The sequence below is a fragment of the Paraburkholderia elongata genome (assembly GCF_013177735.1).
GTDB classification, from domain to species: domain Bacteria; phylum Pseudomonadota; class Gammaproteobacteria; order Burkholderiales; family Burkholderiaceae; genus Paraburkholderia; species Paraburkholderia elongata.
On the sequence record NZ_WOEZ01000069.1, the window covers coordinates 1 to 44,229 of the forward strand.

The following is a 44,229-nucleotide window of genomic DNA, read 5'->3' on the forward strand; positions in this document are numbered from 1 at the left end:
GACATCGCCCGCTGCCAGACGACGGCACGGGCCGGCGCGCTGGTCTACAACTGGTGGAGCTGGTACTGTCGGGCCGCCCATCCAGGCGCACGTCTCGAAGCGGTGACAAGCCGGCCCCTGCTGCTGGGGGCGGTCGGTACGACGGCCAGTCATGCAGGACAGACGCAGCTGTATCTCACGCCGTTGCACGCGAAGGTCGACACGATCAAATCGCTGGTCGCCAACGCACGTGCGGCTCTGGGCCACGTCGCGCGCTTTGCGGAGCAGTTCCCGACTCTCAACCGATGGCGCGAGTTGCTGCGTTATATCTGCGCGCGCATCACCGCGTCTACCCCGCTGCAACGCACGCCGATCGCTGCGATCGCAACAGGGTAACTGCGGTTTTTACGATAATCCAATATCAAATCAAGGAAAGGCCCGCGCCGCAGGCAAACAGACAACAAGCGCGAGCAGGCAAACAAATCAAGGAAAAGCCAACGCCGTAGGCATACAGCAATATGCCGCCGCCAAAAGCAAAAAGCAAAACCATCATCCAAGAGCCACTTCAACAGCGCGAACGCGCTCCTGATGCACCGCATCTTTAATCCCTGCAGGCGAGTCAGCGAGCCGCCCAGCCACAGCACCAGCATCCACGCCTCGCGCAGCAACAAGCGCAATCCGAAGACGCTCAGCCTGCGGATACTCCCGCATCTCAAACCCAAGCCGCCCACGAGCATCCGCCTCACAAGCCTGCAAGGCTTCAGCAAACCGCGCCGGTTTCCGAATCGCATCGCTGCGCTCGAGCAGCCTCACCAACGCGCCAGCCCCCATCTCCATCACGCGATGAATATTCCCATGCTCCCGCGCGACCAGCAGCGCCAGATCGCGGCATTCATTCGGCACCCGCAGCCGCTCGCATAAAGGCTTCAGCAAATCCACGCTGCGCCCCTCATGCCCGGTATGCCGCGGCAATACGTCGTCCGGCGTCGTCGCTTTGCCCAGGTCGTGCGTGAGCGCCGCGAACCGAACCGGCAACGCGTAGCCCTGCTGCGCGGCATGGTCGACCACCATCATCACATGCACGCCCGTATCCACTTCGGGGTGATAGTCAGCCCGCTGCGGCACGCCGAACAGTGCATCGATCTCCGGCAGGATTCGCGCCAACGCGCCGCATCCCCGCAGCACCTCGAACATCCGGGACGGCTTCTTCTCCATCAATCCGCGCGATACCTCCTGCCACACGCGCTCGGCCACCAGCGCATCCACCTCACCGTCGCCCACCATCTTGCGCATCAGCGCCATCGTCTCCGGCGCCACCGTGAAATCGACGAAGCGCGCCGCAAACCGCGCAATCCGCAAAATCCGCACGGGGTCTTCGAGAAACGCATCGCTGACGTGACGAAACAGTCGCGCCTGCAAATCGTCCCGGCCGTTGAACGGGTCGATCACCGGGCCGGTGAGTTCGCCGTCCGGGCGCATTTCGCGCGCCATCGCGTTGATCGTCAGGTCGCGGCGAGCGAGATCCTCTTCGAGCGTGACGTCCGGCGCGTAAAAGAACTGGAAGCCGTGATAGCCCGCCGCCGTCTTGCGCTCTGTGCGCGCGAGCGCGTATTCCTCGTGCGTTTGCGGGTGCAGGAACACCGGGAAATCCTTGCCCACCGGACGATAGCCCTGCGCCACCATCTGTTCGGGCGTCGCGCCAACCACCACGTAATCGCGGTCCTGCACCGGCACGCCCAATAACTCGTCGCGAATCGCTCCGCCGACCGCGTAGATATTCATGGGCATTCGTCTTGATAGGGAACCGTGTGCGTTTCGCGAAGCGCGTCGTCGATCCAGGCCTTCACCGCCGGCAGCGCCGTCACGCGACGAACATAAGCCGCAGCGGTTTCGGACAAGCCGGGCTGCCACGTGTTGAAGCGCATCACCACTGGCGCGTACATCGCGTCGGCAATGCTGAACTCGCCGAACAGGAACGGGCCGCCGTAGGTCGCGAGGCACTGGCTCCAGAGCGCCTCAATACGCGCGATGTCGGCGAGCGCGCCCGGCGTGGCGTTCTTCCCGGGAAACGACGCGCGAATGTTCATCCACATGTTCGAGCGCAAGTCGCCGAAGCCCGAATGCATCTCGGCGCTCACGCTGCGCGCGTGGCTGCGCGCCGCCGCGTCGCGCGGCCACAGCGTGTGCTGCGGGAAGCGCTCAGCCAGCGTCTCGGCGATCGCCAGCGAATCCCAAATGGCCGATCCGTCTTCGCCGATCAAACACGGCACTTTGCCAGGACCCGTCGGCGCATGCGCCAGAATCGCGGACGTCGTGCCGGATTCATTCAGATGAATCAGCACCTCTTCAAACGGGATGCCGAAATGCTTGAGCAGCAGCCACGGACGCATCGACCATGACGAATAGTTCTTGTCACCGATAAGCAGTTTCATGCTTTGTATAAGGGAGTGGATAAAAAGATTCAGCGCCCCGCGTTGGCGCGAAACGCGTCGAAGCGCGAACGCGTCGACGCGCCGGTCAGATACACGGGTGCGATCGTTTCGATGCTGGCGGGTTCGATGCCGAGTTCGGGCGCAAGCGGTCCGCTCAACACATTATCGACTTTCATCGAATCGAGATTGTCGCGCGAGATCACCGGTTCGCCGGGTGCCATTTCGAACGTCAGCGCCTGCAAACGCGCCAACGCTTCTGGCAGGCGAATGATCCGCGCATGCCGGCCAATCACATCGCCGCAATACTTGACGAGGTCTTCGAGTGCATAGACGGTCGGGCCACCCAGTTCGTAAGTATGGCCGCTGGCTGCATCGAGATCGAGCACGTTGCAGATCGCTTTCGCCACGTCGCCGACGTACACCGGCTGGAATTTCGCATCCGGCATGGCAAGTGGAATCACCGGGAACATCCGCTGCAGGAACGAGAACTTGTTGAGGAACTGGTCTTCGGGGCCGAACACCACGGACGGCCGGAAAATCGTCCACGCCAGATTCGCCGCGTGCACGGCCTTTTCGCCGTCGCCCTTGGAACGCGAGTACATGCTCGGCCCATTCGAGTCGGCGCCGAGCGCGCTAATATGAATCAACCGATGCACGCCCTTGCCTTCGCAAGCCGCAACGATTTTGGTCGGCAATTCGACGTGCGTGCGCGCGAACTCCGGGCCATAAGGCGTGCCGCGTTTGCCATGCAGTGTGGCAACGAGGTTGATGACGCAATCGGCGCCTTCAACGAAACGCGCGAGCTGGACCGGATCGAACACGTCGGCTTCGATCACGTCGATGGGGAGCAGCGTGAGATGGCGAGCGTTGTAGCGGCGCCGGGTGGCGATGCGCACGTCTTTGCCCATTTCAACGAGGGCGTTGACGAGATGGCTGCCGATAAAACCGGAACCGCCGATGATCGCAATGGCTTGATGTCGCATTTTCGACTCCCTGGTGGAAGCCGCGGCAACGGCTGGCGTGGCGCACCGCCGCATCAGAGTCATGCGGCGGCGGCACGGCGCTTACGGCGCGATATAACCCAGACGCGCCTTCAGCGATTGCGGACGGCCTTCGAACAATGCCGCGTAGTAGACGGTGTTGGACAACACATTCTTTACGTAATCGCGCGTTTCCTGGAACGGAATCGCCTCGGCAAAGATCGCGCCTTCAACCGGATGCTGCAACGATTGCCGCCAGTTGCTCGAACGGCCCGGGCCCGCGTTGTAACCCGCAGTAGCCAGCACGGCGGACCCGTCGAACTGATTGTAGATCATCGACAGGTAGTTCGTGCCGAGCAGGATGTTGGTGTTGATGTCGTTCATCTGCTCGCGCGAAATCGGGCCGAGGCCGATCTTCTTCGCCACCAGTTGCGCGGTGCCCGGCATCAACTGCATCAGACCGCTCGCGCCGACTTCCGAGCGCGCGTTCATGATGAAGCGCGATTCCTGACGAATCAGCCCGTACGCCCATTCGACGTCGAGCCCATTCGACTGCGCGTCGCGCTCGACGATATCCTTGAACGGCGACAGATAGCGCAGCGAGAAATCGTGCTCGCTCTTCGTGCGGTCCGCCGTGTTAACGGTGCGGTCATACAACTGGATACGGCGCGCGTATTCTGCAACGGCGAGCAGTTGCCGATCGCTCATGTCGCGCAGCGGCCAGTTCCATTCGCGATTGCCTTCGAGCCGCAGATTCAGCGCATAGAACCGCCGCGCCAGATCGAAGCCCGGCGTGTTGCCGGCCTGCTGGACTTCGGCGTCGGTCACGGTGGTTTTCGGCGGCACGGTGATCTTCTGGCCGAGCTCTTCCGCAGCCAGTTGGCCGTAGAAGTTGAAGCCCTGCGAGATCGATTCGAATTCCTGGTTGGCCGTGGTCGTGTCGCCCGCTTGCTTGAGCGCACGGGCATGCCAGTACACCCACGACGGCTGATTGCGCAGCGCCGCCGGCATCTGTTCGATCGACCAGCGCACCATCGTCCAGTCGCCCGCGAGCAGCGCGGTACGGGTGCGCCATTCGTACGCCGGGTTCGACAGCGGCGCATTCACAGAGAGCCGATACCAGTCGACCGCGCTCGGCATCTGCTTGGTCGCGGCCTGATAGGCAATCGTGCCCCAACCGATTGCACGTTCGGGCGAGCTCAGCGACGGCGCCACCGAGGCGAAGGTGGCCGCGGCCATGGCCGGGTCGTTGCGCGCCATGCGCGTGATCGCGAGCAACGCGAGTTGGTGCGACTGCGTATCCGGACCGACGCCACGCGCCAGCAATAACGGCGGCGTACTCGTGGCCTGGCCGAATAGCACTGGATCGGGCGGCTGGTTGCTGAGCGCATCGACGAGCTTGCTGCCGGTGTCGGTGTAGTTCTGCTCGTACGCAAGACGGATCTGTTGCCACACGTCGTCGGAACTGAATTGCTGGTTGACCGCCAGCGAGGTAATCAGATCGACGCAGCCGTCGCCGTACCACTTCGGATCGACCAGCAGCCCACGCGCCGCGTCGGCAACGTTCTCGCCACGCGCGGCGCGCGATTCGAGCGCGTAGCACTTCACCTGCGTATCGTCGTTCAGCACGAAGCGTGCGTATTGCTGATCGAAGTTACGCCAGTCGTGACGCGCGCCGAGCACCGTGAGGTAGTCGTTGCGCAGACGGTCGGCGATGGCCTGGCCGTCGTACTTCTGCAGGAACGCCAGCACCGGCGCATCCGGCGCGTCAATGCGCGCATGACCGCTGGAATCGAACAACTGCGGCTTGAGCTGGAAGTACTCCAGATACGAAGGCGCCGGATAGTTCGGGATCATGCTCGCCAGTTGCGCTGCGCGCGCCGCATCATTAGTGCGGGCGGCTTCGCGAAGCTGAACAAAAGTCTGGTCGTCGTTCGTGAGTTGCGAAAGGGGAACCGGCTTGACGGCGGAGGCCGTGCTGCACGCGACGAGTGCCGCAGCGGCGAGCGCCAGACCGGCCGCGCGATATACTCGATAGAGGCGTTTTGACATCGTTGTTTCTGGAGCGCGAATTGAACCCAAGCATAGCATGCAACCCCGTCGCGGAATCGAAAAAGGCGCTGCGTCGAACGCTATTGGAAGCAAGGCTACAAGCGGCTTCCGAGCCGGCGCACAACGCCGCGCTCAGCCGTCGCATTCTCGATGCGTTGAAGCACTACGGCGTGAGGAGCGTGGGTTTCTATTGGCCGCTCGCGGGCGAATTCGACGCACGCGCCGCGATCGCGATCTGGCTCGCTGCCGATTCGCAACGCGAGGCGAGTTTGCCGGTCGTCAAGGAACGCGGCGTGCCGCTCGAATTTCACGCATGGGCGCCAGATACGCCGATGAAGATCGGCCATCACAAGATCGCCGAGCCCACTTCGGGGCGCGTCGTCATTCCTGATCTGTTGTTCGTGCCGTGCGTCGGCTTTGACGCCGACGGCTACCGGCTCGGTTACGGCGGCGGTTACTACGATCGCACGCTCGCCACCTGGCCGGGATCGAAGAAGCCGCTCACGGTCGGCATCGCCTATGAAGCGTGCCGCACGGACACGTTGCGGCGCGAGGCCCACGACATGCCGCTCGATCTGATCGTGACAGAAGCAGGCTGCTATCCGCACCTGGCGGATTAAGCGTTTGAAGAACGCCGCGCGAGGCGCATCCTTCATCAGCTGCTGAGGCCGAACCCGCTTATAAAGACGCCGCCGCCCGTGCGGCCGTGTCGTACAGTCCAGACGCATTGCGCATCAGTTGCGCCGCCTCGCCGATCTGCTCGTTGGTCAGGCCGCTTTCCTTCAGCGTCGAAATCAGACAACTCTCGCGCACCTCGCGGTACTTCAGGCAGAGCTCGCGGCCCGCATCGGTCGCCGAGAAGAACACTTCCTTGCCGGTCTTTTCGCTTTTTACATACCCTCTAGCTACGAGCTTCTTCAACGCATAGGTTGCGACGTGGGTGTCTTCGATGTTCAGAACGAAGCAGATGTCCGCCAGTTTCTTGCGCCGCTCGCGATGGCTGACGTGGTGCAGCAATGAGACTTCGATCGCGGTCATGTCCTTTTCGCCGGCTGCCGACATGCAGCGCACCATCCACCGGTTGAATGCGTTGCCCGCCATGATGAGTGCGTACTCCAGCTCGGACAGCTCCGCACTTGTGTCAGACACGAGATGTTCCGAGGAGACAATCTTGGTGGGGTGGCGCGACATGGTGAAGTTTCTCGAGAAACAGGATGGGAAGGTGTCGGGAGTGTACGACGAGCAACCCCTTCCCGGGAGCCTGGCGAAAACGCTTATTGAGAATTTCTTGATATTTTATTGATAATGTACACTTCAACCATCGCGCACCCTTTGCCGATAAATATCCATAGGGTTCGATATGCTCGACACTTCCGACTCGACCTGGGCCATTAAGCGATGAGCCAACCAAGAATCTTTCCGCTCGGCGATGCCGCGCTAGTCTGCGAGGCGCCGCCGCCTGCCACGCTGGAATGCCAGCGGCGCGTGTGGGCCGCCGCCGAGGCCGCGCGCGACTGGCCGCATGTGCTGGAGGTCGTACCGGGCATGAACAATCTGACGCTCGTATTCGATCCGCTCGAAGCCGATCGCGAAGCGCTGGCAAGCCATCTGCAAGCGGCATGGAACGCGGTGAGCGACGTGCCCGCAAGCGGTCGTGAAGTCGAAATCCCGGTGCAGTACGGCGGCGAGTTCGGGCCCGACCTGCAAGCGGTCGCCAATCACACCGGCCTGAGTGTGCGCGAGGTCGTGCAACGTCATGCCCAGGGCGAGTACGTGGTGTTTTTTCTCGGCTTCCAGCCGGGCTTCGCCTATATGGGCGGCCTCGACGAAGCGCTGCACACGCCGCGCCGTTCGTCGCCGCGGCTGGAAGTGCCGGCCGGTTCGGTCGGCATCGGCGGTGAGCAGACCGGTATTTATCCGGCGACCTCTCCCGGTGGCTGGCAGTTGATCGGCCGCACCGAATTGCCGCTGTTCGATCCGGCTCGGCGCCCACCCACGCTGTTGCAACCGGGCGACCGGGTGCGCTTTACCATCGTGGGGATACACGCATGATCGATGTGATTCGCGCGGGTCTTCTGACTACGATTCAGGATCTCGGCCGTCACGGCTACCGGCACCTCGGCGTCGCGATGGGGGGCGCGCTCGACCGTCTGTCGCTCGAAGTCGGCAACCGGCTGGTCGGCAACCGGCCCGATGCGGCCGGCCTGGAAATTACCTTCGGCCCGACCGTGCTGCGCTTTCTGCGTGCCACACGCGTGGCCATCACCGGCACCGAATTCGGCGCGACGCTCGACGGCAAGCCGGTCTATTCATGGTGGAGCCTGCCGGTGCAGGCCGGTCAGGAGCTGGTTCTGCAAGCTGCCAAACGCGGCATGCGCGGCTATGTCTGCATCGCAGGCGGCATCGACGTTTTGCCGATGCTCGGCTCGCGCAGCACCGATCTCGCCGGCCATTTCGGCGGACTTGGCGGCCGGGCGCTGCGCGACGGCGATCGTCTGCCGGTCGGCGCGCCGCCGCAACGCGGCCATCTCGGCTTTACTCCTGAAGCGCCGGAGTTCGGCGTGAAGGCGCCCGCCTGGTGCAAGTTCGTGCTGGTTCACGAGCCGCTGCGGCGCGGCCGGCATCCGTCCGGGGTGCCGTGGGCCGTGCCGATCCGCGTGCTGCGAGGCCCCGAATACGATAGTTTCACTGAAGAAGCGCACGAATCGTTCTGGTCCGATGAATGGCTGGTCACTCCGAACAGCAACCGCATGGGCTACCGCCTCGCCGGCGCCGAACTGAAGCGCACCCAGAAAAGCGATCTGCTCTCGCACGCGGTGTTGCCCGGCACGATTCAGGTCCCGCCGAACGGCCAGCCGATCGTGTTGATGAGCGACGCGCAGACCACCGGCGGCTATCCGAAAATCGGCGCCGTGATCCAGGCCGATCTATGGAAGCTCGCGCAGGTTCGCCTGAACGCCGCCATCCGTTTCATCCCGACGACGCCCTATGAAGCGCGCCAGGCTTTACTGGAAGAACGCACGTATTTGCGGCAGATCGACGCCGCGATTGCCATGCACGAAGAACGCTGCGCGCGCCAGCTGGCGGTCGCAGCGCTGTAACACTAAGTAGAGGAACACCATGGAAATCGATTTGAACGCCGACCTCGGCGAAGGCTGCGGCTCTGACGAGGCGCTGCTCGACCTCGTCAGTTCGGCCAACATCGCGTGCGGCTGGCACGCGGGCGGCGCCAACGCCATGCGCGACTGCGTGCGATGGGCGGTGCAAAAAGGCGTCTCGATCGGCGCGCATCCGAGCTTTAACGATCCTGAGAATTTCGGCCGCAAGGAAATGGACCTGCCGGCCAACGACATCTACGCGGGCGTGCTGTATCAGCTCGGCGCACTGTCGGCGATCGCGCAGGCCGAGGGTGGGCGCATCGCGCACGTCAAGCCGCATGGCGCGCTGTACAACCAGGCCGCGCGCGACGCGAAGATCGCCGACGCGATCGTCTCGGCGGTCCACGATTTCGACCCGTCGGTGGCGGTGTTCGCGCTCGCCAACGGCGGACTTGTGACCGCCGCACGCGCAGCGGGCCTGACTGCCATCGAAGAAGTATTCGCCGACCGCGGCTATCGCGCCGACGGCTCGCTGGTGCCGCGCAAGGAGCCGGGCGCGCTGCTCGACGACGAAGACGTGGTGCTGGAGCGCACGCTCGCCATGGTGCGCGAGCGCCGCGTGCTGTCCGTGGACGGACACTGGGTGCCGCTCAACGCGCAGACCATCTGCCTGCACGGCGACGGCCCGCACGCGCTGGCGTTCGCGCGGCGCATCCGCAGCGCGCTACAGGAAGCCGGCATTGAAGTTCACGCGGCCGGCGCTGCACGGGTCTGATCCGCGCGTCGACCAACGCGAGCTAGACAAGCGCGATTCAACCGTTGCGAGACCCCGAACGCCCCGCTCCATGCGGGGCGTTTGCCAGGTGCAAGACGTATTGCATACCCACAGTGGAATAGCAAACAAGTAGCAGGTGCAGGTGTAGTCGAAACAACGCGGCCATCAAGAGCCGCGGCAGCAAGACGGCGCGTGGATCATCAGGCGCCGGCCCACGTTAGCCGTCACAAGCGGCAAGGTTGCAACCCTGTTTGGAGATCCAGATGCAGACAACAGTCAGTCTATGGCCGCTCATTGGCGTGGCCGTCATCATCGTCGGCTTTTTATTACGGTTCAATCCGATGTTGATCGTGGCGGTCGCCGCGATCGTCACCGGTTTCGCCGCGCACTTCCCGCCTGAAAAAATCCTCGCCGAAATCGGCACCGGCTTCATCAAGACCCGCAATATTCCGTTGATCATTCTGCTGCCGCTCGCCGTGATCGGCCTGCTGGAACGGCATGGCCTGCGCGAGCGCGCACAAGCGTGGATCGGCGGCATCAAGGCCGCCACCGCGGGGCGTTTGCTGATCGTCTATCTGCTGGTGCGCGAGCTGACCGCCGCTGTCGGCCTGACCGGTCTCGGCGGCCATCCGCAGATGGTGCGTCCGCTGATCGCACCGATGGCCGAAGGCGCGACTGAAACGCGCTTCGGCAAGATCAGCGACGCGGTGCGCTTCAAGCTGCGCGCCTTCTCCGCGGCAACCGACAACGTCGGCCTGTTCTTCGGTGAAGACATCTTCGTCGCGTTCGGCGCAATCGTGCTGATGACGACCTTCCTGAAAGAGGCCGGCATCGTCGTCGAGCCGATTCACGTGGCCGTCTGGGGCATCCCGACCGCGATCTGCGCGTTCATCATTCACGGCTTCCGCCTCCATCTGCTCGACCGCAGGCTCGGACGCGAACTGCGCGGCAACGCCGCAGCGAACACCACCTCCGTTTCGCCGACGCAATCCGCCGCAGGAGACAAAGCATGATGCTCACGATTACCTATCTGTTCTGGCTGCTGGGCGTGGTGCTGCTCGTCGTCGGCGGCATGATCGTCACGGACAAGGAGCACCCGCGCCGTTTCACCGCCGGCGGTTTCTGGATTCTTTATGCGCTGATCTTCCTGATCGGCGACAAGCTACCGCCCTCGGTGGTCGGCGTGCTGGTGATCGTGATGGCGCTGATTGCCGGCTTCGGCGGCGTGACCGCGGGCAAGCCGAAAGTGCTGTCGCTCGAAGCGCGCAAGGCTAGTGCCGCGCGACTCGGCAACAAGCTGTTCGTGCCCGCGCTGACGATTCCGGTCGTCACCGTGATCATTACGCTGTCGGCCAGCCATCTGATCTTCGGCGGCATGCCGTTGATCGAGAAGGCCAACGTGACGCTGATCGGCTTCGGCATTGGCTGCGTGATCGCACTTGCGATTGCCTGCGTGATGACGCGCGATACCGTTGGCCAGTCGATGAAAGAGGCGCGCCGCCTGGTCGATGCGTTGTCATGGGCCGCGGTGCTGCCGCAGATGCTCGGCATGCTCGGGCTTGTTTTCTCGGACGCCGGCGTCGGCAAGGCGGTCGCTCACGTGACCACAGACTACATTAGCCTCGACTACCGGTTTGTCGCAGTGGCCGTGTACTGCATCGGCATGGCGCTCTTTACGATGGTGATGGGCAACGGCTTCGCCGCATTCCCGGTGATGACCGGCGGCGTCGGCGTGCCGATTCTGGTTGGCGTGTTCCACGGCAATCCGGCGGTGATGGTCGCGATCGGCATGTTCTCGGGCTACTGCGGCACCTTGATGACGCCGATGGCCGCCAACTTCAACATGGTGCCGGCAGCGCTGCTGGAATTGCCGGATAAGAACGCGGTGATCAAGGTACAGGTGCCGACCGCGCTGACCTTGCTGATCGTGAACATCTTGCTGTTGAATTTCCTGATGTTCCTGTAGGGCCGTTGGCCAAGCCGTGTGGCAGATGCCGGCATCACGCAGGCGTTTCGCACGGGTCGACGAATTGCATAAGCCGTGGCAAATGGACGCCGCCGAATTCGGAGGCGTCCGATCGTCAGGAACGGGGCTGGAACATAAGCTGGCAGGTGGTCTCCCTCATCCACATGTGCTGGCAACGCGCGTAACGCGCGCCGTCAGCGCTTTCCAGCAGGTCCCTCATGGAACATCAATCCCACCCTGGCAGCGCACGCACCGACGTGCCGGGCGCCGATGCGCCGCCCTCCGCTTACCTCACCTCGCTGATCGACGCCGCGCTCGAAGCACACCAGACCGGCCGCCTCGATGCCGCTGAGCCCTTCTACCGCGAAGCCCTCGCGCTCGATCCCGCGCATGCCAAAGCGCTGCATTACTTCGGCGTGCTGCAACATCAGCGCGGCGACCACGGTTTCGCCGCACAGTTGATGAGCGAAGCGCTCAAACTCGATCGCACCGACGCGGCCTGCTGGAGCAACCGTGGCCTTGTCGCCGCCGCGCTCGGCCATCGCGAAGAAGCGATGATCTGCTATGACCAGGCGTTGCAGTTGCAGCCGGATTTCGCCGACGCGCGCAACAACTTCGGCGTCGCGCTTCAAGCGCAAGGCGCGCTCGACGAAGCGATCGGGCAATACCGGCTGGCTTTGATAGCGAATCCGTCGCTGGCCGACGCGTATCTGAACCTCGGCACGGCGCTGAGCAAGCTCGGTCGCTACGACGACGCACTGGCCTGCTATCAAAACGCGCTGTCGCTCGATCCGCAATCGGCGGAGACGCACTTCAACGCGGGTAATGCGCACAATGCACAGGGCGATCACGCCGCGGCCATCGCCAGTTTCGAACGGGCACTGGCACTGCGCGGCGACTATGCCGAGGCTCACATCAACATGGGCAGCCTGATCGGCAAGCGCGGCGACTACGCGGGTGCCGAATCGCAGTATCGGCGGGCGGTCGCACTCAAGCCGAACCCGACCAATCTGGTTTGCCTCGGTGGATCGCTCGGCGCGCAGGGCCGCCTGGATGAAGAAGAGGGCTTCTACCGCCAAGCGCTGGCGCTCGATCCCAACTACGCGGACGCGCACCAAGGCCTCGCGTGGCTGCTGCTCAAACGCGGCGATTACAAGCAAGGCTGGGCCGAGTATGCAATGCGCTGGCGCAAGACCGACTACGAGGCGATCGCTGTTCCGGGTGTTGCCGAGTGGCATGGCGAGCCGCTCGACGGGCGCCGTCTGTTGCTGGTCGGAGAACAGGGTTTCGGCGACCACTTCCAGTTTCTGCGCTATGCGCGTGTGCTCGAGCAACTCGGCGCCACGGTCGATATCTGTGTGCGCGAGCCGCTGCTGCCGCTGGTCGGGCGTATCCCGGGCGTGCATCGCGCTTTCAGCGGCGCGCCTGACGGCCAGTACGATTTCTGGGTGCCGATGATGAGCGTGCCGTCGTGCGTCGGCACCGAACTGTCGACCATTCCCGCCGATGTGCCGTATGTGTTCGCCGACAAGGCAAAGATCAAGACATGGCGCAAGCGGGTGGACGCAGCCGGCAAGGCAAAGCGCAAAGTGGGCCTGGTGTGGTCCGGCAGCCCGACGTTCGGCAACGATCGTTATCGCTCGATGACTTTGGCCGACCTGAGCACGCTAAGCGAGCTGAAAGACGTCGCGTGGTACGCACTGCAGAAAGGCCCCGCGCACGATCAGTTGGCTGATGCGCCTGAAACTTTCCGCGCTAACGATTTCACCGCCGATCTGCACAACTTCGAGGACACTGCCGCGCTCATCATGAATCTCGATCTGGTGATTGCGGTGGACACCGGCGTGGCGCACCTTGCTGCCGCGCTGGGCAAGCCGGTGTGGGTGCTGCTGCCCGCCAACTCGGACTGGCGCTGGCTCGAAGAGCGCAGCGATTCGCCGTGGTATCCGACGATGAAATTGTTCCGGCAGACGACGTTGGGCGATTGGGCGCCGGTGGTCAAACGTGTGTCGGAAGAATTACGCGACGGCAGTCTATAAAACCTGCGCTGCGCAGATTTCAGGCGTCTCTGCGCAGCGCGTTCTCAGCCCGTTCATGCACAGGCAGAATGCCGCCGCGCCTTAAGGACGACGACGCTGCTGCGCCAGCATGTAGGCGCGCAACAACTTGTTGATGCGCGTCTGATAGCCCGCCCCCTGCTCTTTGAACCAGCTCAGCACATCCGCATCCAGACGCATCGTCACAGCCTGTTTCGGCGGAACGTGCAGCTCAGCGCGGTTAAAAAAGTCGTCACCCAATTCAGGCACGTCGCTCGTGTCGATTTGCGCGTCGTCCGTCTTGGCAAGTCGCTTCCAGTCGGTTCCTGATGTTTTACCCATAATTTCGCCTCTGCTCGTTTTCAGCCGTTCCAACGCTACCCACGGTGTCAGTCAATTCCAGACGCTGTGCTTGTAGCGTTTGACCTCGTGCTTCGTTGCCTTGCGGGCCGAAATGATTCGGACCACATCCGCACTACGTTCGACGTACACCACCACGCCTACGATGGCGGCCATCCAGCCCAACGCGACCCAGCGATCCTCACCGTAGTCTTCCCGCTGGTCAATCGCCGTCAGCACTGGATGATCGAACACGTCGATAGCATCTCTAAAGTCGATGCCATGCTTACGAATGTTGATTTGATTCTTGACTTCGTCCCATTCAAACCGCACACAGCACCTGTATTGACGTCTGTACATACATCATAGCACGCATGGGTAGCTATGTCCGCGTGAGCCGCGAGCAGTTTTGCGGCGCACGTCAGCATCGGACTGGCGGTCAAAATACCGGTTCCTATTCTGGCCGGACGGCCTACCCCGGTTAAGACTGTGCTGGGCCACTACGCATATCTCGCGTAAGGCTGGAGCGAATCTCACCCCGCATCCACCACGAACCCGTGCTGCCGCAACAGCTGCAGCACGCCTTTGCGGCCTCCCAGGTGCAACGCGCCGATCGCCACGAACACAGGCTTGTTCGGGCCCGCGATCAGCAGCATCCGTGACACGAAGCGCCGGTTGCGCTGGTACACGATCCTGTTGTCGATCGAATCGGATATGCGCTTGTCGCGCGCGAGCTTTTCGGACTTCGCGGCCTGCCAGGCCGCAATCGCATCGGCATCCCCCACTCGCCACAGCCGATGCAAGGTCTTCACATCGTCGACGTTTTCCGCGGGTGTCTGCATCAGGTCCTGCGCGAGCATTTCGCGCTGCTGCGCGAGTGTGAGGCCGGTGAACGCGCGCATCTGCTGATGCAGCGTCTCGAGACCGACGATCTTGCCGCGCGTCCTGATATACACGTTCTGCAATTGCGCTTCCGTGCCGTACTCGGTCTGCAAGCCGGCACTCAACGAATCGTAAGTTTCGACCACGAGAGACGCGAGCCACGGCCGCATCTTCTTGATTCCATCCAGCGCCGCGGGATTGCCGCGCAGGCGTAAGGCCAGCTTGTGCCACAAAGGCTCGGGCAGCAGGCCCGGCAGACAGTCACGGCGGCATACGCCGTACTTCGACACGTCGTCCTGCGAGACCAGCAGTTCGTCGGGTGAGAGTTCGAGCGCCAGCGTCGGCGAGGCCGCCAGTGCGCCGAGGATGGGCGCGCGGAACGGTTGCCCGGGCGGATAGTCGGCGGGGTCGCCAACGTGCAACGTGCCGAGCACGTAGATGGTCGTGGTGCCGCGTGTCGCGACATAGAACGGCATGCGCGCCGGCTGCATGCGCACCGGACCGCTCGCTGTAGTGCCCGGCGTGGCGGGCGGTGGATTGAGGCCCTGCAAGGTGGCGCGTGGCGGCGCCGGCAGATTGGGCACCGGCATCGCCGGCCGCCCTGCCTGAGCGGGCGCGTTGGCGGCCGCCCCAGCGGCATGCGCGACGCCGATCGGCCCCGCGCCCAGGTGAAAAACAGAACAAACGCCGAGGAGCGCGGCACCGGTCAGTGCACGCGCTCCCCAGCGCCGCGCGAAAGCAGCGTGGCAGCCACCATCACGCGAGCGGCGCGTAAGACGACGCGCCGCCACGGCATCAGGCATCCATGTCCCCCACCTCCTCGGCGCGGTGACACGACACCTGACGACCATCCACTTCACGCAACTTCGGCTCTTCGCTGCGGCACCGGTCGATCGCGTACGGGCAGCGCTGATGGAACGTGCAGCCCGACGGCGGATTCAGCGGCGACGGCATTTCACCTTGCAGCTTGATCTTGATGGTGCGATCCGCTTCGAAGATCGACGGCGTGGCCGACATCAGCGCACGCGTGTACGGATGACGCGGGTTCGAAAAAATCCGCTTCTTGTCGCCGAGCTCCGCCACGCCACCGAAGTACATCACCATCACATCGTCGGCGATGTGCTCCACCACCGACAGATTGTGCGAGATGAACACGTAGCTGGTTTTGAACTGCTCCTGCAGATCCATGAACAGATTGAGAATCTGCGCCTGGATCGACACGTCGAGCGCGGACACCGGTTCATCGGCGACCACGATCTGCGGATCGAGGATCATCGCGCGCGCAATCGCCACACGCTGGCGCTGACCGCCCGAGAACATGTGCGGATAGCGCTTTGCATGCTCCGGGCGCAGGCCGACAGTGCGCATCATCTGCGCGATCCGTTCGGCGCGTTCGCTCGTGCTCAGTTGCGTGTTGATCGCGAGCGGTTCTCCGAGCGTCTGCTCGACGGTCTTACGCGGATTCAGCGAAGCAAACGGATTCTGAAACACCATCTGCACGCGCCGCCGCAGCGCGGCGATCTTCGCGTGATCGGCGCCGGCCACGTCTTCACCGTCGATCAACAGGCGGCCCGCGCTGGGCGCTTCGATCATGGTCAGTTGGCGCGCGAGCGTCGATTTGCCGCAGCCCGATTCACCCACCACCGCCAGGGTCTTGCCGCGTTCGAGCGCAAACGACACGCCGTTCAACGCCTTTACCGTACCCTGGCTGAACATGCCGCGCTTCACCGTGTAGTAACGCGCAAGCTTGTCGGCAACCAGCACGTGATCGCCCGCATGGTCCGACTGGCGCCGCGTTTCGAATACTGCGTTCATCGTGCGCCTCCATGTGTGTGAACGTTGGCGTCGCCGCTCAGGTTCAGGGGTTTGATGCAGCGCACGCGCGCCACTTCAGCGTGACCTTGCATCGGCGCCAGTGCGGGGCGCGCCTTCATGCAGTCGTCGACCACGTACTTGCAGCGCGGTGCGAAGAGACAGCCTTTGGGACGGTCGTCGCGCCCCGGCACCATGCCCGGCAGTGCAGCGAGCCGCACCGCGCCGACATTGTGCTCGGGAATCGCGGCCAGCAACGCCTCCGTGTACGGATGATGCGGAGCGGCGAAGATATCCGGCACGCGGTTGGTTTCGATCACTTCGCCAGCGTACATGACCGCGACGCGCTGCGCGACCTCGGACACCACCGCCAGATCGTGCGAGATCAGCACGAGCGCCATGCCGCGTTCCTTCTGCAGCTTGATCAGCAGCTCCATGATCTGCGCCTGGATCGTCACGTCGAGCGCGGTGGTCGGTTCGTCGGCGATCAGCAGCTTCGGGTTGCAGGCGATCGCCATCGCGATCATCACGCGCTGGTTCATGCCGCCCGACATCTGATGCGGGAACGACGTGATGCGGCTCTTCGCGTCGGGAATGCCGACCTGGTCGAGCAACTCCAGCGCGCGTTTGTCCAACGCGCTGCCGCGCAGGCCTTCGTGCAGCTTCAGCACTTCCTTGATCTGATAGCCGACCGTGTAGCTCGGATTCAGACTGGTGAGCGCGTCCTGAAACACCATCGCGATGTCTTTGCCGATGATCTTGCGGCGCTCTCTCGCCGATGCCTTCAGCAAATTCTTGCCGTTGAAGGTGATCTCATCCGCAGTGACCTTGCCCGGTGCGTCGATCAGGCCCATCAGTGCCATCATCGTCACGCTCTTGCCCGAGCCCGATTCGCCGACCACGCCGACCACTTCGCCCTGCGCGACATCGAGGTTGATCCGGTCGACAGCGGGCAGGCCGTTGAAATCCACCGCGAGATTGCGGATGGTCAGTAGATTGCTCATGTCAGGCCATCCGTTTCAGTTTGGGATCGAGTGCGTCGCGCAGCCCGTCGCCGAGCAGATTGATCGCGAGCACCGAGATCAGGATGGAGAGACCCGGCATCGTGACGATCCACCAGGCGCTGTCGATATAGTCGCGCGCCGAGGCCAGCATCGCGCCCCACTCCGCCGACGGCGGCTGCACGCCGAGACCGAGGAAGCCGAGCGCCGCGGCATCGAGAATCGCCGACGAAAAGCCCAGCGTAGCCTGCACGATCAAAGGTGCGGTGCAGTTCGGCAGCACTTGCGAGAACATCAGGCGCAACGTGCCGGCGCCCGCGACGCGCGAAGCTGTGACGTATTCCTTCTGCAATTCGCCTTGCGCCGAAGCACGCGTCAAACGCACATAGCCCGGCAACGCGACGATCGCAATCGCCAGCATCGTGTTGCCGAGACCCGGACCGATAATCGCGACCACCGCGACTGCCAGCAGCAGCGAGGGCAAGGCGAGCAGCACGTCCATGATGCGCATGATCGGCGTATCGGCCCACTTCTCGAAGAATGCCGCGATCAGACCAAGCACGACGCCCGGAATCAGCGCGAGCACCACCGAGACAAAGCCGATCCAGAACGACAGCCGCGCGCCGTACATCAGACGCGAGAGAATGTCGCGGCCCGCTTCGTCGGTGCCGAGAATGAACTTCCAGTTGCCGCCGTCGAGCCAGGCGGGCGGAATCTTCACCGAGTCGCGGTACTGCTCGATCGGGCTGTGCGGCGCGATCAACGGTGCGAAGATCGCGATGAAAACGAGCACCAGCACGATGATGCCGGCGCCGACCGCGCCACGATTACGCGAGAAATTCGCCCAGAATTCGCGGGCGGCTATTGTGCGGCCACTCGGTGGAGTGACCGCTTGGGGGACTGTGTTTTGAATGTCTGCCATTTTCGGTTCACCTCGTATGGCGGATGCGCGGGTTCAACACGCCGTACAGCAAATCGACGACGAGGTTCACAACGATCACCAGCGTAGCGATCATCAGGATACCGCCCTGCACCACCGGATAATCGCGCCGGCCGATCGCATCGATCAGCCACTTGCCGATACCCGGCCACGAAAACAGCGTCTCGGTCAGCACCGCGCCCGCCAGCAACGTACCGACCTGCAAGCCGATCACGGTCACCACCGGAATCAGCGCATTGCGCAACGCATGCACGACGATCACGCGGCCGGGCGACAAGCCCTTCGCGCGCGCGGTGCGAATGTAGTCTTCGCGCAGCACTTCGAGCATGGCAGAACGCGTCATCCGCGCGACGACCGCCAGCGGAATCGTGCCGAGCACAATGGCCGGCAGGATCAGATGGCTGAGCGCGGACTTGAACGCGCCTTCGTCGGTGGACATCATCGCGTCGATCAGCATGAAGCCGGTCACGTGCGGAATGTCGTATTCGACCGCGATGCGGCCCGACACCGGCGTCCAGCCGAGCTTCACGGAAAACACCATGATGAGGATCAAACCCCACCAGAAGATCGGCATCGAGTAGCCGGTCAGCGCCGTGCCCATCACGCCGTGATCGACCACCGTGCCGCGCCTGAGAGCCGCGAACACACCCGCCGGAAGGCCGACGATCAACGCGAACATCATTGCGCAGAACGACAGTTCGACGGTGGCGGGGAAGCGTGCGAGGAATTCGCCCATCACGCTGGTATTGGTGATGATCGAGGTGCCGAGGTTGCCGTGCATGGCGCGACCGATGTAGTGGACGTATTGCATCGGCAAGGACTCGTCGAGCCCCAGCCGGTGCATCGCGGCGGCATGCATGGCGGGATCGACGCCGCGCTCGCCCATCATGACTTCGATGGGGTCGCCCGGTATCAGGTGAATCAGCGCAAACGCGAGGATCGTGATGCCGATGAACGTCGGTATCACCATGCCGATGCGGCGCAAAACAAAGCGGAACATGGTTCGTCCCTATGGTCTTGATGAAGAAAAAACGCAACCGGCGACGAGGGCTTGTGACCCCGGCCGCCGGACCATTTCGACCAGTTTTCTAACCGTGCGAAAAGCTACTGCGTAAGCTTGACTGTATTACCTTTACTTGACACTGACGCCGTCGAAGCGCGCATAACCGAGCGGCTCGATACGCATGTCGACCACCTTCTTGCTGACAGGCTGGTACACCGTCGAGTGAGCGATCGCCGAGAACGGCAGTTGCTGCGCGAAGATCTGCTGCGCCTGCATGTAAGCCGTCGTGCGTGCGCCCTGATCGGTCGACTCGCGGCCCTTCTGGACCAGATCCTCGAACGGCTTGTAGCACCACTTCGAGAAGTTGTTGCCGTTCACCGCTTCGCAACCGAGCAGCGTGCCGAGCCAGTTATCCGGATCGCCGTTGTCGCCGGTCCAGCCGATCAGCATCGTGTCATCTTCACCTGCGTGCGCGCGCTTGATGTACTCGCCCCATTCATACGTGACGATCTTCGCCTTCACGCCGATCTTGGCCCAGTCGGCCTGGATCATTTCCGCCATCAGGCGGGCGTTCGGGTTATACGCGCGTTGCACCGGCATCGCCCACAGCGTGATGTCGAAGCCGTTCGCATATCCGGCCTTCGCCAGCAGCGCCTTGGCCTTGTCCGTGTCGAAGGACGCGCTCTTCAGGTTCTTGTCGTACGACCATTGGGTCGGCGGCATCGGGTTCGTCGCGGCCTGGCCTGCGCCTTGATACACCGACTCGATGATCGCCTTCTTGTTGATCGCCATGTCGAGCGCCTCACGCACTTCGAGCTTGTCGACCGGCTTGTGCGTCACGTTGTACGCGAGGTAGCCGAGGTTGAAGCCCGGCTGCGACGGCATCGCGATGTTCGCTTCAGCCTTCAGCGGCGCGATGTCGGCCGGACGCGGATAGCTCATCACCTGGCATTCGTCGCGCTTGATCTTCTGCACGCGCACACCGGCGTCCGGCGTGATCGAGAAGATCAGCTTCGAGATCTTCACTGTGTTCGGCTTCCAGTAATCCGGATTGCCGTCGAAACGGATCGTCGCGTCCTTCGTGTAGCTGCGGAAGATGAACGGGCCCGTGCCGACCGGGTTCTGGTTGATATCGGCAGCCTTGCCGGCCTTCAGCAGTTGGTCCGCATATTCACCGGAGAGGATCGACGCGTATTCCATCGCCATGTTCTGGATGAACGGCGCGTTGACTTCCTTCAGCGTGAACTTGACCGTGTACGGATCCACCTTTTCGACGCTGGCGATCAGCTTGTCGAGGCCCATGTCCGTGAAGTACGGGAATTGAACCGGGTACGCCTTACGGAACGGCTGGTTCGTGTCCAGCATGCGCTGGAACGTGAACACGACGTCGTCCGCATTGAATTCACGCGTCGGCTTGAAGAACGACGTGGTCTGGAACTTCACGCCATGACGCAGATGGAACGTGTAGGTCTTGCCGTCCGCGGAGACATCCCACTTTTCGGCGAGGCCCGGCTCGACCTTGGTGCCGCCGCGCTCGAATTCGACGAGGCGGTTGTAGACGGTAAACGTATTAGCCGTGAAATCGGTGCCCGTGGTGTATTGGGCCGGATCGAAACCCGCAGGACTGCCTTCTGAGCAGTAAACCAGGGTTTTGTCAGGCAAGGTGGCCGCGTCCGCTGAGGCGGGCGCGAGGCCGGCAGCCAGGACGGCACAGGCGCTCAAGACTGGCAGGCAGGTATGGCGAACTGCAAACAGCAATCGGGATACTGTCATCACGTTCTCCGCACAGCAGCCATGTCAGCTGCGCTTCGATCATAGACAGCAGAAAAATCGGGTTCAATGCGGGCTTACGCGCGCAGAAGGAGAGACTCGACGAGGAGAGGGATTGCTGCGTCGCAGCATCGGCTTGAAGTGTGGAATTCCGTGGCGCAAAAAAAACCGCGCGGCTGGATAAGCCGCGCGGTTTTATACAAAGGCTACTCGGAACCTAAGCGCCCAGCCGTTCGCAGATCGCCTTGGTCGCCGCAGCGCCATTGAGCGTGTAGAAGTGCAGACCCGGCACCTTCGCGTCGATGAGACGCTGGCACAGGTCCGTCACCACATCCAGCCCGAACGCGCGAATCGACTCGCGGTCGTCGCCGAAGCTTTCCAGACGGCGCGCGATCCAGCGCGGCACTTCCGCGCCGCACATCTCCGAGAAACGCATCAGCTGCGAGAAGTTCGTGATCGGCATGATGCCCGGCACGATCGGCACGTCGACGCCGAGCTTCCGCGCGTCGGCGACGAAACGGAAGTACGCGTCCGCGTTGAAGAAATACTGCGTGATCGCCGAATTAGCGCCGGCCTTCACCTTGCGGGCGAAGTTTTCCAGATCGTGACGCGGCGAGCGCGACTGCGGGTGGTACTCCGGGTAGCCGGCCACCTCGATCCAGAACCAGTCGCCGAACTCGGCGCGGATAAAGCTCACCAGTTCCGACGCGTAGCGCAGTTCGCCGACCTCGCCCATGCCGGACGGCAGATCGCCGCGCAGCGCGACGATATGGCGGATGCCATGCGCGCGGTACTCGTTGAGGATCGCGCGCAGGCTCTCTCTCGACGAGCCGATGCACGACACGTGCGGCGCCGCTTCGAGCCCTTCCTTCGCCATTTCGACGACGGTATCGAGCGTGCCCTGTTGCGTCGAGCCGCCGGCGCCGAACGTGACGGACACGAACTTGGGCTTGAGCGGCGCGAGTTGCGCGCGGGTGGCGCGCAGCTTGTCGACGCCTTCCTGCGTTTTCGGCGGGAAGAATTCGAATGAAAGTTCGATCGGGTTCATGTTTCAGTAGATCAACCGATACTGCGGTTGCCGAAAATAAGCGCGGACAGCAGCCACGAAACGATGCTGTACAGAATCGAGCCGAAGAACGCCGACCAGAAACCCGATACTTCAAATCCCTTCAGCAGCGACGCGCACAGCCAGAAGCACAACGCATTGACCACCAGAATGAAAAGTCCGAGCGTGACGATCGTGACGGGCAGCGTCAGCAGGATCAGCACCGGTCGCAAGATCGTATTGATCAACCCGAGCACCACCGCGACGATCAAGGCGGTGCCGAAACTGCGGATATGAATCGACGGTACGAGGTAGGTGATGATCAGAAGCGCAAGCGCGTTGATCAGCCAGGTCAGCAGCACGGTCATGTAGAGCTCCTTTGAGGCAGGATGTCCGTTTGAACGGAAAAAGGCGGGCATGGCGAACAAAGCGGCGCCTTGCGCGCCGCCCTGTCGTCAAACTGTCATGCTTTAAAACCGCCTGCGTGCTTAATCTTACTTAGTAGCGTTGCTTAGTAACGTTACTTAGTAGCGGTAGTGGTTTGGCTTGAACGGACCGTTCTTGTCGACGCTGATATAGCTCGCCTGATAATCCGACAGCACGGTCAGTTCTGCGCCGATACGACCCAGATGCAGACGTGCGACCTTTTCATCAAGGTGCTTCGGCAACACGTAGACCTTGTTTTCGTACTTGTCGCCGTGAACGAACAGCTCGATCTGCGCGATCGTCTGGTTGGTAAACGATGCCGACATCACGAACGACGGGTGACCCGTCGCGCAACCCAGGTTCACGAGACGCCCTTCAGCCAGCAGGATGACGCGCTTGCCGTCCGGGAAAATGATGTGGTCGACTTGCGGCTTGATGTTTTCCCACGTGTACTTGCGCGTCGATGCAACGTCGATTTCCGAATCGAAGTGACCGATATTGCAGACAATCGCGTTGTTGCGCATGGCAGCCATATGATCGTGGCCGATCACGTGGAAATTGCCCGTTGCCGTCACGAAAATGTCGGCCTTGTCGGCGGCATATTCCATCGTCACCACGCGATAACCTTCCATCGCTGCCTGCAAGGCGCAGATCGGATCGATTTCCGTGACCCACACCGTGGCGCCCAGACCGCGCAGCGATTGTGCGCAACCCTTGCCCACATCGCCGTAACCGGCCACAACCGCGATCTTGCCCGCGATCATCACGTCGGTTGCGCGCTTGATACCGTCGACCAGCGATTCACGGCAGCCATACAGGTTGTCGAATTTCGACTTCGTGACCGAATCGTTGACGTTGATGGCCGGGAACGGCAGGCGCCCGTCCTTTTCCATCTGGTACAGACGATGCACGCCGGTCGTGGTTTCTTCGGTCACGCCTTTGATGTGCGCGAGACGCGTGGAGTACCACACCGGATCCGCGTCCAGATGACGGGCGATCGACTTGTACAGCGAGACTTCTTCTTCGTTTTCCGGCTTCGAGATCACCGAACGGTCTTTCTCAGCCTTCGAGCCGAGGATCAGCAGCAACGTGGCGTCGCCGCCGTCGTCGAGGATCATGTTGGCGAATTCGCCATTCGGCCATTCGAAAATGCGGTGCGAGAATTCCCAGTATTCGTCGAGCGATTCGCCCTTGAATGCGAACACCGGCACGCCGCCTTCCGCAATCGCGGCGGCTGCATGGTCCTGCGTCGAGAAAATATTGCACGATGCCCAGCGCACGTCCGCGCCGAGTGCCGTCAAGGTTTCGATCAGCACGCCGGTTTGAATCGTCATGTGCAGCGAACCCGCGATGCGCGCGCCCTTCAGCGGCTGCGAAACCTTGTATTCCTCGCGCGTCTGCATGAGACCGGGCATTTCGGTTTCAGCGATATTCAGTTCCTTGCGGCCCCAGGCTGCAAGCGACATATCGGCGACGAGGAAATCTTGCTTGTTGTTTGAATCGAGAACTGCGGCGTTCATCACGCCCTCCTTTCTAAGAAATTGACTAGAAATTTGACGTGAGCGCGGTTCGATGCGGTGGATCGGAAAGCGCAATGCGCATCCTGACCCTCCGATTGAAGCCTCCGAGCCTGGCGGGCGGCCGGCGAATATGGCTGATTCGCGGTACCCGTCGCAACGCTCCTCGAAGACGAACGGCGATTGTAGCAAATCGAGATGGCTTCGGGGTGGCGCGGCTAGTGCCTTCTTGCGGCTCTTTGGTATTTGGCCGCGGGCGATGGCGAACCGGCGCGGCGCGCCTTGGCCCTGCTGTCGGGCCGCTTCGACCTTTGGGTCTACGCAGCGTGATTAGAAGGGGGCGACGCGGCGGGCTCCGCAGCGACGTTTGCCGTGCGCAACTGCTCGATGCCCGCTCGCGCGGTTTCGAGGAACTGCCTCGAAAATCGAAATGCGTCGGCCGTATCGGTGGGATCCGGCGTTTGCATGCCAAGCGCGATGCGGAAATAGCGCTCGGCGTGAATGCCCGCGTGGTAATGCATGCGCACTCGTTTCGCGTCAGCGAGGCGCCGGTTGCCGAAAATCTCGCGCAGGGCCCACGAAAACGCGCCGTCTTCGCCACCGATGCGGCGGAACGCATCATCCATCGGAAAGCCGCCGAGCGCGGCATACACCGCGCGGCGGATGATCAGACTGCTCGGCACCGTATTGCTGAGCGTCGCGGCGTGCTGGGCGAAGTCACCATGACCGGTGAGCTCGGTCGGAAAATCCGCGTACTCGACGTCGAGCCGCACGGACACTTCCTTAGGGTTCTGCGTGAGAAACGCGCTCGCGGCGGCTAACGCGCCGAGCAGGTATTCGTCGTCGGCGTCGAGGAAGGCAAGCAGACCGTGAGCAGCATGCATCGCGCCCCAGTTGCGCGCCCGAGCCGGGCCACCGTTGTACGGCATCTGCAGCAGGCCCACGCGCGGGTCGAGATGCCCGTAGTGCGCGACCAGGTCTGTGGAGGCATCAGTCGAGCCGTCGTCCACGACGATGATCTGCGCGGCTTCCGGCTGAATCACGCAACTCTGGAGTGCGCGGGCGAGCGTCGCCGCGCCGTTGTAGCAGGGAATGATGATCGAGATGGGCGTCATGGACTGAAACGGGCTCTGCGGGCCGAACGGTAGAGAACCGTCGATGTTATCCCGCTTCCGGCGGCTTCCATCCTGGAAAAGCGATGTGCGCGACCGCACCGAACAACGCACTGCGCGCGAACGGCGCCGATACGAAGCGCGTCATCACGTTGCACCAGAACATAAATTCGATGACTTACAATCGCTCAAATCATTCCAAATTGGAATTCTGGAGCCCGAGATCGTGGAACTACGAGCGCTGCGGTATTTCGTCGAAGTGGTCCGTCAACAGAGCTTCACCGTCGCCGCCGAGCAGATGTTCGTCACGCAGCCGACCATCAGCAAGATGGTCAAGTCGCTGGAAGACGAAATCGGCTCGCCGCTGCTGTTGCGCGACGGGCGCCAGATGGTGCTGACCGACGCCGGCCGGATCGTCTACCAGCGCGGTCAGGACGTGCTGGCGGCGCATGCGCAGTTGCAGGCCGAGCTGAACGATCTCGACACGCTCGGCCGCGGCGAGCTGACCATCGGCATTCCGCCGATGGGCGGCTCGCTGTTCACGCCGGCCATCGCCGCGTTCCGCCAGCGCTACCCGAAAATCGAGCTGAAACTGTTTGAACAGGGTTCGCGCGCGATTGAAGCCGCGCTGATCCATGGCGAGCTGGAGTTAGGTGGCGTGCTGCAACCGGTCGACCCGGAAAGCATCGAGGTGCTGCCGATGACGCGGCAATTGCTGTGGCTGGTCGCGCGCACCGGTTCGCGCTGGGACGATCTGCACGAAGTGCCGCTCGCCGAGCTCGCCAACGAGCCGTTCGTGTTCTACGGCGAGAGCCTCGCGCTCAACGATGTCGTGCTGAATGCGTGCCGCACCGCCGGCTTTGCGCCGACCATCGTCGGGCGCAGCGGGCACTGGGATTTTATGGCGGCGCTGGTGCTGGCCGGCGTGGGCATCGCGCTGTTGCCGGCGCCGTATTGCCGCCGGCTCGACGCGGCGCAGTTCACCTGCCGCCCCGTGGTGGACCCGGAGATTCCCTGGGAAATGGCGATTGGCTGGCGTCGCAACGGCTATCTGTCGCACGCGGCGCGCGCATGGCTGGAGGTGGCTCGCGAGACGCTGCCGGGCCAGGCCGGCGACGATTTCATGCTGGGGCCGGGTATCGGTGTGAGCGGCATCACGGCACCTGTTCAGACACCGCCGTCGTAAATGCGGCCACCGCAAACGCGGCCGGCCAAATGACAACATGCCGCCTGGCGCGAACCGGGCGGCATGTTGTCTTGGCAAAGCTGACCTCCAAGGCTTATCTCAAAGGCCCACCTCAAAGGTGCACCTCAGAGACGTACCTCCAAGGCTACCTAAGCGCCGTCATTACTGCTTCGCGACAAACTCGATGCGGCGGTTGGCAAAGCGGCCGCTTGCGGTATCGTTGCTCGCGACCGGACGCGCGTCGCCGTAACCTTGCGCGACCAGCGAATCCGCCGGCACACCCGTCTTCACGAGATACGCGCGGACCGATTCCGCGCGCTTCTTGGACAGTTGCAGATTGGCTTGTGCGCCGCCGACATTGTCCGAATAGCCGGCCACTTCAAGCTTCGCCGTCTTGCCGTTGCGCACGCAGGCTTTCAACACCTGCGCCGACTGGTTCAGATCTTCCAGTGCCGAGGCCGGCACGCGCGCGCCGGCGCTTGCAAAGTTGATCACCTGCAGGTTCAACACCTTGACCACATCCGCTACCGCACATGAGCTGTCCGGCGTGAGCAGGCCCTTGATCGCGCCGCGGAAATTCTCGGTTGCGTTGGCGACGGCCTGTTCGACGTTGAACGAACCGATCTGATACGACGCGCCGAACAGCGACTTGAGTTTGTCGAGCCAGCCGAGCTTCGCGTTCGCCGCGCTGCCGCTCAGCTCCACGTGCGAGCCGTCCACTTTCACTTCCGCGCCCGGCAATGCCATCAGCGGCAGCAGGCCGTCCAGATGAACGAGCCAGTCGGCCGGCTTGGTGTCCTGATCGACCGTGACGTTCGCGACGAAATGGTCAGCACCGAAGCGCTTTGTCAGCGCGTCAATCAGGTGGGTCTTTTCGACTTCGCTGTCGACCGTCGCGGTGAGCGTCGGCTTGCCGGCGGCGTCGACCGTGAAACTGAGCTGGCTGTCCTGGGTCGGCGCGGGTGCGGCGGCTGGTTGCTGCGCTTCGCTCGCGGCGCTTGCTGCTACCGCGGCGGGCGTGAAAGCCGCGACATCACTAACCGCAGGCGTTGAGGCCGCGGCGGCCGAGGCCTCAGCCGGTGCGGACGCGGGCTGCGCAGTTGCCGCGGCTTCCGCGCTACTGCGCTCGCTGCTTTGTTCGCCGCGTTGCTCGTTATGGCAACCGCGCAGGAACAGGAAAGCCAGCACCGCAGCGATCGCCGCGAGCAGCCACCACACCCACTTGCGCGAACGGCGCTCTTCGCGCACCACCGCGTCGGCCGGCACGCGGATGCTCGACAGAGCCTCGGCCACCGGCTTGGCGGCAGGCGTCGGATGGTCGATGTGTGCCGAGACCGCTTTCAGCTGCGACAGAATATTGCCGGCGAATGCGCCGAGTCCGCTCAGGCCGAGGCCGGCCATCAGACGGTCGTTCAGGTACGGCGAAATGGCCGGCAGTTGATGGCTCAGCAGGGTCGGCAGTTGGCCGACGTTGCCCTGACCTTCGAGAAAATGCCGCTTCAGCACGCCCAGCAGCGTTGCGCCGACGATACCCGTCATGGCGTGCGTCGCATGCGCCGGCACGCCGGTTTGGGTCGCGACTTCGTCGCTGAGCGTATCGACGCGGCGATCGAGTACACGCTCGAGCAACTGGCGCCCCACGCCTTCCAACTGGCTCACGCCGGTGGTGCTGCCGAGCAGTTGCGGCAACTGCTCGGCGATGTGGCCGTTCACCTCATGCGAGACGATTGTTGCGAACAGCGAACGCGCGCCGTCGAGCGTCGCGCCCTTCTGCATCAGGCCTGCGACCAGCGCCGGGCCAGTCGTTGCAAGCACCTTCTGGGTTGCGTCCGGCGGCAGCCCGAAGCGGGCCGCCAGCTGTCGCACGACACCGTCCGTCAACGCGGACTGAATCAGCTGAATCACATTGATACTCATCGCTTCGCTTCCTTGAGTTCCCGAACGCGCCACCTGACGCGCTCCTTTTCGCGGCGCGATTATAGGTTTGGGGAAATCTCATAAACGAAACGGCACAATTTATGACGAATTAACCGACGTTCGCCTAAATATTCTTATATTTGCAACCAAGATTAAGAATATTGCTGCTCCCTCAAGTCGCCACGCCGGCGACTCCCGTCGACGCCATTGCGTGCACGGTTTGCCCTTCGCGCCGACTCCCCGCGATCAGTTCGGCCGCGCGCTCGCCGATCATCACCGTCGGCGAATTCGTGTTGCCGCCGACCAGCGTCGGCATCACGGACGCATCGACGATCCGCAGTCCCGCCACGCCGCGCACCCGCAACTGCGGATCGACCACCGATTGCGCATCTCCGCCCATACGGCAAGTTGCCACCGGGTGATAGATTGTGTCGGCATGCTCGGCAATGGTCCGGCGCAACTCCCCCTCGGTCTGGCCGGAATGCGTGTACAACTCCTTGCCGCCATGCAGCGCCAGCGAAGGCGCGTCGAGAATGCGCCGCGCCATCTGCGTGCCTTCCACCAGCAGGTCGAGATCGCGTGAATCGCTGAAAAAACGCGGATCGATCACCGGTGCGGTGCGCGCGTCGGCGCTCGCGAGCGTCACCGTGCCGCGGCTGTGCGGCCGCAACACGCACACGTGCAGCGAATAACCATGGCCCCAGTGCATATGGCGGTTGTGGTCGTCGACAATCGCCGCGCAGAAATGCAGTTGCAGGTCCGGGCGCTCGAGCGTCGGCCGGCTCTTCAGAAACCCGCCCGCTTCGGCGACGTTGCTCGACAGCATGCCCTTCCCATGCCGCATGAAGGTCGCAAATTGCGGCAGCATCCGCGCGATGCCGCGAATCGAGAAGCCGGTCGGCTCGATCGACGACACCCGTTTGTTGATCGTGAAGTCGACGTGGTCGATCAGGTTCTGGCCCACCTCGGGCGCATCGTGCAGCACGGCAATACCAAGCGACTGCAAATGCGCCGCCGGTCCGATGCCCGAGCACATCAGCAGTTGCGGCGAATTGAACGCGCCCGCGGCCAGCACCACTTCGGCGCGCGCTTCAAGCGTCTCGGTACGGCCACCGCGCACGATTTCGACGCCGCTCGCGCGCTTGCCGTCGAAGGTCACGCGCAGCACCGTCGCATCGGCGATCGTATGGAGATTGGGGCGCTCGCGATCGTAAATATAGGCTCGCGCGACGCTGCAGCGCCGTCCGTCGCGCTGCGTCACCTGATAGAAGCCGACGCCTTCCTGGTCCGCGCCGTTGAAGTCGTTGTTCGGTTTGTAACCGGCTTCGGTCGCGGCCTGCACGAAACGCTTCGAAAACGGATTGCGATAGCGCAGATCGGACACCGTCAGCGGGCCGTCCGCGCCGTGCCATGCATCGGCGCCGCGCTCGTTGCCTTCGGCGCGGCGGAAATACGGCAGCACGTCGGCCCACGACCAGCCTTCGCAGCCGAGCTGCGCCCACTCGTCGTAATCGAGCGGATGGCCGCGCGTGTAGATCATTGCGTTGATCGCGCTCGACCCGCCGAAGCCCCGTCCGCGCGGCTGATAGCCCTGGCGTCCGGCGAGCCCCGGCTGGGGCGTCGTCAGATAGCCGTAGTTGGTCTTGAGTTTGTGCGGCACGACGGCCGCCACGCCCACCGGCATGTTCACGAACAGATTGCGGTCCGTATGCGGGCCGGCTTCGATCAGGGCGATCGTGGCGTCCGGGCAGCTATCCGCCAGACGGCTCGCGAGCGAGCAGCCGCCCGAGCCCGCACCGACGATAATGTAGTCGTATTGCATCCGCTCCTCCTGGTGGGGCCGCGTTGCTCGCAGACCCTGTCTCTGTCGGTCGGAGTTAGCGCTTTAGCTGTCGATCGGAGTTCGCGCTTTAGCGCGCTACTCCGATCCCATGCAAAGCTCGCTACTCCGATCCCATGCAAAGCTCGTTACTCCGATCCCATGCAAGCGATTGCAGCACACTTGTCTACGTGTGTTTCATCGGCATTGTAGGGAGCGTTCGGGCGCGACGGCGCGTTCATGTCAGAGCGATTCCTCTAAACGAAAGCCCGCCCGCGACCCTATGATGAAAGACGCGCATGCGCCCGCCAGGCCGCTGCGCACGGCATTCAAACACGGCGCCCGGCGCGCCGTCCTCAGAGCGTGCGGCACGACACGCGGCGATAAAACAGCACACCGTCGATCAGCGACGGCGCGCATCCGGTGAACGGAGACAGCAGATGGAACGGCACAGCTTCGGCCACACCCACGACGTGACAAATCAAGCGCCTCCGCTCGCGGACTACAACCTGTTTTCGAGCGACGTGGCGTTGTCCGCCGCCCTCGAACGCGAAGGGGCCGCGTGGCATCGCGAGGCCTTGCAGCGGCACGGAGCGGCACTCACCACACCGGAGACACTCGCGCTTGCCGAACTGGCGAACCGCCACGCGCCCGAACTTTTCACGCACAGCCCGCGCGGCGAACGCATCGATGCGCTGGAGTTTCATCCTTCGTGGCATACGCTGCTGTCGCTGTTGCGCCGCGAAGGCCTGCACGCCTTGCCGTTTTCGGATCCGCAGCGCGGTGCGATGGTCGCGCGTTGCGCCGGCTACTTCCTGCACGCGCAACTCGAATCCGGCTCCCTCTGCCCGCTGACGATGACCTTCGCGAGCATCCCGGTGTTGCAACGCGAACCCGCGTTGTTCGACACGCTGCGCGACAAGCTCTACGCCCGCGAACACGATCCACGCGATGTGCCGCTCACGCAAAAAACCTCAGCGATGATCGGCATGGGAATGACCGAGAAACAAGGCGGCTCGGACGTGCGCAGCAACCAGACCCGTGCGTATGCCACACGCGGCAGCGGCCGTGGCGCGGAATACCGCCTTGTCGGTCACAAATGGTTTTTCTCCGCGCCGCAATGCGACGCCCATCTGGTGCTCGCCCGCACCGACGATCACGAAGGCCTCTCATGCTTCTTCGTGCCGCGCTTCGCGCCGGACGGCAGCAAGAACGCCGTGCAGATCCAGCGTCTGAAAGACAAACTCGGCAACCGCTCGAATGCCAGCAGCGAGGTCGAATTTTTCGACGCATTCGGCATCATGATCGGCGACGAAGGCCGTGGCGTGCCGACCATTATCGAAATGGCGAACTACACACGGCTCGATTGCGTGATCGGCAGCGCGGCCTTGATGCGTGCGGCGCTGGTGCAGGCGATCCACCATGCACGGCACCGCAGCGCCTTCGGCCGGCAGCTGGCCGATCAGCCGCTGATGCGCAATGTGCTCGCCGACCTGGCGCTGGAATCGGAAGCCGCGACGGTGCTGTTCATGCGGCTCGCGCGCGCTTTCGAAGAGTCGGCCGATGCGTCGTCGGCCGCGCCCGCCGAACGCGCATGGCGCCGGATCGTCACCCCGGCTGCGAAGTACTGGGTCTGCAAGCGCACGCTGGAATTCACCGGCGAGGCGATGGAAGTGTGGGGCGGCAACGGTTATGTCGAAACCGGTCCGATGGCGCGCTTCTATCGTGAAGCGCCCGTGAACTCGATCTGGGAAGGCTCGGGCAATGTGATGTGTCTCGACGTGCTGCGCGCCATGGAGCGCGAGCCCGACGCGGCGCAGGCCTTGTTCGCCGCATGGCAAGCGGATGCGCAAGGGCACCCGGCTTTGAGCGCCGCGCTTGGCAAGCTCGCCGCCACACTCAACGGACCCGCCGAACATCGCGAAGCATCCGCGCGACGGATCGCGCAGCAGATCGTGCTGATCGCGCAGGCCACCTTGCTCCTGAAGCATGCGCCGGCGGAAGTCGCCGAGGCCTTCATCGCGACGCGTCTCGCCGACGGCTGCGGCGAGAGCGGCCGTGTGTACGGCACGCTGCCGGCCACGTTAGACCACGCGGCGATCATCGAAAGAGCTTTTCCCGCTTGAAGCCAGCTGGACGGATCGACCGGGATTCCACGTTTCAGGTTTGAAGCGGGCGAACCCGCCCGCGCTTTTGCAAAGCCTTTCGCAAGACCGTCGCAACACACGACGACACACGACAACACACCGATAAGCGCGATTCAACGCGCATTGCTATCCATCAGGGAGTGGACATCTATGAAGAACGATCTGCCGGAAGTCGCCGCGCTCGAAGCGCTGCTGCGCGATCAACGCCATGCTTATTTGCGCGCGCCGTATCCGTCGTGGGAAGCCCGTGCCGGGCATCTGAAAGCACTGCGCAAAGTCATGCTCGACAACCGCGACGCACTCGCCGACGCGATGAACGCCGACTTCGGCAATCGCGCGAAACAGGAAGTGCTGCTCGCCGAATTTCTGCTGCTGAAAGAAGAGATCGACGCCGCGCTCAGGCACGGCAAACGCTGGATGAAAGCACAGCGCCGAAGCACCAACAAGTGGCTGATGCCGGCGCGCGCGAAAGTCGTGCCGCAGCCGCTCGGCGTGGTCGGCATCATCGTGCCGTGGAATTATCCGGTGCTGCTCGCCACCGGTCCGCTGATCAGTGCGCTGACGGCGGGCAACCGCGCCATCATCAAGATGTCCGAATTGACGCCGCGCACCTCGGAGCTATTCGAGCAGCTGATCGGCCAGACCTTCGCACGCGATCACGTCGCCGTAGTGAACGGCGACGCCGCGCTCGCCGCCGCGTTCAGCGCGCAACCGTTCGACCATCTGCTGTTCACCGGCTCGACCAAGGTCGGCCATGAAGTGATGCGGGCCGCCGCCGAACATCTGACGCCGGTCACGCTGGAGCTCGGTGGCAAGTCGCCGGCCATCATCGGTCAGCATGCACGCTTCGACAACGCGGTGGATAACCTCGTCGCCGGCAAGACGCTCAACGCGGGCCAGACCTGCGTCGCCCCGGACTATGTGCTGGTGCCGCGCGGCAAGGAGCAGGCGTTCATCGACCGGGCGCGCGCGCGGATGGCGAAGATGTACCCGGACTTTGCGCACAACCTCGATTACACGTCGATCATCTCCGAGCGGCACTTCGCGCGGCTGCAGCGTCTTGCCGATGAAGCGCAGGCCGCCGGCGCGCAACTGCACACGCTCACCGACAGCACGCCGGACGAGGCAAGCCGCCGCTTCCCGCTGATCGCCGTCACGAATGCGCCGGACGAAAGCGCACTGATGCAGGAGGAGATCTTCGGCCCGCTGCTGCCGATCGTTTCTTATGACACGCTCGACGACGCGATCGCGTGGATCAACGCGCGTCCGCGTCCGCTCGCGCTGTATCTCTACGCCGACGACACCGCGACCATCGAACGCGTCACGCGCGACACCATCGCGGGCGGCATGGCGATCAACGAAACGCTGATGCATCTGGCGTGCGAAAGCCTGCCGTTCGGCGGCGTCGGTGCGAGCGGGATGGGGGCGTATCACGGTTACGAAGGCTTCGTGACCTTCTCGAAGATGAAGCCGGTGCTGACGCAGGCGCGCCTGAACGCGCGCGGATGGATTTCACCGCCGTACGGCAAGCGGGTGAATGCGCTACTGAAGCTGATGATGCGGTTTTGACGGGGCGGCCATCCGGGCGGCGGGCAACCGTGGGTCGGCCATCCGGGGGCGGCCGCCTCAGCGCCCGTGCGCCCCACCAGAAACATCCGCTATGTCCGTCGCGACCACATCAGTCACGTCCTGCACGGCGGCCGCCCCGCCTTCCGGCTCTACCTCAGCACCGCTTTCCAGCCGATGCAGCCACGCGAGCAACTCCGCCACCGCCTGATAAAGCTGCTGCGGAATCCGCGTATCGAGATCGACCTGCATCAGCAATGAGACCATTTCCGGCGCCTCGTGCACATACAGGCCGGCCTCCTTGGCGCGCTGCACGATCATCTCGGCCAGCATGCCGTAGCCTTTGGCGATCACGCGTGGTGCGGGATCGCTGCCTTTTGCGTCGTAGACGAGCGCGGCCGCGCTGCGGCGATTTTTGCGGCTCATCACATATCCCAATCGAAATCGTCGAGCGGCGTGACTCCCGGGCGGGTAACACGGGCCGCACGGCGCCCCGCCGCCACCTTGTCAGCCGCCGAGGCAGCCGACGCCGCCGAAGCCGAGCGCGCATACGCCGACGCTGCCGCCAGCCCGGCGGCCGCAGCACCCGCCGCGGTAGCCGGCATGCCGCCGCCGATCTCACGAATCGTCAACCCATTCAGTTCGATGCCCGCTGCCGCGAGCCGCTGCCGAAAGCTCTCGCCCTGCGCCGCAAGCCGCGCCGCGCCGCCAGGACTCGCCTGCACACGCGCGACCAGCCGCGAGCCGGTCAGCGTCAAGTCCGCATCAACGGTGCCGAGCGTCGGCAGTGACAGCGTCAGCCGCGTACGCCACGGTTGATCGTCCTCGCTCGCCATGCCACCGCCGCTGCGGTCCCATTCGTCGCCTTCCTGCTCAATGGTCCAGTCGAGCTTGGCGCCCGGCCATGCTTCGCCGGTCCAGCGAAACTGCCCGGTGGCGAGCAGATCGAGTTGCTGACGCACCAAAGGAACGGTTGCGGGATGAACCGCAGCCGCCATCGATTGCGAGTTTTGCGACGACCCGTCGTCGGCCAGTTGCGCCGCGGTGCTGCGTAAGCTCGAATGCGCCGGCTGGCCGTTCAGGTCCGACAGAGAACTCGCCAGCACCTCGCCCGCTACGAAGCGCGCGGCCTGCGCGGTCTGGATCGACGGCATCGCGCGGGCTACCGCGTTGCCGTCCGGCGCGCCGTTGGCCGGACCGTTGGGTCCCGCTCCCATGCCCTGCCGGGGCGCCGCACTAGAGGAAGCGGCCTGATCGGCGTCGCTCGCCCAGTCGAGCGGCAATTGCGCGGCGGCGGCCACCAGCTTGTTTTGCGCCTCGCCGGCCAAGGCGGCGGGCGGCCGCTGCCCCGCCAACCATTGCGCGAGATGGGATTCGTAAAACAGGCCGCTTTCGCCCACCGTCTGTTCGAGCGCGGCCGCAAGCGCTGCGACCGGCACCTGAGCCGCCGCCACATTGGCGGTGGCCGCGGTGGCCGCGCTACCGGCGGTATTCGGATTCGCAGATGAAGCAGCGGGCGTGGCAGCCGCATCGAAGAGCGGCAAGCCGCCAGCTTCGACGTCGAGCGCCGGAGCAGCCGGCCAGATCGGCGTCTGACCGAGCACCGCCGGGGTCGCCTCGCCGCCTGAGTTCAAGATCGCATTGAGCGTCAGCGCGACGGCGGACAGCGCGGTTTGCGCAGAAGCCGGCGGTGTCGCGGGGGGCGTAACGGGTGTGGTATTGAGATGCTCGGTATCGAGCCCCGCCGCGCCAGTCTGCGAGGCCGTCGCACTGCCCGGTGCGAGATTGAGCAGACTGTCGACCCGGTTCGCAAGCAGCGAAGTGACGACCGCGTCGATTCCGTTCATACCGATTCCTTGGTCACAGTGGCGGCAGCGCGCTCAAATCCAGTCAGGCGGACTCATGCAGCGGATGGGCCGCGGGCACGCTCAGCGCGCCCCGTACAGTTCCTTGAGCACGCGAGTCGGCCGTCCGGCGAACAGAGCCGATAGATTGGCCATGCGCGGATTCGCCAGATCGCGGATCGCAGCGTCGTCGGCCAGGATTTGACGGATCAGCGCGTACTTGCGCAGGCGCTCCGCATCGTCCAATCTGACGCCGGTTTCCGCGTCTTTCAACGCGTCTACCAGTTTCCGATATTCGTCCTGCAAGTGGACCAGATCGCTCCACAGGGCGCGCCGGGCAGCCGTCAGCATGCGGCGGGAAATCGCTGCAATCGCCTCATAGCGGGCGAAATATTCTGCGTTCGATGTCATCTCATGCTTTCCGCGGCCGGCTGGGCTGCCATCCGCGCGATCTCCGGGGCAATCCCGATCCATGCCTCTTCGAGCGTCGCCAGCAGGCCGTCGACCTCGACCAGCATTGCCTCGCTCTGTTTTATATTGGCTTCGAGCAGCCGGCGCGACATATAGGTATATAGCGCGTCCAACCGCTCTGCAATCTCGCCGCCCACCTCAAGGTTCAGCGACAATTGCAGCCCGCTTTCGACGATCTGAATCGCCTTGCCGATCGCCTCTCCGCGAGCCGACACATTGCCTTGCTGCACATGCATGCGTGCTTGCGCAATCGCTTGCCGCGCGCCCTGATACAACATCACGATCAGACGATGCGGACTCGCGCCCATCACCCCTGTCTCGACGCCGACGCGCGCGTACGCATTGGCTCCAGAGTGTCCTGGGGAAAACATCGGCGCTCCTCCTCTCTCACACTGCGGTTAGTCGTGGCACCCCATCCGGGTACGTTGCCGCACCCTGATTTCTGCCTATACCTGGTTATCGGATAGGCAGCGGGAAAGCTTTAGGCCGGTGTAAGGAGGATTAAGGAGCCGATGGAGGCGATATCAGGCATTCACACCGACATCTGCATGATGTCGTTATAGGCCGTCACCAGTTTGTTGCGCACCTGCAGGCCGAACTGGAAGCCGATGTTGGCCTTCTGCGAGTCGACCATCACGTCGTTTAGTGAGACGTTCGACGCGCCGAGTTCGAACGCCTGCGATTCGCCGGCCGCCTTGGTCTGATCGCCGCTGATCTTGTCCAACGACGCTTTCAGCGCCGAGGCAAAACCGCCGGCCGTAGCTGCACCGGACTGGCCGGCCACCGGGTTGCTGCTGCCGGCCGCTTGCGCCGCCATCGACTGCATCTGTTGCAGCGCCGACGAGAGCGCGTTCACGGGCAAAGTCATGTTCTCTCCTGGGAATGACGACCGGCATGCGGGAAACCGTACCGATCTGGACCAAAGCATAGCAGTGGGTTATCCGGGAAAGCCCCGAAACTAGGGGGGAAACCCGGCTCTATTCAAGCAATCGGGTTGAGCGGCGCTGCGGATAATTTCAATGGTGAAAGTCTCTGTCCGCACGCCCGCCGACCCTCGGTACGCTCCTGCGACAGAACGCAAAGGCATCCCGGAGATACCCGACGCATGGATTCGTCAGCCAACTCTTTGATCAACCCCGACGCCCGCATGGGCCTCGCCGGCGCGCAGCCGGGCGCCGGTGCTGCCGGCACCGGCCAGCCCGGCGGTGCCGCGGACCTCGGTGCCCTGGGGAGCAACCTGGGCGGCAACTTCGGCCAGCGCCTGTCGGGTCTTGCGCAAATGCGCGGCAACCCGCGCGCGCCGCTGATTTTCGCGGTCGCGCTGCTGGTCGCCATCGTCGCGGGTCTGTTCCTGTGGTCGCGCGCGCCGGACTACAAGGTGCTCTACAGCAACCTGTCGGATCGCGACGGCGGCGCCATCATCACCGCGCTGCAGGCCGCCAACATCCCCTACAAGTTCTCCGACGCCGGTGGCGCGATCCTCGTGCCGGCCGAGCAGGTGCATGAAATGCGTCTGCGTCTGGCTTCGCAAGGTCTGCCCAAGAGCGGCTCGGTCGGCTTCGAACTGATGGACAACCAGAAGTTCGGCATCAGCCAGTTCGCCGAGCAGATCAATTACCAGCGCGCACTGGAAGGTGAGCTGGAACGCACGATCGAGTCGATTTCGTCGGTGAAGTCGGCGCGTGTACATCTGGCGATTCCGAAGCCTTCCGTGTTCGTGCGCGACAAGGAAGCGCCGTCGGCCTCCGTGCTGGTCAACCTTTACCCGGGCCGCGCGCTCGACGAAGGCCAGGTGCTGGCGATCACCCATATGGTGTCGTCAGCGGTGCCGGATATGCCTGTGAAGGGCGTGACCATCCTCGATCAGGATGGCAACCTGCTGACGCAGCCGTCCACCGGCAGCGGTCTGGACGCCTCGCAACTCAAGTACCGCCAGCAGATCGAGCGCAACACCCAGCAACGCATCGACGCGATCCTGTCGCCCCTGTTCGGTTCCGGCAACGCGCATTCGCAGGTCAGCGCCGATATCGACTTTTCGCGCAGCGAGCAGACCTCGGAAAACTACGGCCCGAACGGCACCCCGCAGCAGGCGGCGATCCGCAGCCAGCAATCGAGCACCGCCACCGAAATGTCGCAAGCCGCGGCCTCGGGCGTGCCGGGCGCGCTGTCGAACCAGCCGCCGCAGCCGGCTTCCGCGCCGATCACGGCCGGCAACGGCACGCCTGGCGTGACGACCACGCCGGTCAGCGACCGCAAGGATTCGACCACCAACTACGAACTCAATAAGACCGTGCAGCATCTGGAGCAACCGATGGGCGGCATCAAGCGTCTGTCGGTGGCGGTGGTGGTCAACTATCTGCGGGTGGTTGACGCCAAGGGCCACGCGATCATGCAACCGGTCACCGCCGACAAGCTCGCGCAGGTCAATCAGCTGGTGAAGGACGCGATGGGCTTCGACGCCGCGCGCGGCGACTCGGTCAACGTGGTCAACAGCCCGTTCACCGCCGACATCGACCCGGATGCCAACCTGCCGTGGTGGCGCACGCCGGACATGATCGCGCTCGCCAAGCAGATCGCGACCTACCTCGGCATCGGCGCAGTCGCCCTGTTCCTCTACTTCGTGATGGTCAAGCCGGCGCTGCGCCGCGCTTTCCCGCCGCCGGAGCAGACCGCCGCCGCGGCGCTACCGTCGCCGGACGAGCCGATCCTGCTGGACGGCATTCCGGCCGCCGAGCGCGCGGGCGCATCTACCGTCGCCGAACTGGAAAGCGACAGCGAATTGCTCGCGCTGGAAAGCTCGAAACACAAATACGAACGGAATCTGGAATTCGCGCGCAACATCGCCCGCCAGGATCCGAAGATCGTCGCAACCGTCGTGAAAAATTGGGTGTCCGATGAGCGCTGAAGGCGTAATGAAGAGCGCGCTCCTGCTGATGTCGATCGGCGAGGAAGAGGCCGCGCAGGTGTTCAAATTCCTCGGGCCGCGTGAGGTTCAGAAGATCGGCGTCGCGATGGCCGCGCTGAAGAACGTGACGCGCGAGCAGGTCGACGAGGTCTTGCAGGAATTCGTGCGCGAAGCCGAGCAGCACACCGCCCTTTCGCTCGATTCGAGCGAGTACATCCGTTCGGTGCTGACGAAGGCGCTCGGCGACGACAAGGCCGGCGCGATCATCGACCGGATTCTGCAAGGCAGCGATACCAGCGGTATTGAAGGCCTCAAGTGGATGGACTCCGCCGCAGTAGCCGAGCTCATCAAGAACGAGCACCCGCAGATCATCGCGACCATTCTCGTGCACCTGGACCGCGACCAGGCTTCGGAAATCGTCGCCTGCTTCACCGAGCGCCTGCGCAACGACGTGCTGCTGCGGATCGCCACGCTCGACGGCATCCAGCCGGCCGCGCTGCGCGAACTCGACGATGTGCTGACGGGCCTCCTGTCCGGCAGCGACAACTTGAAGCGCAGCCCGATGGGCGGCATCCGCACGGCGGCCGAAATTCTCAACTTCATGTCGAGCAACCATGAAGAAGGCGTCATCGAGAACGTTCGCCAATACGACGCGGAACTTGCGCAGAAGATCATTGATCAGATGTTTGTGTTCGAGAACCTGCTCGATCTGGAAGACCGCGCGATCCAGCTGTTGCTGAAGGAAGTCGAGTCCGAGGCGTTGATCATCTCGCTGAAGGGTGCGCCGCCCGCGCTGCGCCAGAAGTTCCTGTCGAACATGTCGCAGCGTGCTGCCGAACTGCTCGCCGAAGACCTCGATGCGCGCGGCCCGGTGCGCGTCTCCGAAGTCGAGACGCAGCAGCGCCGCATCCTGCAGATCGTGCGCAATCTGGCGGAAAGCGGCCAGATCGTTCTAGGCGGCAAGGCGGAAGATGCTTATGTCTGATCAGAACTCCACGGCGAAGGAAAGCCTCTCGGCCTACCAGCGCTGGGAGATGGCCTCGTTCGATCCGGTGCCGCCCGCGCCGCCCGAACCCGAAGTCGACGACGGCGCGTTCGAAGCCGAACTCGAACGTCTGCGCGACGCCGCGCATGCGCAGGGCGTCGCGACGGGTCACGTGGCAGGACAGGCGCTCGGTTATCAGGCCGGTTATGAGCAAGGCCACGCTCAAGGTTTCGAGCAGGGCCAGAGCGAAGCGCGCGAAGAAGCGGCGCGTCTTGCCGCGCTGGCCGAGACCTTCACGACGGCGCTCGACGGCGCGCAAGGCGCGATCTCCGAGACGCTGGTCGCGCTGGCGCTGGACATCGCCCAACAGGTGGTGCGCCAGCATGTGCAGCACGATCCGACCGCGCTGATCGCGGCGGCCCGCGAGGTGCTGGCCACCGAACCGGCGCTGGTCGGTGCGCCGGCGCTGATCGTCAGCCCCGCCGACCTGCCGGTCGTCGAAGCCTATCTGATGGAAGAACTGCAAACGCGCGGCTGGACCGTGCGCACCGATCCGTCGGTCGAACGCGGTGGCTGCCGCGCGCAAGCCGGCACCGGTGAAGTAGACGCCGGCATCGAAACGCGCTGGGAGCGCGTCGCCGCCGCACTCGGCAAGGTGAGCACATGGTGAAGCCGACGCTCGAAGAGATCCGCGCCAGCGATCTGACGCCGCTAGAACGCGAGCTGGCGCTGGCGTCGTTCGGCGCCGAGGCGCTAGCGGATGTGCCGGCTGCGGTGACACCCGCTGCGGCCGCAGTCGCAGCTATCGACGCTGCGTTGCGCGATCCGGGCGCCAGACACCCGGTTCATGGGCGTCCGGCGAAGGGTGCGGCGGCGAGCCGCGAATCCACCGCTGCAGATGTCACATCAAATGCCGCTTCTTCGAGTCCCGCTTCCCCCTCCCCCGCCCCGTACGATCCCGCACTCGACAGCAATCCGCACATGCAAGCCTGGCGCGGCCGGCTCGACGCGCTGCGCGCGCGCAACGCCATCGCCAAGCCGATGCGTGCCTGCGGACGTTTGACGCGCGCCGCCGGTCTGGTGCTCGAAGCGGTCGGCCTGCGCCTGTCGGTCGGCGCCGAAGTGATGATCGAACTGCCGCCCGGCAGTTCGCTGCCGATGGCCGAAGCCGAAGTGGTCGGTTTCTCCGGCGACAAACTGTTTCTGATGCCGACCACCGAAGTGATCGGCCTGCTGCCCGGCGCACGCGTCTACCCACTCGAAAGCGCGCCGATCGCCGATCCGATGGCGGGCGCGAAGCGCTTGCCGGTCGGCTGGGAATTGCTCGGCCGCGTGCTGGACGCGTCCGGCCGCCCGCTCGACAGCCTGGGCCCGCTCGGCGCGCATGCCGATGCGCCGCTGTCCTCGCCAGTCATCAACCCGCTGAACCGCGAGCCGATTCACAAGGTGCTCGACGTCGGCGTGCGCGCGATCAACGCGCTCCTGACCGTGGGCCGCGGCCAGCGCATGGGCCTGTTCGCCGGTTCGGGCGTCGGCAAATCGGTGCTGCTCGGCACGATGGCGCGCTACACCAGCGCCGAGGTGATCGTGATCGGCCTGATCGGCGAACGCGGCCGCGAAGTGAAGGAATTCATCGAACAGATTCTCGGCGAGGAGGGCCTCGCGCGCTCGGTCGTGATCGCCGCGCCGGCCGACGTCTCACCGCTCTTGCGGATGCAGGCCGCGTCGTACTCGACCTCGCTCGCCGAATATTTCCGCGATCAGGGCAAGCACGTGCTGCTGCTGATGGATTCGCTGACCCGTTACGCGATGGCGCAGCGCGAGATCGCGCTGGCCGTGGGCGAGCCGCCCGCCACCAAGGGCTATCCGCCTTCGGTGTTCGCCAAGCTGCCGGCGCTCGTCGAGCGGACCGGCAACGGCCCGGCGGGCGGCGGCTCGATCACCGCGTTCTATACCGTGCTGACCGAAGGCGACGACCAGCAGGACCCGATCGCCGACTCCGCACGTGCGATTCTCGACGGCCACATCGTGCTGTCGCGCTCGCTCGCCGAGGCCGGCCACTATCCGGCGATCGACATCGAAGCGTCGATTAGCCGGGCAATGACCGCGCTGATCGACGATAACCATCTCGAGAAGACGCGTATGTTCAAGCAGATGCTGTCGCGCTATCAGCGCAACCGCGATCTGATCAACGTCGGCGCCTATTCGAGCGGGCGCGACGCGCTGCTCGACCGTGCGATTGCGCTGTATCCGCGGATGGAAGCGTTTTTACAACAAGGTTTTCGCGAATGCACGAACTTTGAACCGAGTCTCGCGATGCTGGACGCTCTGTTTGCCCAAGGAGGCTGACGATGGCGAAACACTTTCCGATCAAGACACTTATCGGCCTGGCTCAGGACGATGTGGATGCCGCCGCACAACGTCTGGGCCGCGCGCAGCGCGAGCGCAACGACGTGCAGTCGCAACTTGATTCGCTGGTGCAGTACCGCGACGAATATCACGCGCGCTTCACGACAACCGCCCAGACCGGCATGCCCGCCGGCAACATGCGTAATTTCCAGGCATTCATCGACACGCTCGACGCCGCCATCGAACAGCAGCGCAACCTGCTGGTGACGGCAAACGCGCGCGTCGAGGCTGCCAAGCCCGACTGGCAGCGCCAGAAGCAGAGGCTCGGCTCGTATGAAGTGCTGCAGGCGCGTGGCGAAGCCGCCGAAGCGAAAACCATGGCGCGGCGCGATCAGCGCGATGCCGACGAACACGCCGCCCGCATTCTGAGGATGCGTGCCGAGGGCGTTTGACGCACCCGAGCGCCGCCTAGATTAACCGAACACCCCGTTTGACGGATTGACAGGATTCCCTATGTCGCTTCTTTCACAGATCGGCTCGCTGCTCGGCTCCGCCAGCAGCACGTCCACCAGCGCGGCGATGGCCGCTGCGGCGAACGCCAAGCCGTTCTCGCAAACCCTGCAGCAGAGCATCGACCTGCAAAACAATGCAGCCGCGCAGAGCGCGAGCAAGCCGCAGGCTTCGTCGTCCTCTTCGTCTTCGTCTGCTTCCTCGTCGCCTTCGGCATCTTCGTCGAGCGTGCATGACGCGCCGCCGCCGCCCGATCCGTCGACGAAGAGCCCGGCTGCCGCGAGCAGCAACTCCGACAACAGCAACTCGAAGAGCGCTTCCTCATCCGACTCACCGTCCGCGTCGTCTTCGGCCTCATCGGCCGGTTCGTCGTCCGGTTCGTCGTCCGGTTCGTCCAACACGCAGCAGGCCTCGGCGAACAAGGGCAACGCGACATCGCCGAACTCCGGCAACACGACCACGCAGACCAACGCGGGCACGGCAGCAGCAGCCGCTGCCGCACAGGCTCAAGCTCAGGCTCAGGCCAACGCGAATAGCGCCACCGCTCCGGCGACCGTTGACCCTGCCACGGCACTGACTGACGCCGCGACCACGCAGCCCGGCACGGACACCACGACGGGCGGCGCCACGGGAAAAAAGACTGCCGCGACCGATCCGAAGTCGGCGCAGGACGCCTTGCAGGCGGCGCTGGCCGCGTTGGCGAGCGGCCAGGGTGTGGTTCCGGCACAGGCACTGGCAAGCGGCGCGGCGGCGAACGCAGCGACGACGGCAAACGGTCTGGGCACTGGCGCGAGTAACGGACTCAATGGACTCAACGGATCGGCGGACGGCAAGACGCTTGCGGCCGGTTTGTTCGGCGACGGCAAGGGATCGAGCGCCGGCAAGGCCGCGTTGACGGCGGCGACCACGACGGTGGCGGATCCATCGACGGCAGCGAAAGTGGCGACTGACGCGCTGAGCGCGACGGCTACCGGTGGAGCGCAGGCTGACGATCTGGCGTCCTTCAAGAGTGCGGCCGATGCTGCGACGGCGGCGCTGGCAGCCGGCCAGGCTGCGGCGAGCGCAGCGAATACGACGGCGGCTGTGCAAACGACGGGTAATGCCGGTGCTGCGGAAGTGGCGAATGTGTTGTCGCCGCCGGTGGGCACGACGGCTTGGGAAGACGCGTTGAGTCAGAAGGTGGTGTTTTTGTCGAATGCGCATTCGCAGAGCGCCGAGCTGACTTTGAATCCGAAGGATTTGGGGCCGCTACAGGTTGTGTTGCAGGTTGCCGATAACCATGCACATGCGTTGTTTGTTTCGCAGCACCAGCAGGTGCGGGAGGCTGTGGAGGCAGCGTTGCCGAAGCTTCGCGAGGCGATGGAG

Annotated in this window: 40 protein-coding genes, 1 pseudogene and 1 riboswitch; of the genes and pseudogenes, 17 read left to right on the forward strand and 24 right to left on the reverse strand. The window is 63.9% G+C overall.

Translation table 11 applies throughout. The annotated features are described in order from the left end of the window. Positions 1-375, forward strand: a pseudogene (locus tag GNZ13_RS13740) (hypothetical protein); the annotation flags it as partial. A gap of 153 nt (positions 376-528) precedes the next feature. On the opposite strand, the gene GNZ13_RS13745 reads toward GNZ13_RS13740, so the two are convergent. The 4 genes from GNZ13_RS13745 to GNZ13_RS13760 all read right to left on the reverse strand — a co-directional run bounded on the left by GNZ13_RS13745 (position 529) and on the right by GNZ13_RS13760 (position 5,443). Then, entirely contained in the window at positions 529-1,761 is a 1,233-nt protein-coding gene (locus GNZ13_RS13745; RefSeq protein WP_172164941.1) for a multifunctional CCA addition/repair protein, read from the reverse strand. Beyond that, positions 1,758-2,411: a glutathione S-transferase family protein gene (locus GNZ13_RS13750; RefSeq protein ID WP_172164944.1), complete on the reverse strand. Its 654-nt coding sequence runs from the start codon at positions 2,409-2,411 to the stop codon at positions 1,758-1,760. Before GNZ13_RS13750 ends, GNZ13_RS13745 begins: the two co-directional genes overlap by 4 nt. 29 nt (positions 2,412-2,440) lie before the next feature. Next, on the reverse strand, positions 2,441-3,394 hold the full coding sequence (locus tag GNZ13_RS13755) for a complex I NDUFA9 subunit family protein (RefSeq protein ID WP_172164947.1): 954 nt from the start codon (positions 3,392-3,394) through the stop codon (positions 2,441-2,443). Positions 3,395-3,475: 81 nt separating this feature from the next. Continuing rightward, positions 3,476-5,443, reverse strand: a complete 1,968-nt coding sequence (locus GNZ13_RS13760; RefSeq protein WP_172164950.1) for a lytic transglycosylase domain-containing protein — start codon at positions 5,441-5,443, stop codon at positions 3,476-3,478. A gap of 20 nt (positions 5,444-5,463) precedes the next feature. Between GNZ13_RS13760 and GNZ13_RS13765 the strand changes: the two genes are divergently transcribed. Then, entirely contained in the window at positions 5,464-6,063 is a 600-nt protein-coding gene (locus GNZ13_RS13765; RefSeq protein WP_236001988.1) for a 5-formyltetrahydrofolate cyclo-ligase, read from the forward strand. 58 nt (positions 6,064-6,121) lie between these two features. On the opposite strand, the gene GNZ13_RS13770 is transcribed toward GNZ13_RS13765, so the two are convergent. Next, complete coding sequence (locus GNZ13_RS13770; protein ID WP_054040851.1) at positions 6,122-6,634, reverse strand: winged helix DNA-binding protein; 513 nt, start codon at positions 6,632-6,634, stop codon at positions 6,122-6,124. Between the two features lie 207 nt (positions 6,635-6,841). On the opposite strand from GNZ13_RS13770, the gene pxpB reads away from it, so the two are divergent. From pxpB to GNZ13_RS13800, 6 genes are all read left to right on the forward strand, one after another. Beyond that, positions 6,842-7,495 (forward strand): 5-oxoprolinase subunit PxpB, encoded by a 654-nt coding sequence (gene pxpB, locus GNZ13_RS13775; protein WP_172164953.1) that lies wholly within the window; start codon positions 6,842-6,844, stop codon positions 7,493-7,495. After that, the gene (locus GNZ13_RS13780; protein ID WP_172164956.1) at positions 7,492-8,544 is read left to right on the forward strand and encodes a 5-oxoprolinase subunit C family protein; all 1,053 of its coding nucleotides are present in this window, start codon (positions 7,492-7,494) and stop codon (positions 8,542-8,544) included. Before pxpB ends, GNZ13_RS13780 begins: the two co-directional genes overlap by 4 nt. A 19-nt stretch (positions 8,545-8,563) precedes the next feature. After that, positions 8,564-9,316, forward strand: coding sequence for a 5-oxoprolinase subunit PxpA (pxpA, locus tag GNZ13_RS13785; RefSeq protein ID WP_172164959.1), 753 nt, complete (start codon positions 8,564-8,566; stop codon positions 9,314-9,316). A gap of 263 nt (positions 9,317-9,579) precedes the next feature. Next, positions 9,580-10,329, forward strand: a complete 750-nt coding sequence (locus tag GNZ13_RS13790; RefSeq protein ID WP_172164962.1) for a DUF969 domain-containing protein — start codon at positions 9,580-9,582, stop codon at positions 10,327-10,329. Continuing rightward, entirely contained in the window at positions 10,326-11,282 is a 957-nt protein-coding gene (locus GNZ13_RS13795; protein WP_172164965.1) for a DUF979 domain-containing protein, read from the forward strand. Before GNZ13_RS13790 ends, GNZ13_RS13795 begins: the two co-directional genes overlap by 4 nt. Before the next feature lie 218 nt (positions 11,283-11,500). Further along, positions 11,501-13,321: a tetratricopeptide repeat protein gene (locus GNZ13_RS13800; protein ID WP_172164968.1), complete on the forward strand. Its 1,821-nt coding sequence runs from the start codon at positions 11,501-11,503 to the stop codon at positions 13,319-13,321. Between the two features lie 81 nt (positions 13,322-13,402). On the opposite strand, the gene GNZ13_RS13805 is transcribed toward GNZ13_RS13800, so the two are convergent. The 12 genes from GNZ13_RS13805 to GNZ13_RS13860 all read right to left on the reverse strand — a co-directional run bounded on the left by GNZ13_RS13805 (position 13,403) and on the right by GNZ13_RS13860 (position 25,168). Further along, positions 13,403-13,693: a BrnA antitoxin family protein gene (locus tag GNZ13_RS13805; RefSeq protein WP_236001989.1), complete on the reverse strand. Its 291-nt coding sequence runs from the start codon at positions 13,691-13,693 to the stop codon at positions 13,403-13,405. 18 nt (positions 13,694-13,711) lie between these two features. Next, positions 13,712-13,990, reverse strand: a complete 279-nt coding sequence (locus tag GNZ13_RS13810; RefSeq protein WP_172164971.1) for a BrnT family toxin — start codon at positions 13,988-13,990, stop codon at positions 13,712-13,714. 200 nt (positions 13,991-14,190) lie between these two features. After that, entirely contained in the window at positions 14,191-15,342 is a 1,152-nt protein-coding gene (locus GNZ13_RS13815; protein ID WP_172164974.1) for a TraB/GumN family protein, read from the reverse strand. Next, positions 15,335-16,354 carry a peptide ABC transporter ATP-binding protein gene (locus tag GNZ13_RS13820; protein ID WP_172164977.1) on the reverse strand — a complete coding sequence of 340 codons (1,020 nt, stop codon included), beginning with the start codon at positions 16,352-16,354 and terminating at the stop codon, positions 15,335-15,337. The genes GNZ13_RS13815 and GNZ13_RS13820 overlap by 8 nt, the downstream gene beginning before the upstream one ends. Then, the gene (locus tag GNZ13_RS13825) at positions 16,351-17,355 is read right to left on the reverse strand and encodes an ABC transporter ATP-binding protein (RefSeq protein ID WP_172164980.1); all 1,005 of its coding nucleotides are present in this window, start codon (positions 17,353-17,355) and stop codon (positions 16,351-16,353) included. Before GNZ13_RS13825 ends, GNZ13_RS13820 begins: the two co-directional genes overlap by 4 nt. Position 17,356: 1 nt before the next feature. After that, positions 17,357-18,274 carry an ABC transporter permease subunit gene (locus GNZ13_RS13830; protein ID WP_172164983.1) on the reverse strand — a complete coding sequence of 306 codons (918 nt, stop codon included), beginning with the start codon at positions 18,272-18,274 and terminating at the stop codon, positions 17,357-17,359. A gap of 7 nt (positions 18,275-18,281) precedes the next feature. Further along, positions 18,282-19,292 (reverse strand): ABC transporter permease subunit, encoded by a 1,011-nt coding sequence (locus GNZ13_RS13835; RefSeq protein WP_172164986.1) that lies wholly within the window; start codon positions 19,290-19,292, stop codon positions 18,282-18,284. A gap of 132 nt (positions 19,293-19,424) precedes the next feature. Next, positions 19,425-21,068, reverse strand: a complete 1,644-nt coding sequence (locus GNZ13_RS13840) for an ABC transporter substrate-binding protein (protein ID WP_172164989.1) — start codon at positions 21,066-21,068, stop codon at positions 19,425-19,427. 214 nt (positions 21,069-21,282) lie between these two features. After that, positions 21,283-22,113 carry a methylenetetrahydrofolate reductase [NAD(P)H] gene (metF, locus tag GNZ13_RS13845; protein ID WP_172164992.1) on the reverse strand — a complete coding sequence of 277 codons (831 nt, stop codon included), beginning with the start codon at positions 22,111-22,113 and terminating at the stop codon, positions 21,283-21,285. Between the two features lie 11 nt (positions 22,114-22,124). Then, positions 22,125-22,478: a phage holin family protein gene (locus tag GNZ13_RS13850; RefSeq protein WP_028198543.1), complete on the reverse strand. Its 354-nt coding sequence runs from the start codon at positions 22,476-22,478 to the stop codon at positions 22,125-22,127. A gap of 156 nt (positions 22,479-22,634) precedes the next feature. Then, positions 22,635-24,056, reverse strand: a complete 1,422-nt coding sequence (gene ahcY, locus GNZ13_RS13855) for an adenosylhomocysteinase (RefSeq protein WP_172164995.1) — start codon at positions 24,054-24,056, stop codon at positions 22,635-22,637. A gap of 33 nt (positions 24,057-24,089) precedes the next feature. Beyond that, a riboswitch (S-adenosyl-L-homocysteine riboswitch) is annotated at positions 24,090-24,227 on the reverse strand. Between the two features lie 143 nt (positions 24,228-24,370). Beyond that, positions 24,371-25,168: a glycosyltransferase family 2 protein gene (locus tag GNZ13_RS13860; RefSeq protein ID WP_172164998.1), complete on the reverse strand. Its 798-nt coding sequence runs from the start codon at positions 25,166-25,168 to the stop codon at positions 24,371-24,373. A gap of 223 nt (positions 25,169-25,391) precedes the next feature. Between GNZ13_RS13860 and GNZ13_RS13865 the strand changes: the two genes are divergently transcribed. After that, positions 25,392-26,351 (forward strand): LysR family transcriptional regulator, encoded by a 960-nt coding sequence (locus tag GNZ13_RS13865; RefSeq protein ID WP_172165052.1) that lies wholly within the window; start codon positions 25,392-25,394, stop codon positions 26,349-26,351. A gap of 162 nt (positions 26,352-26,513) precedes the next feature. On the opposite strand, the gene GNZ13_RS13870 is transcribed toward GNZ13_RS13865, so the two are convergent. Both GNZ13_RS13870 and GNZ13_RS13875 read right to left on the reverse strand, forming a co-directional pair. Further along, the gene (locus GNZ13_RS13870) at positions 26,514-28,268 is read right to left on the reverse strand and encodes an OmpA family protein (protein ID WP_172165001.1); all 1,755 of its coding nucleotides are present in this window, start codon (positions 28,266-28,268) and stop codon (positions 26,514-26,516) included. A 172-nt stretch (positions 28,269-28,440) separates the two neighbouring features. After that, complete coding sequence (locus GNZ13_RS13875) at positions 28,441-30,090, reverse strand: GMC family oxidoreductase (protein ID WP_172165004.1); 1,650 nt, start codon at positions 30,088-30,090, stop codon at positions 28,441-28,443. 437 nt (positions 30,091-30,527) lie between these two features. Here GNZ13_RS13875 and GNZ13_RS13880 point away from each other — a divergent pair, with 437 nt between their 5' ends. Continuing rightward, positions 30,528-32,213, forward strand: coding sequence for an isovaleryl-CoA dehydrogenase (locus GNZ13_RS13880; RefSeq protein ID WP_172165007.1), 1,686 nt, complete (start codon positions 30,528-30,530; stop codon positions 32,211-32,213). Between the two features lie 171 nt (positions 32,214-32,384). After that, on the forward strand, positions 32,385-33,803 hold the full coding sequence (locus tag GNZ13_RS13885; RefSeq protein ID WP_172165010.1) for a coniferyl aldehyde dehydrogenase: 1,419 nt from the start codon (positions 32,385-32,387) through the stop codon (positions 33,801-33,803). Between the two features lie 57 nt (positions 33,804-33,860). Here the strand turns inward: GNZ13_RS13885 and GNZ13_RS13890 are convergent, their stop codons facing one another. The 5 genes from GNZ13_RS13890 to fliE all read right to left on the reverse strand — a co-directional run bounded on the left by GNZ13_RS13890 (position 33,861) and on the right by fliE (position 36,983). Then, complete coding sequence (locus tag GNZ13_RS13890; protein WP_172165013.1) at positions 33,861-34,226, reverse strand: EscU/YscU/HrcU family type III secretion system export apparatus switch protein; 366 nt, start codon at positions 34,224-34,226, stop codon at positions 33,861-33,863. Continuing rightward, positions 34,226-35,647, reverse strand: coding sequence for a flagellar hook-length control protein FliK (fliK, locus tag GNZ13_RS13895; RefSeq protein WP_172165016.1), 1,422 nt, complete (start codon positions 35,645-35,647; stop codon positions 34,226-34,228). The genes GNZ13_RS13890 and fliK overlap by 1 nt, the downstream gene beginning before the upstream one ends. 81 nt (positions 35,648-35,728) lie before the next feature. Further along, positions 35,729-36,055 (reverse strand): flagellar protein FliT, encoded by a 327-nt coding sequence (locus GNZ13_RS13900; protein WP_172165019.1) that lies wholly within the window; start codon positions 36,053-36,055, stop codon positions 35,729-35,731. After that, positions 36,052-36,486 carry a flagellar export chaperone FliS gene (gene fliS / locus GNZ13_RS13905; RefSeq protein WP_172165022.1) on the reverse strand — a complete coding sequence of 145 codons (435 nt, stop codon included), beginning with the start codon at positions 36,484-36,486 and terminating at the stop codon, positions 36,052-36,054. Before fliS ends, GNZ13_RS13900 begins: the two co-directional genes overlap by 4 nt. A 161-nt stretch (positions 36,487-36,647) precedes the next feature. Beyond that, on the reverse strand, positions 36,648-36,983 hold the full coding sequence (gene fliE / locus GNZ13_RS13910; RefSeq protein WP_172165025.1) for a flagellar hook-basal body complex protein FliE: 336 nt from the start codon (positions 36,981-36,983) through the stop codon (positions 36,648-36,650). A 237-nt stretch (positions 36,984-37,220) separates the two neighbouring features. On the opposite strand from fliE, the gene fliF reads away from it, so the two are divergent. The 6 genes from fliF to GNZ13_RS13940 form a co-directional block, all read left to right on the forward strand. Then, the gene (fliF, locus tag GNZ13_RS13915) at positions 37,221-39,020 is read left to right on the forward strand and encodes a flagellar basal-body MS-ring/collar protein FliF (RefSeq protein ID WP_172165028.1); all 1,800 of its coding nucleotides are present in this window, start codon (positions 37,221-37,223) and stop codon (positions 39,018-39,020) included. Then, positions 39,010-40,005: a flagellar motor switch protein FliG gene (gene fliG, locus GNZ13_RS13920; protein WP_172165031.1), complete on the forward strand. Its 996-nt coding sequence runs from the start codon at positions 39,010-39,012 to the stop codon at positions 40,003-40,005. The genes fliF and fliG overlap by 11 nt, the downstream gene beginning before the upstream one ends. Continuing rightward, a complete protein-coding gene (gene fliH, locus GNZ13_RS13925) occupies positions 39,992-40,675 on the forward strand; it encodes a flagellar assembly protein FliH (protein ID WP_172165034.1) in 684 nt (227 codons plus the stop codon). The genes fliG and fliH overlap by 14 nt, the downstream gene beginning before the upstream one ends. Further along, the gene (fliI, locus tag GNZ13_RS13930) at positions 40,669-42,354 is read left to right on the forward strand and encodes a flagellar protein export ATPase FliI (RefSeq protein ID WP_172165037.1); all 1,686 of its coding nucleotides are present in this window, start codon (positions 40,669-40,671) and stop codon (positions 42,352-42,354) included. Before fliH ends, fliI begins: the two co-directional genes overlap by 7 nt. 2 nt (positions 42,355-42,356) lie before the next feature. Continuing rightward, positions 42,357-42,806 (forward strand): flagellar export protein FliJ, encoded by a 450-nt coding sequence (fliJ, locus tag GNZ13_RS13935; protein ID WP_172165040.1) that lies wholly within the window; start codon positions 42,357-42,359, stop codon positions 42,804-42,806. Positions 42,807-42,867: 61 nt separating this feature from the next. Beyond that, positions 42,868-44,229 (forward strand): flagellar hook-length control protein FliK (locus GNZ13_RS13940; RefSeq protein ID WP_172165043.1); only part of this gene is annotated, 1,362 nt, incomplete at its 3' end.

Excerpts from the sequence above, each read along its gene's own strand:
- GNZ13_RS13745 (WP_172164941.1), bottom strand. The coding sequence starts at position 1,761 with ATGAATATCTACGCGGTCGGCGGAGCGATTCGCGACGAGTTATTGGGC.
- GNZ13_RS13750 (WP_172164944.1), bottom strand. The coding sequence starts at position 2,411 with ATGAAACTGCTTATCGGTGACAAGAACTATTCGTCATGGTCGATGCGT.
- GNZ13_RS13755 (WP_172164947.1), bottom strand. The coding sequence starts at position 3,394 with ATGCGACATCAAGCCATTGCGATCATCGGCGGTTCCGGTTTTATCGGC.
- GNZ13_RS13760 (WP_172164950.1), bottom strand. The coding sequence starts at position 5,443 with ATGTCAAAACGCCTCTATCGAGTATATCGCGCGGCCGGTCTGGCGCTC.
- GNZ13_RS13770 (WP_054040851.1), bottom strand. The coding sequence starts at position 6,634 with ATGTCGCGCCACCCCACCAAGATTGTCTCCTCGGAACATCTCGTGTCT.
- pxpB (WP_172164953.1), top strand. The coding sequence starts at position 6,842 with ATGAGCCAACCAAGAATCTTTCCGCTCGGCGATGCCGCGCTAGTCTGC.
- GNZ13_RS13780 (WP_172164956.1), top strand. The coding sequence starts at position 7,492 with ATGATCGATGTGATTCGCGCGGGTCTTCTGACTACGATTCAGGATCTC.
- pxpA (WP_172164959.1), top strand. The coding sequence starts at position 8,564 with ATGGAAATCGATTTGAACGCCGACCTCGGCGAAGGCTGCGGCTCTGAC.
- GNZ13_RS13790 (WP_172164962.1), top strand. The coding sequence starts at position 9,580 with ATGCAGACAACAGTCAGTCTATGGCCGCTCATTGGCGTGGCCGTCATC.
- GNZ13_RS13795 (WP_172164965.1), top strand. The coding sequence starts at position 10,326 with ATGATGCTCACGATTACCTATCTGTTCTGGCTGCTGGGCGTGGTGCTG.
- GNZ13_RS13800 (WP_172164968.1), top strand. The coding sequence starts at position 11,501 with ATGGAACATCAATCCCACCCTGGCAGCGCACGCACCGACGTGCCGGGC.
- GNZ13_RS13815 (WP_172164974.1), bottom strand. The coding sequence starts at position 15,342 with ATGCCTGATGCCGTGGCGGCGCGTCGTCTTACGCGCCGCTCGCGTGAT.
- GNZ13_RS13820 (WP_172164977.1), bottom strand. The coding sequence starts at position 16,354 with ATGAACGCAGTATTCGAAACGCGGCGCCAGTCGGACCATGCGGGCGAT.
- GNZ13_RS13825 (WP_172164980.1), bottom strand. The coding sequence starts at position 17,355 with ATGAGCAATCTACTGACCATCCGCAATCTCGCGGTGGATTTCAACGGC.
- GNZ13_RS13830 (WP_172164983.1), bottom strand. The coding sequence starts at position 18,274 with ATGGCAGACATTCAAAACACAGTCCCCCAAGCGGTCACTCCACCGAGT.
- GNZ13_RS13835 (WP_172164986.1), bottom strand. The coding sequence starts at position 19,292 with ATGTTCCGCTTTGTTTTGCGCCGCATCGGCATGGTGATACCGACGTTC.
- GNZ13_RS13840 (WP_172164989.1), bottom strand. The coding sequence starts at position 21,068 with ATGACAGTATCCCGATTGCTGTTTGCAGTTCGCCATACCTGCCTGCCA.
- metF (WP_172164992.1), bottom strand. The coding sequence starts at position 22,113 with ATGAACCCGATCGAACTTTCATTCGAATTCTTCCCGCCGAAAACGCAG.
- GNZ13_RS13850 (WP_028198543.1), bottom strand. The coding sequence starts at position 22,478 with ATGACCGTGCTGCTGACCTGGCTGATCAACGCGCTTGCGCTTCTGATC.
- ahcY (WP_172164995.1), bottom strand. The coding sequence starts at position 24,056 with ATGAACGCCGCAGTTCTCGATTCAAACAACAAGCAAGATTTCCTCGTC.
- GNZ13_RS13860 (WP_172164998.1), bottom strand. The coding sequence starts at position 25,168 with ATGACGCCCATCTCGATCATCATTCCCTGCTACAACGGCGCGGCGACG.
- GNZ13_RS13870 (WP_172165001.1), bottom strand. The coding sequence starts at position 28,268 with ATGAGTATCAATGTGATTCAGCTGATTCAGTCCGCGTTGACGGACGGT.
- GNZ13_RS13875 (WP_172165004.1), bottom strand. The coding sequence starts at position 30,090 with ATGCAATACGACTACATTATCGTCGGTGCGGGCTCGGGCGGCTGCTCG.
- GNZ13_RS13880 (WP_172165007.1), top strand. The coding sequence starts at position 30,528 with ATGGAACGGCACAGCTTCGGCCACACCCACGACGTGACAAATCAAGCG.
- GNZ13_RS13885 (WP_172165010.1), top strand. The coding sequence starts at position 32,385 with ATGAAGAACGATCTGCCGGAAGTCGCCGCGCTCGAAGCGCTGCTGCGC.
- GNZ13_RS13890 (WP_172165013.1), bottom strand. The coding sequence starts at position 34,226 with ATGAGCCGCAAAAATCGCCGCAGCGCGGCCGCGCTCGTCTACGACGCA.
- fliK (WP_172165016.1), bottom strand. The coding sequence starts at position 35,647 with ATGAACGGAATCGACGCGGTCGTCACTTCGCTGCTTGCGAACCGGGTC.
- GNZ13_RS13900 (WP_172165019.1), bottom strand. The coding sequence starts at position 36,055 with ATGACATCGAACGCAGAATATTTCGCCCGCTATGAGGCGATTGCAGCG.
- fliS (WP_172165022.1), bottom strand. The coding sequence starts at position 36,486 with ATGTTTTCCCCAGGACACTCTGGAGCCAATGCGTACGCGCGCGTCGGC.
- fliE (WP_172165025.1), bottom strand. The coding sequence starts at position 36,983 with ATGACTTTGCCCGTGAACGCGCTCTCGTCGGCGCTGCAACAGATGCAG.
- fliF (WP_172165028.1), top strand. The coding sequence starts at position 37,221 with ATGGATTCGTCAGCCAACTCTTTGATCAACCCCGACGCCCGCATGGGC.
- fliG (WP_172165031.1), top strand. The coding sequence starts at position 39,010 with ATGAGCGCTGAAGGCGTAATGAAGAGCGCGCTCCTGCTGATGTCGATC.
- fliH (WP_172165034.1), top strand. The coding sequence starts at position 39,992 with ATGCTTATGTCTGATCAGAACTCCACGGCGAAGGAAAGCCTCTCGGCC.
- fliI (WP_172165037.1), top strand. The coding sequence starts at position 40,669 with ATGGTGAAGCCGACGCTCGAAGAGATCCGCGCCAGCGATCTGACGCCG.
- fliJ (WP_172165040.1), top strand. The coding sequence starts at position 42,357 with ATGGCGAAACACTTTCCGATCAAGACACTTATCGGCCTGGCTCAGGAC.